61 protein-coding genes (2 of these 61 cut by a window edge) are annotated in these 57,275 nt (G+C 56.8%); 15 read left to right on the top strand and 46 right to left on the bottom strand.

All coding sequences use genetic code 11. The annotated features are described in order from the left end of the window. On the bottom strand, window positions 1-1,188 hold the 5' portion of the coding sequence (locus K3729_00535; protein ID UWQ99322.1) for a glycosyltransferase family 4 protein. 501 nt of this gene lie to the left of the window's left edge; the window shows 1,188 of its 1,689 coding nt (coding positions 1-1,188); it begins with the start codon at window positions 1,186-1,188; its stop codon lies off the left edge, out of view. Window positions 1,189-1,332: 144 nt separating this feature from the next. Between K3729_00535 and chlG the strand changes: the two genes are divergently transcribed. The 5 genes from chlG to K3729_00560 all read left to right on the top strand — a co-directional run bounded on the left by chlG (window position 1,333) and on the right by K3729_00560 (window position 6,406). After that, on the top strand, window positions 1,333-2,238 hold the full coding sequence (gene chlG, locus K3729_00540; protein UWQ99323.1) for a chlorophyll synthase ChlG: 906 nt from the start codon (window positions 1,333-1,335) through the stop codon (window positions 2,236-2,238). A 1-nt stretch (window position 2,239) separates the two neighbouring features. Continuing rightward, on the top strand, window positions 2,240-3,520 hold the full coding sequence (locus tag K3729_00545) for a BCD family MFS transporter (GenBank protein UWQ99324.1): 1,281 nt from the start codon (window positions 2,240-2,242) through the stop codon (window positions 3,518-3,520). Between the two features lie 2 nt (window positions 3,521-3,522). Beyond that, complete coding sequence (locus K3729_00550) at window positions 3,523-4,704, top strand: geranylgeranyl diphosphate reductase (protein UWQ99325.1); 1,182 nt, start codon at window positions 3,523-3,525, stop codon at window positions 4,702-4,704. Further along, the gene (gene idi / locus K3729_00555; GenBank protein UWQ99326.1) at window positions 4,701-5,234 is read left to right on the top strand and encodes an isopentenyl-diphosphate Delta-isomerase; all 534 of its coding nucleotides are present in this window, start codon (window positions 4,701-4,703) and stop codon (window positions 5,232-5,234) included. The genes K3729_00550 and idi overlap by 4 nt, the downstream gene beginning before the upstream one ends. A gap of 68 nt (window positions 5,235-5,302) precedes the next feature. Next, a complete protein-coding gene (locus K3729_00560) occupies window positions 5,303-6,406 on the top strand; it encodes a hypothetical protein (GenBank protein UWQ99327.1) in 1,104 nt (367 codons plus the stop codon). Here the strand turns inward: K3729_00560 and dxs (K3729_00565) are convergent. The 14 genes from dxs (K3729_00565) to K3729_00630 all read right to left on the bottom strand — a co-directional run bounded on the left by dxs (K3729_00565) (window position 6,399) and on the right by K3729_00630 (window position 18,559). Next, window positions 6,399-8,321 (bottom strand): 1-deoxy-D-xylulose-5-phosphate synthase, encoded by a 1,923-nt coding sequence (gene dxs, locus K3729_00565; protein UWQ99328.1) that lies wholly within the window; start codon window positions 8,319-8,321, stop codon window positions 6,399-6,401. The two genes, K3729_00560 and dxs (K3729_00565), sit on opposite strands and share 8 nt — an antisense overlap. Before the next feature lie 187 nt (window positions 8,322-8,508). Beyond that, complete coding sequence (pufX, locus tag K3729_00570; protein ID UWQ99329.1) at window positions 8,509-8,745, bottom strand: RC-LH1 core complex protein PufX; 237 nt, start codon at window positions 8,743-8,745, stop codon at window positions 8,509-8,511. A gap of 11 nt (window positions 8,746-8,756) precedes the next feature. Further along, the gene (gene pufM / locus K3729_00575) at window positions 8,757-9,683 is read right to left on the bottom strand and encodes a photosynthetic reaction center subunit M (GenBank protein UWQ99330.1); all 927 of its coding nucleotides are present in this window, start codon (window positions 9,681-9,683) and stop codon (window positions 8,757-8,759) included. Further along, entirely contained in the window at window positions 9,676-10,524 is an 849-nt protein-coding gene (gene pufL / locus K3729_00580; protein UWQ99331.1) for a photosynthetic reaction center subunit L, read from the bottom strand. Before pufL ends, pufM begins: the two co-directional genes overlap by 8 nt. A 128-nt stretch (window positions 10,525-10,652) precedes the next feature. Beyond that, the gene (locus K3729_00585) at window positions 10,653-10,817 is read right to left on the bottom strand and encodes a light-harvesting protein (protein UWQ99332.1); all 165 of its coding nucleotides are present in this window, start codon (window positions 10,815-10,817) and stop codon (window positions 10,653-10,655) included. 12 nt (window positions 10,818-10,829) lie between these two features. Then, entirely contained in the window at window positions 10,830-10,988 is a 159-nt protein-coding gene (locus tag K3729_00590; GenBank protein ID UWQ99333.1) for a light-harvesting protein, read from the bottom strand. A gap of 122 nt (window positions 10,989-11,110) precedes the next feature. After that, complete coding sequence (locus tag K3729_00595; GenBank protein ID UWQ99334.1) at window positions 11,111-11,335, bottom strand: protein pufQ; 225 nt, start codon at window positions 11,333-11,335, stop codon at window positions 11,111-11,113. Beyond that, the gene (gene bchZ / locus K3729_00600; GenBank protein UWQ99335.1) at window positions 11,332-12,792 is read right to left on the bottom strand and encodes a chlorophyllide a reductase subunit Z; all 1,461 of its coding nucleotides are present in this window, start codon (window positions 12,790-12,792) and stop codon (window positions 11,332-11,334) included. Before bchZ ends, K3729_00595 begins: the two co-directional genes overlap by 4 nt. After that, window positions 12,792-14,375 carry a chlorophyllide a reductase subunit Y gene (bchY, locus tag K3729_00605; protein UWQ99336.1) on the bottom strand — a complete coding sequence of 528 codons (1,584 nt, stop codon included), beginning with the start codon at window positions 14,373-14,375 and terminating at the stop codon, window positions 12,792-12,794. Before bchY ends, bchZ begins: the two co-directional genes overlap by 1 nt. Beyond that, window positions 14,365-14,511 (bottom strand): hypothetical protein, encoded by a 147-nt coding sequence (locus tag K3729_00610; protein UWQ99337.1) that lies wholly within the window; start codon window positions 14,509-14,511, stop codon window positions 14,365-14,367. The genes bchY and K3729_00610 overlap by 11 nt, the downstream gene beginning before the upstream one ends. Continuing rightward, window positions 14,498-15,499, bottom strand: a complete 1,002-nt coding sequence (locus tag K3729_00615) for a chlorophyllide a reductase iron protein subunit X (protein ID UWR00887.1) — start codon at window positions 15,497-15,499, stop codon at window positions 14,498-14,500. Before K3729_00615 ends, K3729_00610 begins: the two co-directional genes overlap by 14 nt. Continuing rightward, entirely contained in the window at window positions 15,496-16,434 is a 939-nt protein-coding gene (gene bchC / locus K3729_00620) for a chlorophyll synthesis pathway protein BchC (protein UWQ99338.1), read from the bottom strand. The genes K3729_00615 and bchC overlap by 4 nt, the downstream gene beginning before the upstream one ends. Window positions 16,435-16,538: 104 nt before the next feature. Continuing rightward, complete coding sequence (locus K3729_00625) at window positions 16,539-17,681, bottom strand: methyltransferase domain-containing protein (protein UWQ99339.1); 1,143 nt, start codon at window positions 17,679-17,681, stop codon at window positions 16,539-16,541. Then, window positions 17,681-18,559, bottom strand: a complete 879-nt coding sequence (locus K3729_00630) for a polyprenyl synthetase family protein (GenBank protein ID UWQ99340.1) — start codon at window positions 18,557-18,559, stop codon at window positions 17,681-17,683. The genes K3729_00625 and K3729_00630 overlap by 1 nt, the downstream gene beginning before the upstream one ends. A 94-nt stretch (window positions 18,560-18,653) precedes the next feature. Here K3729_00630 and crtI point away from each other — a divergent pair, with 94 nt between their 5' ends. Further along, the gene (crtI, locus tag K3729_00635) at window positions 18,654-20,159 is read left to right on the top strand and encodes a phytoene desaturase (protein ID UWQ99341.1); all 1,506 of its coding nucleotides are present in this window, start codon (window positions 18,654-18,656) and stop codon (window positions 20,157-20,159) included. Further along, complete coding sequence (locus tag K3729_00640) at window positions 20,156-21,025, top strand: carotenoid 1,2-hydratase (GenBank protein ID UWR00888.1); 870 nt, start codon at window positions 20,156-20,158, stop codon at window positions 21,023-21,025. Before crtI ends, K3729_00640 begins: the two co-directional genes overlap by 4 nt. Before the next feature lie 75 nt (window positions 21,026-21,100). Here the strand turns inward: K3729_00640 and K3729_00645 are convergent, their stop codons facing one another. From K3729_00645 to K3729_00725, 17 genes are all read right to left on the bottom strand, one after another. Then, entirely contained in the window at window positions 21,101-21,739 is a 639-nt protein-coding gene (locus tag K3729_00645; GenBank protein UWQ99342.1) for an ATP-binding cassette domain-containing protein, read from the bottom strand. Next, window positions 21,732-23,426 (bottom strand): ABC transporter permease subunit, encoded by a 1,695-nt coding sequence (locus K3729_00650; GenBank protein ID UWQ99343.1) that lies wholly within the window; start codon window positions 23,424-23,426, stop codon window positions 21,732-21,734. The genes K3729_00645 and K3729_00650 overlap by 8 nt, the downstream gene beginning before the upstream one ends. Window positions 23,427-23,447: 21 nt before the next feature. After that, entirely contained in the window at window positions 23,448-24,644 is a 1,197-nt protein-coding gene (locus K3729_00655) for an ABC transporter substrate-binding protein (protein ID UWQ99344.1), read from the bottom strand. 3 nt (window positions 24,645-24,647) lie between these two features. After that, complete coding sequence (locus tag K3729_00660; protein ID UWQ99345.1) at window positions 24,648-25,277, bottom strand: CDP-alcohol phosphatidyltransferase family protein; 630 nt, start codon at window positions 25,275-25,277, stop codon at window positions 24,648-24,650. A gap of 74 nt (window positions 25,278-25,351) precedes the next feature. Beyond that, window positions 25,352-27,343, bottom strand: coding sequence for a hydantoinase/oxoprolinase family protein (locus K3729_00665; GenBank protein UWQ99346.1), 1,992 nt, complete (start codon window positions 27,341-27,343; stop codon window positions 25,352-25,354). Between the two features lie 163 nt (window positions 27,344-27,506). Continuing rightward, on the bottom strand, window positions 27,507-28,499 hold the full coding sequence (locus tag K3729_00670; GenBank protein UWQ99347.1) for an ABC transporter substrate-binding protein: 993 nt from the start codon (window positions 28,497-28,499) through the stop codon (window positions 27,507-27,509). Window positions 28,500-28,554: 55 nt separating this feature from the next. Then, window positions 28,555-29,394 carry an ABC transporter permease gene (locus K3729_00675; GenBank protein ID UWQ99348.1) on the bottom strand — a complete coding sequence of 280 codons (840 nt, stop codon included), beginning with the start codon at window positions 29,392-29,394 and terminating at the stop codon, window positions 28,555-28,557. Beyond that, on the bottom strand, window positions 29,391-30,311 hold the full coding sequence (locus tag K3729_00680) for an ABC transporter permease (GenBank protein ID UWQ99349.1): 921 nt from the start codon (window positions 30,309-30,311) through the stop codon (window positions 29,391-29,393). Before K3729_00680 ends, K3729_00675 begins: the two co-directional genes overlap by 4 nt. A gap of 39 nt (window positions 30,312-30,350) precedes the next feature. Continuing rightward, window positions 30,351-31,121, bottom strand: a complete 771-nt coding sequence (locus K3729_00685) for an ABC transporter ATP-binding protein (GenBank protein UWR00889.1) — start codon at window positions 31,119-31,121, stop codon at window positions 30,351-30,353. A 91-nt stretch (window positions 31,122-31,212) separates the two neighbouring features. After that, a complete protein-coding gene (locus tag K3729_00690; GenBank protein UWQ99350.1) occupies window positions 31,213-31,710 on the bottom strand; it encodes a hypothetical protein in 498 nt (165 codons plus the stop codon). After that, complete coding sequence (locus K3729_00695; protein ID UWQ99351.1) at window positions 31,707-32,057, bottom strand: hypothetical protein; 351 nt, start codon at window positions 32,055-32,057, stop codon at window positions 31,707-31,709. Before K3729_00695 ends, K3729_00690 begins: the two co-directional genes overlap by 4 nt. After that, window positions 32,054-32,518 carry a hypothetical protein gene (locus K3729_00700; protein UWQ99352.1) on the bottom strand — a complete coding sequence of 155 codons (465 nt, stop codon included), beginning with the start codon at window positions 32,516-32,518 and terminating at the stop codon, window positions 32,054-32,056. Before K3729_00700 ends, K3729_00695 begins: the two co-directional genes overlap by 4 nt. An 8-nt stretch (window positions 32,519-32,526) precedes the next feature. Continuing rightward, window positions 32,527-33,984 (bottom strand): dihydropyrimidinase, encoded by a 1,458-nt coding sequence (gene hydA, locus K3729_00705; protein ID UWQ99353.1) that lies wholly within the window; start codon window positions 33,982-33,984, stop codon window positions 32,527-32,529. A 26-nt stretch (window positions 33,985-34,010) separates the two neighbouring features. Further along, a complete protein-coding gene (locus K3729_00710; GenBank protein ID UWQ99354.1) occupies window positions 34,011-34,328 on the bottom strand; it encodes a hypothetical protein in 318 nt (105 codons plus the stop codon). Window positions 34,329-34,346: 18 nt separating this feature from the next. Further along, window positions 34,347-34,580, bottom strand: coding sequence for a hypothetical protein (locus tag K3729_00715; GenBank protein ID UWQ99355.1), 234 nt, complete (start codon window positions 34,578-34,580; stop codon window positions 34,347-34,349). 11 nt (window positions 34,581-34,591) lie between these two features. Next, window positions 34,592-34,918, bottom strand: a complete 327-nt coding sequence (locus tag K3729_00720) for a hypothetical protein (GenBank protein ID UWQ99356.1) — start codon at window positions 34,916-34,918, stop codon at window positions 34,592-34,594. Between the two features lie 116 nt (window positions 34,919-35,034). Beyond that, the gene (locus tag K3729_00725) at window positions 35,035-36,285 is read right to left on the bottom strand and encodes a Zn-dependent hydrolase (protein UWQ99357.1); all 1,251 of its coding nucleotides are present in this window, start codon (window positions 36,283-36,285) and stop codon (window positions 35,035-35,037) included. Between the two features lie 169 nt (window positions 36,286-36,454). Between K3729_00725 and K3729_00730 the strand changes: the two genes are divergently transcribed. Then, window positions 36,455-37,057, top strand: coding sequence for a TetR family transcriptional regulator C-terminal domain-containing protein (locus tag K3729_00730; GenBank protein ID UWQ99358.1), 603 nt, complete (start codon window positions 36,455-36,457; stop codon window positions 37,055-37,057). Between the two features lie 55 nt (window positions 37,058-37,112). After that, complete coding sequence (locus K3729_00735; GenBank protein ID UWQ99359.1) at window positions 37,113-37,781, top strand: flavodoxin reductase; 669 nt, start codon at window positions 37,113-37,115, stop codon at window positions 37,779-37,781. A gap of 45 nt (window positions 37,782-37,826) precedes the next feature. Here the strand turns inward: K3729_00735 and K3729_00740 are convergent, their stop codons facing one another. The 6 genes from K3729_00740 to K3729_00765 form a co-directional block, all read right to left on the bottom strand. Next, entirely contained in the window at window positions 37,827-38,090 is a 264-nt protein-coding gene (locus tag K3729_00740) for a Rho termination factor (GenBank protein ID UWQ99360.1), read from the bottom strand. 48 nt (window positions 38,091-38,138) lie between these two features. Beyond that, entirely contained in the window at window positions 38,139-39,443 is a 1,305-nt protein-coding gene (gene preA, locus K3729_00745) for an NAD-dependent dihydropyrimidine dehydrogenase subunit PreA (GenBank protein ID UWQ99361.1), read from the bottom strand. Between the two features lie 12 nt (window positions 39,444-39,455). Next, a complete protein-coding gene (locus K3729_00750) occupies window positions 39,456-39,821 on the bottom strand; it encodes a hypothetical protein (GenBank protein ID UWQ99362.1) in 366 nt (121 codons plus the stop codon). Beyond that, complete coding sequence (locus tag K3729_00755; GenBank protein ID UWQ99363.1) at window positions 39,821-41,161, bottom strand: NAD(P)-dependent oxidoreductase; 1,341 nt, start codon at window positions 41,159-41,161, stop codon at window positions 39,821-39,823. The genes K3729_00750 and K3729_00755 overlap by 1 nt, the downstream gene beginning before the upstream one ends. Before the next feature lie 161 nt (window positions 41,162-41,322). Next, a complete protein-coding gene (locus tag K3729_00760; protein UWQ99364.1) occupies window positions 41,323-42,234 on the bottom strand; it encodes a Gfo/Idh/MocA family oxidoreductase in 912 nt (303 codons plus the stop codon). Further along, window positions 42,234-43,976, bottom strand: a complete 1,743-nt coding sequence (locus K3729_00765; GenBank protein UWQ99365.1) for a dihydroxy-acid dehydratase — start codon at window positions 43,974-43,976, stop codon at window positions 42,234-42,236. The genes K3729_00760 and K3729_00765 overlap by 1 nt, the downstream gene beginning before the upstream one ends. A gap of 239 nt (window positions 43,977-44,215) precedes the next feature. On the opposite strand from K3729_00765, the gene K3729_00770 reads away from it, so the two are divergent. From K3729_00770 to caiD, 4 genes are all read left to right on the top strand, one after another. Next, window positions 44,216-44,956, top strand: a complete 741-nt coding sequence (locus tag K3729_00770) for a class II aldolase and adducin N-terminal domain-containing protein (protein ID UWQ99366.1) — start codon at window positions 44,216-44,218, stop codon at window positions 44,954-44,956. Window positions 44,957-45,061: 105 nt separating this feature from the next. Then, the gene (locus tag K3729_00775; GenBank protein ID UWQ99367.1) at window positions 45,062-46,225 is read left to right on the top strand and encodes an acyl-CoA dehydrogenase family protein; all 1,164 of its coding nucleotides are present in this window, start codon (window positions 45,062-45,064) and stop codon (window positions 46,223-46,225) included. A gap of 96 nt (window positions 46,226-46,321) precedes the next feature. Next, window positions 46,322-48,343, top strand: coding sequence for an acetate--CoA ligase family protein (locus tag K3729_00780; GenBank protein ID UWQ99368.1), 2,022 nt, complete (start codon window positions 46,322-46,324; stop codon window positions 48,341-48,343). Between the two features lie 3 nt (window positions 48,344-48,346). Further along, complete coding sequence (gene caiD / locus K3729_00785; protein ID UWQ99369.1) at window positions 48,347-49,129, top strand: crotonobetainyl-CoA hydratase; 783 nt, start codon at window positions 48,347-48,349, stop codon at window positions 49,127-49,129. Here the strand turns inward: caiD and K3729_00790 are convergent. Next, window positions 49,126-49,749 carry a class I SAM-dependent methyltransferase gene (locus K3729_00790; GenBank protein ID UWQ99370.1) on the bottom strand — a complete coding sequence of 208 codons (624 nt, stop codon included), beginning with the start codon at window positions 49,747-49,749 and terminating at the stop codon, window positions 49,126-49,128. The two genes, caiD and K3729_00790, sit on opposite strands and share 4 nt — an antisense overlap. Window positions 49,750-49,805: 56 nt before the next feature. Here K3729_00790 and K3729_00795 point away from each other — a divergent pair, with 56 nt between their 5' ends. Beyond that, the gene (locus K3729_00795) at window positions 49,806-50,669 is read left to right on the top strand and encodes an SDR family oxidoreductase (protein UWQ99371.1); all 864 of its coding nucleotides are present in this window, start codon (window positions 49,806-49,808) and stop codon (window positions 50,667-50,669) included. Here K3729_00795 and K3729_00800 read toward each other — a convergent pair. Further along, complete coding sequence (locus tag K3729_00800) at window positions 50,632-51,282, bottom strand: androgen-induced gene 1 family protein (GenBank protein UWR00890.1); 651 nt, start codon at window positions 51,280-51,282, stop codon at window positions 50,632-50,634. The genes K3729_00795 and K3729_00800 overlap by 38 nt on opposite strands. 138 nt (window positions 51,283-51,420) lie before the next feature. Between K3729_00800 and K3729_00805 the strand changes: the two genes are divergently transcribed. Continuing rightward, entirely contained in the window at window positions 51,421-52,197 is a 777-nt protein-coding gene (locus K3729_00805) for an ion transporter (GenBank protein ID UWQ99372.1), read from the top strand. A gap of 83 nt (window positions 52,198-52,280) precedes the next feature. Here K3729_00805 and dxs (K3729_00810) read toward each other — a convergent pair whose 3' ends face one another. The 6 genes from dxs (K3729_00810) to K3729_00835 all read right to left on the bottom strand — a co-directional run. Further along, entirely contained in the window at window positions 52,281-54,194 is a 1,914-nt protein-coding gene (gene dxs / locus K3729_00810) for a 1-deoxy-D-xylulose-5-phosphate synthase (GenBank protein UWQ99373.1), read from the bottom strand. Between the two features lie 10 nt (window positions 54,195-54,204). Further along, entirely contained in the window at window positions 54,205-55,059 is an 855-nt protein-coding gene (locus K3729_00815) for a polyprenyl synthetase family protein (GenBank protein ID UWQ99374.1), read from the bottom strand. Then, window positions 55,052-55,288 (bottom strand): exodeoxyribonuclease VII small subunit, encoded by a 237-nt coding sequence (locus K3729_00820; protein UWQ99375.1) that lies wholly within the window; start codon window positions 55,286-55,288, stop codon window positions 55,052-55,054. Before K3729_00820 ends, K3729_00815 begins: the two co-directional genes overlap by 8 nt. Next, the gene (locus K3729_00825; protein ID UWQ99376.1) at window positions 55,285-56,208 is read right to left on the bottom strand and encodes a histone deacetylase family protein; all 924 of its coding nucleotides are present in this window, start codon (window positions 56,206-56,208) and stop codon (window positions 55,285-55,287) included. Before K3729_00825 ends, K3729_00820 begins: the two co-directional genes overlap by 4 nt. 153 nt (window positions 56,209-56,361) lie before the next feature. Continuing rightward, on the bottom strand, window positions 56,362-57,069 hold the full coding sequence (locus K3729_00830) for a response regulator (GenBank protein UWQ99377.1): 708 nt from the start codon (window positions 57,067-57,069) through the stop codon (window positions 56,362-56,364). Further along, window positions 57,066-57,275: the final stretch of a MarR family transcriptional regulator gene (locus K3729_00835; GenBank protein UWQ99378.1), read on the bottom strand. Its footprint extends 297 nt past the window's final position; the window shows 210 of its 507 coding nt (coding positions 298-507); the start codon falls outside the window, past its right edge; it ends in the stop codon at window positions 57,066-57,068. The genes K3729_00830 and K3729_00835 overlap by 4 nt, the downstream gene beginning before the upstream one ends.

Consider the following 57,275-nt stretch of genomic DNA (forward strand, 5'->3'; position numbering starts at 1 on the left):
CAGGATCAATGCGGTCAATGCCGTCACATAGGAACGCATATCGATAACCGTCTGTTGTTCGATCATCATCAGATATTGCAAGTATCCATCGGTGCCATTCGCGAAACGCCGTGCGATATCACGGCCAATCCCGCTGGCCGGAGCCATCATCGTCGGGATCAGAAATCCGGTTTCACCGTCCACCACCGTGTCGCGGAACCCGTCCCAATCTGGCATCACCACGGGCAGACCAGCGGCCATCGCTTCGACAGGAACGAGGCCAAAGGTTTCTTGGATGTTATCAACAGGCAGCGTGAAGATGTCCGCACCGGACCAGATCGTCCGACGAATGTCCGCATCGCGGCCATCAATGATGTGCACCGTGACGGACGGACAAAAGGCAGCCGCACCATCCACGTGCAATTGGTGTTCATCCGGCGTGCTGGCCCAGCCGACAAGCCAGAACTGGATGTCCTTGCCCGTCGTCTGCGCGATCTCTTCCAAGGCCATGAATAACGGGATCGGGTTCGCCTTTTCCACGACTGTCAGGCGGCCCATCGACATGACGACGACGGTGTCTTCGGTTGCACCGTACGTATCGCGGAGCGTTGCCCTTGCGTCAGGTTCATTTGCAAAATCCGCCGCATGAATGCCCAGCGGGATCACTGGCAACTGTGGGACTGTCACGCGCGACGCGCCAAAATGCGCTTTGATGTAATCGACCTGCTGATCCAATTGCGTTTGCACCACTGATTGCACGGCACGCGATGTGCAAATCAGCGCATCCCACGGTTTGATCGGCTGCAACATCAGATGAAACAGGCTGTCCATCACCCGCTTGGTCGACACCGTATGCGTGATCCCCACGAGCGAACAGGCCGATACATCCAGATGTTGCCTGCGCCACGCCGCATCAAGATAGCCCGGACCCGGAAAAAAGACGGTGCCAAAACGGGCAAAGTCATCGCGTCCGCGTAACGTCAGCCCGTCAATATCGCTTTGCGACCCCATATTGCGTGCGACGGTCTGAAACGTTTCAATATCGCGTTTCGTTTGCGCCAAAACACGCACCGGATTGTCAGCCGCATGATCAAGGTAGCCGCGCAGAAACGATTGTCCCGCAGATCGGCGACCAACAAGGTCGCGCCCATCGCCTTCGATCGCATCCGCATGGAAGAAAAACGCAGTCGGTGATGTAGAACGAGACATGACAAAACCTAAAACAGTGACGTCCCACTGTGTCCACAAATCGCTTTGCGATCAAGCAGGCTGGACCAAGGACGCGTTGCGGGCGACATGTGTAAACTTCAATTTACACTTGCATAGACTCAATATGTCCACTTTAATTGACACATGAGCGTCACAACCACCTTACAGATCTCGCCCACACGGCGATACCCGCAGCCCCGCGCGGTGTTGCAACTGATCAAACCCGTCACATGGTTTCCGCCTATGTGGGCTTACCTGTGCGGTGTTGTGTCCGCAGGCGCGGTTCCTTCGGGGCATTGGGGTCTGGTAATCTTGGGCATTGTGCTTGCTGGTCCAATCGTGTGCGGCATGTCCCAAGCCGCGAATGATTGGTGCGACCGTTTCGTGGACGCGATCAATGAACCGGATCGCCCCATTCCGTCCGGACGCATCCCCGGAACGTGGGGCCTGTGGATCGCCCTTTTTATGACGGTTCTATCACTTTGGGTCGGGTCACTCCTGGGGCCTTGGGGGTTTGGCGCAACGATCCTCGCGGTTATCGCTGCATGGGCATATTCCGCAGAGCCTATTCGGGCGAAGAAGTCCGGCGTCTGGGGCCCCGGATTGTGCGGGCTTGCCTACGAAACGTTGCCTTGGGTCACGGGGGCTGCGGTTATGTCCGCTGGTGCCCCAAGCGGGCCGGTACTGCTGATCGCACTGCTCTACGGGATCGGCGCGCATGGGATCATGACGCTGAACGATTTCAAGGCCATTCGCGGCGATCGCCAGATGGGTCTTTCATCGCTGCCTGTGATGTTGGGCGCAGACAAAGCTGCGCGGATCGCCTGTATCGTTATGGTCGCGCCCCAAGTCGCTGTGATCGCGTTGCTGATCATCTGGGATCAACCGTTCCACGCGCTTGGTGTCGTCGCCATGCTGGGCATTCAAATAGGTGCCATGCAGGTGCTGCTGCGCGACCCTGAAGGGCGAACCCCTTGGTATCAAGGCATGGGAATTCTCTTTTACATCAGCGGCATGATGATCGCCGCCTTTGCACTGCGGGGCATTTAGAATGACATTATCATGGCTTCAGATTGTAAGACTTGGCATCGTGCAAATGGCGCTTGGGTCGATTGTTGTGTTGACCACATCCACGCTGAACCGATTGATGGTTGTCGAGCTATCGCTGCCTGCCGTTTTGCCCGGTTTACTGGTTGCGCTGCATTACGGCATCCAAATGACGCGACCTAAATGGGGGTTCGCATCGGACGCAGGCGGACACCGCACGCAATGGATCATTGGCGGGATGGTTGCTTTGGCCGCAGGCGCAATGCTCGCAGCAGTTGGCGTGTTAGTATTGGCCACATCTTTTGCATTTGGGATGGCGCTTTCGATCGTTGCCTACGCATTGATCGGGCTTGGCGTTGGTGCATCGGGCACATCGCTTTTGGCGCTATTGGCGACGACGACTGCACCCATGCGTAGGGCGGCAGCCGCGACAATTACATGGCTCATGATGATCTTTGGAATCGCCGTGACGGCAGGCGTCGTCGGCACTCTGCTCGATCCATACACGCCCGCACTTTTGCTGAAAATCGTGGGCGTTGTAGTGACCGGAGCAGTCGTAATCACCATGCTCGCCGTTTGGGGCATCGAAAGAAGGCTTGCGATTGTGCGCACGCCTGACGCAACCCCGTTTTGGGATGGCATGCGCGACGTTTGGTCGGAACCAAAAGCCCGAAACTTCACATTGTTCGTCTTTCTGTCGATGACCGCATATTTCATGCAAGAACTGATCCTCGAACCCTATGCTGGTTTGGTTTTTGCCTTCACGCCGGGTGAATCGACGTCCTTGTCAGGGGCGCAGAACGGCGGCGTTTTCATCGGGATGCTGACAGTCGGGATCATTGCAACGGGGTTCAAACGCGGATCATTGCGCAATTGGGTCATGGCGGGCTGTATGGGATCGGCCGCAGCATTAGCCGTGATCACCTTGCTTGGCCCTATCGGGCCGGGTGCGCCGTTGATGCCAGCGGTCGTAACGCTCGGGTTCTTTAACGGCATGTTCGCGGTCTCGGCCATTGGGTCGATGATGGCACTGGCAGGCGAAGGCCACACACAACGCGAAGGCACCCGCATGGGTCTTTGGGGGGCGGCACAGGCTGTCGCCGCCGGATTTGGCGGCCTGATTGGTGCGGCGATGGTCGATTTGTTGCGCCTTGCAACGACAGACGCCCAAGCGTTTGGATTCGTTTTCATATTTGAAGGCGCATTGTTCATCGCGGCCACATTGATGGCTGCAAAAATTATGGACCGCAACCCGCCACGGGCTGCAATGGTTCCGGGGGAATAATCATGACATATGACGTTGTTGTTGTTGGCGGTGGCCCGTCTGGTGCGACCGCAGCTGAAGACCTTGCACGGTCTGGGCACAAGGTCGCGATGATTGATCGTGATGGACGGATCAAACCGTGTGGCGGGGCAATCCCACCACGCCTAATCGCTGATTTCTTTATCCCAGACGACATGATCGTCGCCAAAGTGAATACGGCTCGCATGATTTCCCCGACGCAACGCCACGTCGATATCCCAATTGAAAACGGCTTTGTAGGGATGGTGGATCGCGAAAGTTTTGACCCCTTTCTGCGCAAACGCGCGGTCGCCGCTGGCGTGCATCCTTACACGGGAACATTTACAAAAATTGAACGTGATGCGGAGGGTACGCATGTTCTGTTCCGCGACAAAATCAGCGGCAATACCACGAAACTAACAACCAAACTTGTCATTGGCGCGGATGGCGCGCGGTCCAATGTAGCCAAAGCCGAAGTCCCCGGCGGTGACAAAATCCCTTATGTCATTGCCTACCACGAGATTATTGAAGCACCGAAAAAGACAGCAACATACGATCCGGAGCGCTGCGATGTGATCTATGATGGCGCGATTTCGCCTGACTTTTACGGCTGGATATTCCCGCACGGTGGGCAGGCCAGCATCGGAATGGGGTCAATGATCAAGTCTGTTGACGTGAAAGTTGCAACCGCATCCTTGCGCGAAACCGCCGGACTGACGGACTGCAAAACCATCCGCAAAGAAGGCGCGCCGATCCCTTTGAAACCCTTGGAACGGTGGGACAATGGCAAGGATGTTGTGCTCGCTGGCGATGCCGCCGGTGTTGTCGCGCCTTCATCTGGCGAAGGCATTTATTACGCTATGGTCGGGGGACGTGTTGCGGCGACGGCTGCTGCGGCCAGCCTGGCGTCCGGACGCGTCAAAGACCTGCAACTGGCGCGGAAGTTGTTCATGCGCGAACATAAGCAAGTGTTCAGGGTTTTGGGTGCGATGCAAAATGCGTATTATCGTTCCGACGAACGCCGCGAACGTTTTGTGTCCCTGTGTCATGATGTCGACGTGCAAAAGCTGACCTTTGAGGCTTATATGAACAAGAAGCTTGTGAAGGCCCGCCCAATGGCCCATTTAAAAATCGGACTGAAAAACTTGGCACATCTCTCTGGACTGGTTTCCGTACTGCGCACATGACGATCATGATCCCGGCCTGGGTAAACGGCACATTGACGCCTGTTGAAAAGCTGGACGCACATGTGCGCGGGCTAAAGCATAAGGCCGTGAGTGTGTTTGTCATGAACCAAGGGCGCGTTCTGATCCAGCAGCGCGCAATGCACAAATACCATACGCCGGGCCTGTGGGCGAATACGTGTTGCACCCATCCGGATTGGGACGAAAACGACGCCGATTGCGCCGTGCGTCGTCTGGACGAAGAGCTTGGTATTAAGGGTCTATTTCCGGTTTACAAAGACACCATCGAATACCGTGCGGATGTCGGTGACGGCCTCATCGAACACGAAGTCGTGGCGGTATTCGTGGCTGAAGCACAGTCGGATTTGAACATTGCGCCGAACCCGGATGAAGTCATGGCGACGCGTTGGGTTGATATCTACGATCTAGCCGCAGAGGTCGAACGGCATCCCGATAAATATACGCCATGGCTGCGGATCTATTTAGCAGATCATATGTCGCTTATTTTCGGCGATATGGCGCGTGTCGGTTAGGCCGTTAACGCCACCTTATGGTTTCAAAAGGATTATCACCAAAATTGTCCTAATTCAGGTGATTCCCCGTGCCAAGAATATCTAACGACATCCTTCTTTACGCGCTGCTCTATTCCGTTCTAGCATCTGTGGTTTCGACCGCTTTGACTCAATTTGACGCCCTGACGGACGCTACGACGTTGGATTGGCTTCAGATCGGTATGGCGGCTGCGATGCCATTTCTGGTTGCTATAGCAACTGTTTGGGCAGGCCAGGCGCAGTCAGATAAGATTGCGCCTGATCAACCTGAAACATTGATACTCAAGCCTGAATTTGCTGTGCCCGCACCCCCAGCTGAACCCGAACCGACCTTTGATTTCGCCAATGCACAGGCGACAATTTCAGAGATTAAAAGCAATGCCTTGCGCGTGAACACATCATCGACTGAACGGGTGCAATTCATTGATGATCTCATTCAGAGGTGCGCAAAAATAAATGACGATGTGAGCCATCTTAGCGCAGATGCGGACAACACTTCGTCCGCAATTCAAACCGTACAGACCAATGCACATCAGGTAACAACCAGCATCAGCGATCTGCGCCAAGACACCGCAAATGTTGTTGAAGACGTGACCAAGTTTATTGCAATCGCGCGTGATTTTTCGGCTCAGTTTGCGTCTGTAAAGGACGCAACCGCAGCACTGAACGAATTGGGTATGAAGGTGCGCCTCTTGTCGCTGAACGCATCTGTTGAAGCAGCACGCGCAGGTGATGCCGGAAGGGGTTTTAGCGTTATCGCTGAAGAAGTACGTGCGCTGGCTGAACAATCGAACATCGACACCGCAACGATTGCGAATGTCTTGGGGACATTAGAAGATACGCTTGAAAGACTAACCAGTCAGGTGAGCAGCGTGGAAACCCGACTGCGGCAGGCATATTCACAGACCGATAGCAGCGTTCTAGTCGCGGAAGGCGCTGAACAGGAAATCAACGGGCTTGGCCAACAGTTATCCAGCTTCCGCGCCAACATTGCTGCCCAGCTTCCCAACTTTGCGTCGTTGACGCGCGATGTCAGTCAAATCAAAGCCAATACCGAAGCAGCCGTCACCGGATCTGCGCATAACATCGCACTTTGCGAAGACGCATTGCGATATTTGGCACCCACTGACTTCACTTTTCGGAAAGCTAGCTAGAAACCGACGCACGACCACGATGCGCCCGCTGCCCCATCGCTTGCAGCCCTGACGCAGCAATATCGACGGCAGCCAACCCTGCGTCGGCATACATCGCATCTGGCGCAGCTTGATCAATAAAGCGATCTGGCAAAGTCATGGTCCGCACTTGGCAACGCCCATCAAGAAACCCGTCATTGGCCAGCAGATGAAGGACCATCGCGCCAAACCCGCCTTTCGCGCCTTGTTCGACAGTCACCAGCGCCCGGTGTTGCCGCACTAAGTCGGTGATCATTTTATGATCCAACGGCTTTGCAAACCTCGCATCAGCAATTGTGACTGAATACCCTTGCGCCTCAATCATTCGTGCGGCCTTTTTGCTTTCACCGAGATGCGCCCCGAACGACAAAATCGCAACGTCTTCGCCCTGCTGCAAAATGCGCCCTTTGCCGATTTCAAGAACTTCGCCGCGTGCGGGCAAAGTGACACCTTCGCCTTCGCCACGCGGATATCGGAATGCAATAGGGCCGGTATCGTGGGCGGCCGCTGTCCGCACCATCGACATCAGTTCTGCTTCATCGCCAGCAGCCATGACCACCATGTTGGGCAAGGCAGTCAGATAGCCGATGTCAAAGGCACCCGCATGGGTCGGCCCATCCGCCCCGACCAATCCCGCCCGATCAATCGCAAAGCGTACGGGCAAATTTTGCAGCGCAACATCATGCACAACCTGATCGTATCCCCGTTGCAAAAAGGTGGAATAGATCGCGCAAAATGGTTTCAACCCGCTGGCAGCCATTCCCGCTGCAAAGGTCACCCCGTGCTGTTCGGCAATCCCGACATCAAAGACCCTTTTGGGGAATGAATTGGCCATGATATCAAGGCCGGTACCGGACGGCATTGCCGCAGTCACTGCCACAATTGTAGGATCATGCTGCGCCTCAACGGTTAATGCGCCTCCAAAAATCTTCGTATAACTTGGCGCATTAGGACGGGATTTCGCCTGCTGCCCAGTGCCAACATCAAATTTGGACACACCGTGGTATTTATCATTGCTGCTTTCTGCAGGCGCGTACCCCTTGCCTTTCACTGTACAGGCGTGAATCAAAACAGGGCCCGTTGCCCGTGTTTTGGCAGTCCGCAATACTTGCAACACTTGGTCCATATCATGGCCGTCTATTGGACCGATGTAAGAAAAACCAAGCTCTTCGAATAGCGTGCTTTGCCCGCCCGTCGCACCAGTGACCAACTGCCGTGCCCGTCGCGCGTGGTCACGGATTGGACCAGGAAGAGCGGCCTCAAACCCTTCGGCCATACGATGCATATCGCCCAAAGGTGATGCGTAGAGCGACGACATGTATTTCGACATCGCACCCACGGGTGGCGCGATCGACATCTCGTTATCGTTGAGAATGACAAACATGCGCCGCCCTTCAGAACCCGCGTTGTTCATCGCTTCATAGGCCATGCCTGCGCTGATTGATCCATCGCCGATGACCGCAATTGCGTCACCCGTCGGCATCCCCATATCCCGCCCGACAGTAAATCCAAGGGCGGCTGAAATTGAGGTCGAGGAATGCGCCGCGCCAAATGGATCATAGTCGCTTTCGGCGCGTTTTGTGAAACCAGACAGTCCGCCTTCTTGGCGCAGTGTCGTCATGCGGTCACGCCTGCCCGTCAGTATCTTATGGGGGTAACACTGATGCCCAACGTCCCAGACCAATTTGTCCCGCGGGGTATCAAACACCGCGTGGATCGCGACGGCCAATTCCACCACGCCCAATGACGATCCAAGATGGCCACCAGTTTGCGATACAGCTTCGATGACTTCGTTACGCACTTCGTCGGCGAGCGATTTCAAAGCGCTATCAGGCAACCCTTTCAGGTCAGCGGGGCCTGCGATTTTATCGAGGAACAGCGTCGGAAAACGGTTCATTGGAGCCACCTTTCGCAATGAAAAAGGCGCCGCACCAATAGAAACCTAAAGCTGCGACGCCAAGATCCTGTAGCCAACAGGAGGGAACTGAAAGGGTGTGGACCCTCTCAAGACGGACCGACCAGGGAGGGTGGCCCGACGGCGTAGGTCTCAGGCGGTGGCATCTGCGCCGCCCGCGACCAATGCTTTACGTGATCAGCAAGGGTGCCGTGGGCAGAGCAAGCGACCCTTGCAAGTTAGGATCAGGATTGAATTTGCTGTCTTCCGGCAAGACCTTGCTGATGCCAACCAAGACTGCGAACAACAACCAAAGTGCGAGGCAAAATACCAAGGCGTACCCCCCACCCTTGAGCATCAAAAAGGTGATGTCGGCTGTCAGTCGACTGCGCCCGTCCGTGCCAAGGATATCATTATCGTCGCTCATTGCGTTTCTCCTTAATTCACAGGGGCAAAGCCGTGGACTTGCGCCCAGACAAACCAGTTTTCAACAACCGTGCCGGACAGCAGAATGCCGATCCCGCCAGTCAATGGCGTCAGCACGGCGAACCACCAAGCCCAACGATGGATACCTTCCATCGTGGCGTTAAAGCCCATGGTCCAGCGCCAGAACAAAGCGGCCCTCTCAGACGCTGTTCCGCGATCCACGATCTGTTCGATTTCGCGTTCCCCACCAAAACGGCTGACCGCAAGGATCGTCGCGCCGTGCATCGCAAACAGCAGGGCTGATCCGTACAAGAACGCAATCGAAAGCGCGTGGAACGGATTGTAAAACAGGTTGCCGTGCGTGATGGAGAACAGGTTCGTCCAATCAAGGTGACTGAAGATGCCGTAAGGCACTGCCTCTGACCAACTGCCCATCATGATCGGCCGGATCAGGTTCAACACAAAGATCAACCACAAAAGGGCGGTAAAGGCCCAAGCAACGTGCATCCCCATGCCAAGGGCTGCGGCCCGATTGTACGTCCGGATCCACCATGTGCAGCAGCCGACGAGAAAGAAGAAGCTGGCGATCAGCCACCAACCGCCTTCGGCGAGGGGCGCAAACCCGAGACCATATTCAGGACCGGGCGGTTCGAGTGAAAAGTAGAACAGGTCGCGGGCAAAGACACCGGGGTGGTAACCCGCCTGCGCCCAGAAATTCATCCCGATGATGAAGAACCACGCCGCAAAAGATACGACCGCAACAAGCCCGTATGACCCAAGATGAACGGGACCCAATTGGGCATTTCCGAACCACCCAGCGATGGTGGAAAAGCCCGCACTTTTGGTCCGTTCTCTGTCGGTGGTTGCACCGCCAGAGACGCCCATTTCAGCAGGCCCTTGAACCTGAACTTGCGTGAAGATGTTCTGATACTCAGCCATTGATGCCGCCCTCCAGATTGACCCACCACGGCAGGTCGACATACCAATACCACCAGTCAGCCCACACATCGAACCAGACGGTGCCTGAAATCACGATGCAGACCGCCGACCAGAACCCAGCACTTAACGCGAGGAAAAGGCCAAGCCGGTGAATACCCAATGGCCCGATCGAATAGCCGATCAGATCGCGGAAATAGGTGTCTTCGTGATCAGGTGATTTAATCACTGTGCCCTTCGGCGTGTTCACAGCGGACAAGACCAGCGATCCATGCAGCGCCAACGCCACAGCCGTGATCCAGAAGAACGAGATCGCAATCATGTGGGCCGGATTGTAGTGAAAGTTGCCGTAGGCGTAGCCCACGTTGTTCACCCAATCAAGATGGCTGAAAATACCGTATGGGAACGCGTGCCCCCATGCGCCCAGCAACACCGGACGGATGACGACGAGTGTTACGTAGGCAAGGATTGCGACGCTAAATGCTAAAGGAACATGTATTCCCATGCCTAATTTGCGACAAATCTCAACTTCGCGCAACGCCCAGCTGCTAAAAGCGCCAACAGCGCAAATCGTAATCAACTGCCACAAGCCGCCTTCCAATAGCGGTGCGGCACCCAAACCGTATTCAAGCGGCGGCGGGTTAATTGATATCAACCACGGGTTCCACGTCGGGCCTTGGCTGGCCCCGTAAAAAATCAAAATCGTCCCAAGGACAGCGAAAAAGAACGTGGTGACCCCAAAGAAGCCCACGTAAAACGGGCCAACCCAGAAGTCGAACAGGTCCCCACCCAACAAGGTGCCGCCCTTGACGCGATACTTTCTCTCAAAACTGAGTTGCGCCATGTGTCTTACTCCATCCATGACAGGCCGCGCGGCCACGCCGGGCCTGTCCTGTCGCTCTCTTCATTGGTGTTTGCTACGGGCGGGCAGATGTTGTCCGCCCGCAGCTTTTTTGAAGGATCACGAGGCGCTTATTCAGCAGCTTCAACTGCGAATGCGCGCTCGAACCAATTTGTCTGGGGGTTGCTGAGCAGGACGAGATGAATCATCGCAGCTAGCAAGAATAGGAATACGCCCTGTGCCACGAACACGCGGCGCGGGTCGAATACCAACCAGATCTTATAGAACTGTGCCATCGATAGGTCTCCTTAACCCCAAGCAAACCAAGGGAGCTTGATGTACGTCAGAAAATGAGCGACGACCGCGACGATCGTGAAGATCGCGAAACCGCTCATATAGACTGAGTGCAGCTCCTGGGCCTGCTCGTCAGTGAGACCTGTGAAAGACAGGTCAGATTTGTCAGCCATGTTTTGTCTCCAAATATTGGTTCTGACACCGCGCACCCCCCGCGGCTGGGTTACGACAGGGGCTCATCCCCTGCCCTAATCCGCCGTACCGAGGGGGGACGACGAAACTATGCGCAGTGATCTCAGGCCGAGAAAATATGCGGCGTAATGATGCGGGCTTGGGTCCATGCCCGTGCGACTGGGCCTTTGTCCGGAAAGGCCATTTGACGCGCAGCGGTCAGCGTCCACGTCAAAGCCGACAGCGGCAATGTCGCCAGAAAGATGATGCCGAAATAGACGTAGTATTCACGCGTCGGCGGGGCCGTCTTTTCGCGCACCAGCGGCGCATCTGTGGTGAAATCGGTCATGATCGTCCTCCCGTTGAAGTCTGCAATGTCTCGACAGTTTCCAGAACCACGCGGTCGGCCCCTGCATCGAGAGCGGCCCGTTCAGCCGCATCACGCAGCGTTTTCGCTGCGGAAATTCGTGTGAGTATTGGATGCGATGCTACGATCTGATCCAACTTGGCCTGCGCATCTGCATCCCAAGGAAAATCGCGCCGCAAAGGCGTCAAAGTGGCATCCGTTTCGTCCATATCCGTGGCCAGCGGCAGGATATGGAACAGGCTGTCAAACAGCCCATTACAGACCTCTTGCAACAGATACGTCGCACCGCTGTAGCCCATGAAAGGCGTCCCAGTATGTCGCCGGATCGCCGCGCCGGGAAAACTGGCAGGTATGAAATTCGGCGCAGGCCCAAAGCCCGCTTTCATTTCTGCCATATACATTTTTTCGTTGATCGACCCTAAAACAACCAAGGGCCGCTTTGTGTGGATCAGATTGCGGACTTCGTCGTTGTTGGTCTTCTTGCCGCGACAGCGTGACACTGCAAACGCACAGGGAAACCCAAGATCGCCTTCAAGATAATTGCGGATGCCACGCGTGTAAGTTTCGGACGCGACGATGCCGAATTCAGCAGTCGCAAAGAAATCCTGCGTAACGGATCGCCACAAATCCCAGACGGGTTTGATCGTCGAATGCTTCTCACGCGCGATGAACGGTTCGGGGTCGAGGCCCGTAAGATCGCCCAAACTGCGCAGAAACTTCGTCGTTGAATCGATACCAAACGGTGCTTGCAGATAGGGTTTGCCCAACACTTCACACAGCCCGCGCCCGAATTCGCGGTACATGCAGATGTTGACGTCCGCATTCACCAGATTGCGCATTTCAGCCAGATGCGCACCCAGCGGCATGACCATGTTGATCTCGGCGCCGATGCCTTTGACCAGACGCCGTATCTCTGCCAAATCGGACGGCATATTGAATGTGCCATACATCGGCCCAAGGATATTCACGCGCGGCTTTGCGGCTTCGTCGCGCTTCTTTTCCGGCGGCATCCGACCCTTGGTCATGCCAAATTCCGTAAAGATCCACGTCATCGCACGATCCGCACATTCCCACTGATCTTCATCAATGGTGCGCGGCAAAAACCGTTGGATATTTGTGCCTTGCGGGGTGACCCCACCACCGATCATTTCTGCAATTGATCCTGTCACGACGACGGCGGGCAAAGCGGGATCAAGCACATCCCAAGCGCGTTTCATCGCTTCTTCGGTGCCTTCGCCCATCTCGGTTTCGCCAAGACCCGTTACAACAATCGGCAATTCGTGCGGCGGCAGGCCGTCGGTGTAATGCAAGACGGACGTCACAGGCAGATTTTCGCAGCCGACTGGGCCGTCGATTACCACTTGCAGGCCTTTGACGGCGCAAAATGCGTAAACAGCGCCCCAATATCCGCCCGCGCGATCATGATCGGTGACAAGCATCAGATCATCTCCTGCGCTTTGGCGACGCGGGCTGCTTTGTCGATCTTCTTTTGATGTGCGGCACGGAAATCAGGGCGCAAATTCGGACTGCCTGACCAAACGCCAGCTGTGTCGCCCGCGCCGACACCTTCAAAGAACGCCTTCATCTTGTTCAATTTCTCTGCGCCGTTGATGGCCGCGTTGACCACTTGCGCAAGCGACCCTGCCCCGGCAGGCCCCATCAAAGGACGCGCGGAAATCAAGTTCGTGAAGTAAAGCGACGGAATGGCGCGTTCTTTGGCGTGCTGGACGACAGGCGTTGTACCAATCGCAAGGTCGGGTTTAATCGCATCAACTGCAGCCAGATCATCCTCGAGCGACGCACGGAATTTCACGGTGACACCTTTGGCTTCAAGCCATGCTGCGTCATCAGCAGACCAAGGTGTTTTCGGGCAGGCCGTGCCGACATATGGCACTTGCGCGCCGCTTTCGATTAGCAGGCGGGCCACCAACAGTTCGGACCCTTCGTAACCGGACAGCGTGATTGTTCCGTTGATCTGGGCACCAGCCAATGCGCCTTTGATTGCAGGCAAAAACGCGTTCTGCGCGGTTGCGATTTGATCCGGTTTGATATTAAACGCGTCACCAATCCCCGCGAGCCACGCTGCCGTCCCGTCATGGCCGACAGGTGCGGACCCAACAATCGGGCGACCTGCCGCCTGAAATTCGCGGATCGACGCGGTGTAAAACGGATGGATCGCGGCAACTGCGCCGCAATCAAGTGCCGCATATAATTCACGCCATTCGCGTGTCGGCACGGTTGGACCAGCCGCAAGGCCCATCGGGGCCAACATCGCCCCAATCATCATAGGGTCCGCAGGGAACATTTCACCTAACAGGGCGACGGTCGGCCGATCAGATTTTCCGCCAACGGGCGCTTGGACCGGTCCTGCGCTAATTTCTTCACGTGCGTAGCTAAGCATGGCCCCAGCGAGGACATCTTTCGCTTCGGCGTGTGTGGGAATGCCGAAACCCGGCACATCAATGCCAACAATCCTGACGCCGTTGATTTCCTTAGGCAAAAGCCGCAATGGCACGCCAGACGCGGTTGGCACACATAGGTTCGTCACAACAATCGCGTCGTATTTGTCGGGATCGGCCATGTCGTGGACGCTGGCGCGAATGTCTTCGAACAACTTGCCCGTCACCAGTGTTTCCGAATTGAACGGTACATAACCCACGGACCGTCGCGCGCCATAAAAATGGGACACGAACGTCAGCCCATAAACGCAACACGCCGACCCGCTCAGCACTGTCGCCACACGTTTCATTCGCAGCCCAACGCGCAACGACCCAAAGGCAGGACACATGGATTGCGGTTGATCATGGGGGCCTTGCGGGTAGTCGCGGGCGAATTGGTCCAGCAATTCGGATTGACCGGCAGCGACTGCGGCAGCTTTCATCGTTGTAGCGCCAGCAGTGCATCCGCCTTGAAGGGCTGTGGTTTCATCGACGTTTGGCCGCCCGTCGTCAGCCGTGATCTGCACGTTTCCGGCGGCGTCATAGCCCACGTCATAACCTTGGATGTCTGTATCAGCTGTCATGGGCACGCTGTGTTTCTGGCCGATTTTCGGTTTCGCGATCATCTTGCTGCAGACGCGTCGCGATTTCAGGCATGGCTTGCAGCAACAACGCGTAGATGTTTGAGATATCTACATTTTCAGACTCAGACTTCATCATAGATGACCTCCAAGCTTTCTTTGGGTTTTGCGTTTTTACCGCGCATATCGACGTCAGTTGCTGGGATCAGTTGGTAATCCGCGCCGGTATCTTTGGCGTCGAAAAGGCCCAACAAACCGTCTTGATCCAGCGGCGTTGGCCGGACGGGCGGGGCTACGCCAACGGCCTCTGCCAGTCCTTCAAACATTTCACCCCATTGGCTTTGTTTGGTGCCAACGATTTGATAATTTGCTGATTTTTTACGAAGATCGTCGTCCTGCGGGATCGCCGCAAGAACGGGAATATCTACGGCTTTGGCAAATGCTTGCGCTTCGCCTGTTCCATCGTCCTTGTTAATAACAAGACCGGCAACCCCAACGTTACCTCCAAGCTTGCGGAAGTATTCGACTGCCGAACAGACATTGTTAGCAACATATAGCGATTGTAAATCATTAGAGCCTACAAGAATAACTTTCTGCGCCATATCGCGCGCAATCGGCAGACCGAAGCCGCCGCAAACAACGTCGCCCAGAAAATCGAGCAACACATAATCAAAGTCCCAATCGTGGAACCCCAGTTTTTCCAGCAGTTCGAACCCGTGGATGATCCCGCGACCACCACAACCGCGCCCGACTTCGGGCCCACCCAGTTCCATTGCAAAAACGCCACCGCGTTTGAAACAGACATCCCCGATCTTGACCTCTTCCCCCGCGATCTTCTTTTTCGCAGAGGTTTCGATGATCGTGGGGCAAGCTTTACCGCCGAAAAGCAGACTGGTCGTATCTGACTTGGGGTCACACCCGATCAGCAGCACGCGCTTGCCCATTTCAGCCATCATGTGTGACAGGTTCGCGAGCGTGAACGATTTGCCGATCCCGCCTTTGCCGTAGATTGCGATGATCTGCGTTTTTGAGGTTGGTTCGCCCTGCGGTACTTCCAACGACGGCTCCGCCGCTTCATCACGGAGCGCTTGGTCGTAGTCCTTCAGGTTCGGGATTTCATCCTTCATGCAGCGCTCCAATTCAAAATCATCTTCAGGCATGCGGGGTCCGTGAACGCCGTCGTGTAAGCGTCCGGCGCATTGGCAGCCGTGTCGGTGTGCGTGATCAGGTCATCAAGACGCAACGTCCCGCTTTCGACCAAAGCCTTCGTCGCGGCCATGTCGTCAGCGACCCATTCTGACGCGATCCGCAAACGCGCCTCTTTCATAAAGGCAGGCGGAAACGCAAAACTGATCGGGGCCGTATAGAAACCCGCCAGAACAATCTCACCGCCCTTCGCGATACGACCCATCAGGTCATTCAACAGGCTGGCATCACCGGAGGCATCGTAGATCGACCGGTAGTCGCGGCGCGCGTCATCTTCGGGGCGCACAACATCGTACCTATCCGCCCCATGCATGCGGGCCGGATCAATTTCCCAAACTATCGGGGCAGGCGCACCGGCGGCAACCGTCAAACGGGCCAAGAGCCGCCCCAAGACACCGTGCCCGACAATCAGGTCAGGAACGGCCTTTCCGTCACCAGCCATGGCATGTCGCGCAGTCGCGGCAAGCGCTAGCAACGCGCCAGCAGCCCCCAGACCGCGATCAATCCGCGTTACACGATCCGCATCGGTGACAAGCGTCGCCGCGGCAGCGCCAAACAGACCAAACGCACCTTCGTAACAACTGGCACCCGGCACAAACACATGTTCGCCCACCCGAAAACCGGAATCGCGACCCGCCTCGACGACCTCACCAGCCGCTTCGTAGCCCGGGATCAACGGGTACCCCATGCCCGGAAACGGCGGCATGTCACCTGACCAAAACAGTTTTTCAGTACCGGTAGAGATGCCAGAATGGCGTACGGCGACAACAATATCGGTCGCAGTTGGCGGCGTCATACCCACGACATCAAGATCAAGCTTGCCCGGTGCGTTTAAGATAACCGCCTGCGTTTCCAACTATTTCTCCCCGTCGCGGTGCGTGAATCACGATGCGACATTTTGTCTTTGTGTCAGTTTAGCCTGACACATCACTATGTCAATCATTATGGACATCGCTTGTGTCAGGCTGGCTTTACAGCGACGACAGCGGACGTGATGAAAGGACGCTTCGCACGGGGGATTTGGACATCTGTGAAACCTGCATCGGATAGTAACGCTGCGATTTCGGCAGACGACCGCGCGCGTCCTGTCCGCATCGCCATGCAATACAGCGCGAAATAGGCGTCTCCGGCCTTTTCCGGCTGTACCCCGCCCGTCATCGGTTCAGAAATCAGGAGCCGTCCTGCTGCCGGTAACGCCGCAAAAACCGCGCGTAAAAGCCGCCGAACTGTGTCGTCGTCGTGATCGTAAAGCACCCGCACCAGACTGATCATGTCGGCATCATCGGGCAAAGGATCGTCGCGAAATGACCCTGAAACGATGCGCGTGCGACCGGTCAAACCAAGCTTATCGAATCGATCCTGCGCAAAAGGCGCAACGGCAGGCAGGTCAAACAGCGTCAGGTTCATATCGCCATAGCGCGCGCCGACAGCCGACAAAAACGCGCCCGTTCCACCGCCAACATCCATCAAACGGCGCACCCCGTTAAGCGGAACAATGTCTAATGTGTCGGCGGCGACCAACGACTGGCTATCAGCCATCAATTCCGAATAGCGCGCGGTGACTGACGCATCCGTCGCACCATCTGCGCCGAACACGTAAGGCCAAAATGCGGCTAGTTCTGTTTCGGTTTCACCGCGAAAAAACGCAACTGGATCAGATAAATCACGGTAAAGGACATCATGATGGGCGATCATCCCCTGTAGACCAGGCACCCCAGCAAGCGCTGCCCCCCTGCTCGTCAAACCGATCAAGCCGTCGCGTCGTACCTTGACCAGCTTTAGCGCAGCAGCGCCGTTGATTAGGACAATCATCCGTTCAATCGGAACGTTGCAAGCACATGCCAGCGCATCGGCTGGCATTGGTTGTTCAAGCAGCAAATCAGGCAATTGAAATTTTACGACGGCCTGCAAAATCTGCGCATGACAAAACCCCGCGACGATATCAAACATCGCCTCGCCTTCGCGCCGCACCAACCGCCGCGTCAGCGGGAAACGCGCCGCCCATGTCTGGAATTTCGGGTTCGCCAGAAGACGCAACCAGCGGCTGGTCTTAGGTCCGCTCTGCGTGGTCACTTTATCGGCTGGAAATGCGGTGTCCGCCATTATTCGCCCGCAACACGCGGACGTCGTGCATCTGCAGGAACCAATCGATCCGCATAAGCGCGCACCATTTGAGCCAAGGCGGCTTCCCCCGGACAAGCGGGAATAGACGAAATTGCCCCGCCCAAAATGTTATCGAACCGTTGGATCGCACCTTGCACGCCGTAAACAGCAACAGCATTTGGACGCCCATGCAGATCATCCTGACCTGCGGGCTTGCCCAGCGTTGCCTCGTCACACAAGGCGTCCCGCAAATCGTCGGCGACCTGAAACGCCTCGCCGATACGCGCACCCAATTCTTCCCATGGTCCCGGTTCTTGTCCAGCGGCCACCGCCCCCATCTGCGTCGCCGCAATGAACAATGCACCTGTTTTTGCTTGGTGATAGGCGGAAAGATCAATCGTCGCTTCGCTTTCCCATCCCTGCCCCGCACAAATCCCAAAGGGCATTCCCGTTCGGGTGCCCAAGATATCGATCAGGCCTAAGGTGCGCTGTGGCACATCGCCTGCAGCGCGGGCCAAAATCTGAAACCCCATGACAATCAAACTATCGCCCGCCAAAACCGCTAGCGGTTCGGAAAACGCTTTGTGCAGTGCGGGTTTACCGCGCCGCATGTCCGCATCATCGAAGCAAGGCAGATCGTCGTGCACGAGGCTGGCGCAATGTATAAGTTCAAGCGCCACGCCAGCGGCATTTGTTAGCGCAGGCCTGTCGTCTCCACAGGCTAAAGCAACCGACGTCAGGATCGTTGGTCGAATGCGCGCACCACCCGGCGTGACCGCATAGTTCAGCGCAGCGGACAATTTGGCGGGCGCGACCCCGCCCTGCCCCGACCGAATAGCGTCTGCCATCGTCGCGTCGATCCGTTCCGCTATCTTCATGATACCCTCGTGTGTCACTTACGCATGACAGCGTATATGTAAACTAAACTGGACATATTGCCGCAACGAGTCAACACTCTGGACAGGAGCAGTCATGAAAACACCATCGGTCATCATCATAGGCGCGGGCATCGGCGGGTTAGCCGCAGCGCTGCGGTTGGCGCACGCGGGCTATGAGGTGACGGTGTTGGAAACCCACAGCGGACCGGGCGGGAAAATGCGGACGGTGCCGTCTGCCGCGGGGCCGATTGATGCGGGTCCAACCGTGTTGACGATGAAACATGTGTTCGAAGATCTGTTCGCGGATGTGGGCGAAACACTAAGCGACCACATCACGTTACAACCACTTGATACCTTGGCGCGCCACTATTGGGACGACGGTCAAACGCTTGACCTGATGGCAGATATCGACGCGTCAGCCGAGCAGATCAAACAAGCCTTCGGCATCCGCGCGCGCGAAGAATTTCTGACTTTTTCAGACCGCGCGAGGCGTCTGTTTTCGGCTTTTGACGCACCGATGATGCAGCATCCATCGCCGCAGTCGATTACTCTTGCGAAATGCGTCTTGCGACAACCGAAACTGGTGGCTGACATGGCCCCGCACCAGTCGTTGCATACATTGCTGCGCAACTCTTTCAGCGATCCGAAATTGGTGCAGCTCTTTGGCCGGTACGCCACATATGTCGGCGGATCACCGTTTCAGTCGCCAGCCATTCTTTCGCTGATCTGGCATGCGGAAGCCGCAGGGGTTTGGTCGGTCAAGGGTGGCATGCACCAGATCGCGCAGACAGTCGCGGCCCTAGCAGAGACGAAAGGCGCGACGTTTCATTACGACACACCAGCATTGCGGATCAGCCAACAAGGCGGAAGGGCCGCTGGCGTCGAGACCCCTACAGGGCGCATCTGTGCTGACGCTGTCATTTTCAACGGCGATCCCCGCGCTTTGCAAACGGGCCTGCTGGGCGACGCAATCACGTCAGCCGTGCCAGAAGTGTCCGTCGCACCAAGGAGCCTGTCGGCACATGTTCATACCTTTGCCGCGACCCCGAAAGGCTTACCTTTAGAGCATCACACGGTGTTTTTCGCACAGAAAGAACGCGCCGAATTTGAAGCCCTATCCGCCGGACGCACACCTGATGATGCGACCCTTTATCTGTGTTCGCAGGACCACCCCGAAACAGGTACGGGCCGTTTTGAGATTATTCGCAACGCACGCCCCGATCTGTCGCAATCGCCAAAGGAGATCGCAGAATGTCACGCGCAGACTTTCCAAAGGTTAAAGGCATTTGGCCTCACGTTCGATCACGCGCCACCAGTGGACGCGCTGACCACGCCACAAGACTTTGCGACGTTGTTTCCCGGCAGTCTGGGGTCCCTTTACGGGCGGTCCCCACACGGGATGATGGCGGCATTCAAACGTCCGACGGCGCGCACCCAGATCAAGGGGCTGTACCTGTGCGGCGGCGGGGCACATCCGGGGGCGGGGGTGCCGATGGCGACGCTCTCAGGGCGGCACGTGGCAGACGCGATCATGACCGACCTTACTTTGACCTCGCGGTTCCGCCAGACGGCTATGCATGGTGGTATGTCGACGGCATAAGCGCGTGCGGGACAAAGGCCGTATCCGTCATCGGCTTTATCGGGTCGGTATTTTCGCCGTGGTACAAATGGTCAGGGCGGCGTGACCCCGCGAACCACTGCTGCATCAACGTTGCGACCTATGGCAAGGGGGGGCGTTTCACCATGACGGACAGGGGGCGCGACGCGCTGCGCACGTCCGCTGACACGCTGCAAGTTGGCCCATCAGAGATGCACTGGGATGGTGATAAGCTGATCATTTCGATCAACGAGATCAGCAGCTTACCGCTTGTGTCACGCGTGCGAGGGACAATCACCGTAACACCCAAAGCGATCACATCGGTCGAATTAGCGCTGACCGAAGATGGCGCACATATCTGGCGGCCATTTGCGCCAGATAGCGACATATCAGTGGCGCTGGAAGCGGAGGGTTGGCAGTGGGACGGGCACGGGTATTTCGATGCGAACTTCGGGACACGTGCGCTTGAAACAGACTTTTCATTTTGGACATGGGGACGGTATCCGACTGCTGCCGGTGCGACCTGTATCTATGATGCACAACGGCGCGATGGCACTGTCATTGATACCGCAATTGCATTTGATCGAACGGGCGCTGCGCAGTTGATTGACGCACCGCCAGCAGTGCCATTCAAACGGTCACTTTGGCAGGTCAAACGCACAACGCGGGCCGACGTCGGCGTCGTGCCTAAACAAGTGCTGCCGATGCTAGATGCGCCATTCTATTCGCGGTCCGCCGTTCAAACCCAAATCAATGGCGAAGTCGTCACCGGCGTACACGAAGCGTTGGATTTGGACCGTTTTAGATCGCCGTTCCTGAAACCGATGTTGGCTTGTCGTGTTCCACGTCGGGCGGGTTGGGCGTGGTGAAACCTTCCCCGCGGGGAAAACGCCCGTTGCGGTTACAATGTGTTAACGCCCGAGGGACTGTATGCGGACCGAAATCTAGGTTGCTTCGAGAACGATGATGTCACCGCCTGCCGCCTGCGCGTCTTCTGCATCATGAGTGACCATCAAGATCGGCAGCGCCCGCGCCTTGGCCCGCGCGAACACCATCTCGCGCACCTGCGCGCGCAACGCAGTATCCAGCCGAGAGAACGGTTCATCAAGCAACAACGCACAGGGTTCGGAAAGCAGCATGCGCATCAATGCCACGCGTGCTTTTTGCCCACCTGAAAGCGTCGCGGGATCGCGATCTGCGAAACCGTCTAGGCCTACTTCTTGCAGCGCTTCATCCACCTTTGCGTTGCGCGCCAATTTGCTGCCGCCGGACGGTAATCCGAACGACAAATTCGCCCCGACAGAAAGATGTGGGAACAGCAAATCGTCTTGGAACAAAATACCGACGCGCCGCAGATGCGGTGGCGTTGCGGTGATATCTTTGCCGTTCAAAATGACCGCTCCGGTTGATTTAAAACCAGATGCCAGCGTACCGGTCACAAAAGCAAGCAACGTCGATTTTCCGACGCCAGAAGGACCCATGATCGTCAAAACTTCGCCTGGTGCGATGTGCCGCGACACGCCGACCAAGGGTTTGTTGTCCTTGTAGATCTGCACGTCCGACAGCGTCAAACCTTTATCCATGTCGTAATCCTTTTCGGTTCCGCCACACCAATGTCGGGATCAAAAGCGCCAATGCAAAAGGTACCAGTGCCGCACCTGTTTGCATCAATCCGTATGCCCCGATTGCACGCCGATCGCCCCCCGATGCAAGCGCCAGCGCTTCGGTCGTGAGTGTTGCAACACGCCCGCCGCCGATCAGCAATGTTGCCAGATATTGCCCCACTGACACCGCGATCCCGACTGCCATTGCCGTCAATATCGGGCGCAAAAGCATCGGTAGTCTGATCCGCCACAGAATACGGTCCGGACTGCTTCCCAAGGCTGCTGCGATGGTACCCATGCGTGGATCCCACGCGCGGAATGGATCAGCTAACGATAAGAAAACGTAGGGCAAAACAAAGATCAGGTGTGCCGCGATCACCGGCCAACGCCCGACGCTGGCCCCCACATTGAGGAACAATGTTTGCAGCCCCGGCAGGAAGGCGATTTGCGGAATGAGGAGCGGTAGATATAGCAGCCATGTGCCGATTTTGCCGAACTTGAGATTGTAACGGCATTCGGCCTCAAGACAGCCAATGGTGAGCGTGATGGCGATGAATGTCGTCGTGATTGCGATGATCGCCGTTTCGATCAGCGCGTCGGTTGTCCCCGGTCCATGTCGCATCCATGAACGCAACGTGAAGGTATCGGGAAGCGCGTTTGGAAAGCTCCATTGTGCGGCGAAAGACCATGTTGCGAGGATCGTAATGCCGAGTAGGATCATGAGGGCGGATGTCGTGCCTAGCACCATCGCGATGCCGCTGATCACGCGGTCTGCGCGACCGCGACCGCCCGCTGCGATCCAACGCCTGCCCAGTGCCGCTACCACCTTTTCACCGCACCACCAAAAGGCGAGCACGCCGATGACAAGACCAAGTTGCACAAGCGCGGCCGCGGCGGCCTGAAGACGCATGGCAAGGTCAGGGTCGGACATCCATTTGACGATTTGGACGGATAGCGTGGGCGGCGTATTCGGCCCCAAGATCACCGCGACATCCACGACGGACATTGCGTAGGCCAACACGACGTAGATCGGTAATTTGATTTGTGCATAGACCCGTGGGAACACCGTTTTCAGCCATCCGGTCATGCGGCTGTACCCCAAGGCCTGTGCGATGGTCACGGACCGCGCGGCGTCAGCTTGGCCCAGCGCCGCGAGGGTCATAAGCAACAGGAATGGCACCTCTTTTGTGATCATGCCGAGCGTCAGGGCCAGCCCCCATTCATCTTGCACGATCAATAGGTCGGGTGGGCGGTCCCAGCCTGTGAGCCAAGGCGAAAACAGACGCGCGATCCAGCCTGATGGCGCAATGAGAAACGCGAGACCGAAGGCCGCTGCCGCATGGGGCACGGAAAGAAGCGGTGACAGTAGACGTTCGAGCGCGCGGAAGGCCGGTGTGCCGGACCAACCTGCGGTGATGAGCATAACAATCAACAGCGATATCGCAGTTGCCAGCAGACCTGTCGTCACCGATAGCCGCGCGGCGTCTGCCAAGCCCGGCCAATCGAACAGGGCGCGGAACGCATTCAGGTTTGGACCCGTTTCACCTGCCGCTGGCAAGTGTCCGAATGCCGGTAAAACAGTTCCGTACAGACCCGCCAAAACCGGCCCAAGCATCGCCAATAGCGTCAGCGCGGGCAGGATTGGTAGAAAACGGCGGGACTTCATTTATGTAGCCCCGCCAATAGCTTATTGCGCAACGCCGTAGCGGCCTGCCCAGTCGTCTGCGATGCGTGTCATCCAGCTTGGGTGTGGTTCTGCGACAGCCGTACCTAGTTCGGCAGGCGACAGTGTCGCAACGCCCAGTTCAATCGCGTCGAACAGCGCTCGGTCATCTGCGTCCAGTGCATCCATGTTCAGAACGGTGCCGTAGCCAAGCAGATCAGGGTTTTGCGCGCGCGCCTGTGCCTCTGGTGACATGATGAAGTTCGCCACAACCATGGACGCGGCTTTGGACCCTGAATTGTAAGGGATCGCGACGAAGGATGCGTTGCCGATTGTCCCTTTTTCCAAGACGAATGTCCGCACCGTATCAGGCAATTCGAAGTTCGCGATTGCAGCAGATGCCGCCCCTGGAGAGAACGAAATCGACAGATCAATTTCGCCATCTGCGATCATCGGGAACATCGCGGTGCCTGTTGGCGGATATGCACGTCCTTCGCGCCACAGATTTGGCGTCAGTTCATCAAGATACGCCCAAAGCGGTGCAGTGACGTCATCGTAGGTTTCGTCAGTTGCCGCGACCTGCAGAACGGACGGGTCAGGCAGGATATCAACCAGAACCTGCTTGAGGAACGTCGTGCCAAGGAAATCAGGTGGCTGTGGGTAGGTGAAACGACCGGGGTTTGCTTTGGTCCATTCCAGAATGTCGTTCATGGATGCCAAAGGTGCGTCAATGTCTGCCGTGTCGTAGTCGAACACCACCTGCGCCATCGCCCATGGGCTTTCGTAACCATCTGTTGGCACTGTGAAATCTGTCTGGACAGTCTTACCGTCGACATCGACAAAAGCCCAATTCGGAAGTTGTTCTGCGTATGGGCCGAACAGCAGGTCCGCGTCCTTCATCGCCGCGAAGTTTGCGCCGTTAATCCAGATCATGTCGACCGCACCGTCGTCGTTTTCGCCCGCTTGCTTTTCAGACAGGACGCGGGTCACGGCATCAGCCGTGTCCGTCAGTTTGACGTGTTCGAGCGTGACGCCGTAATCCTCGGACACACGTTCACCGACCCATGCGATGAAATCATTGGTGTTGGTCGATCCACCCCACGCGTTCCAATAGACGGTTTGCCCATCAGCTTCGGCAATGACCGCATCCCAATCAGCGGGATCAACGTCAGCGTAGGCCGCGAAGGGCGTCAAAGCTGCAAGAACGGCAAGGTATTTCATAGTTTAGTCCTCATGGTGAGTGGTCGTCGTCGAAAAGGTCCGGTGGGCCCCATAGATGCGCAGGATTCCAGTTGCAAAGCAAGCTGTCCCAAAGAGGTAGGCCATTGGCACGAACCATGCAGGCAGCAGGCAAAGGAGCACGAAGAAGACAATCGTTTCCGTGCCTTCCAGAATGCCATTGGAGTAATAGAGCGATTTTTCGCCCTGCGCCCGTGTCGTCATGTCATGCTTTTCCGCGAGGATCGCGAAGCCAAGGAAGGACGTTCCATTGAAGTAGAACGACGTCAGCAGAAACGCACCGGCCAGCCCGTTTGATTGGGGGTCCATCACGACAAATGCCAGCGGGATCATCCCGTAGAACAGAAAATCTGCAGCAATATCAAGGTATCCGCCGAAGTCCGTTTTCTGTGTCGCACGTGCGACCGCGCCGTCCAACCCGTCAGCAATCCGACTGATCAGAAGCGGCACTACCGCAAGACCCGGTAGGCCGCAGCAGATCATTAGGGCCGCAATCAGACCGATCCCGAGACCTGCAAGCGTCACGCCATTTGCAGTCGCGCCGCGCGCGGCAAGCGACCGCCCGAAGGCGTTCAGTGGTGGATCAATTAAAGTGCGAACGCGGCCATCTATCATGCCGCTGTTCTGACCTATCCCCCCTATCCGCGCAACTGAACTGACGGAATTGTGAGACAACTGTTAGTGGCGGGTTATGCCGTATCGGCGATCCGCGGTCGCCCTTGCGCCGTAACTTTGATGGTTGCCTCAAGGAACATGGGCTGCCCTTCGATGGTGGCTTCTTTGATGTCCCGGCTGATGGTGAACCTGATGTCTTCGACACCGGCGGCTTTTGCTTTGTCGGTCGCTGTCGATTTTAGCTGTGCTTCAAGTGCTGTCATCGCAGCGGTTTGGTCCGTGAAACTTTGCCCAAGCGTCGCAAAGTGTTCTACCCCGTTGCTGGTGACCGTGCCCGTTTCATGCATCGCGACCTGCCCTACAACCGCACCGATGGCGTTCGCCACGCCTGCGTGTTCCGGCAGGATCATGCGCGTGTTCAACCTGTCCCCGACCGCCCCGTAATAGGACGACGCCGACGCCCCAAGGCCAATGACGGGCACGCCTAGCTTCACGGTCGTCTCGATAACCCCGCGGTGTTGATCGAGCCCGGCTTTGGTCAACACGTGCTGGCTCAGGTCAGCGGGGTCCATGTCCCAATTGCGGTGGTCCTCGGCAAAAGCCGCCTCGAGTAGGCAATCGACAGTTTGCGCTGTCAGTTGATCGACAATCATCTGCGCCAAGTGCTGCGCATCAGGTGCGATCTTGTCACCGCTGCCGCTGCGTTTGCGCGCAAACAGGATCAGCGCCTTTTCGGCGGCGTCAGCATCCCACGTCGCAACGCGCCCAAGGACATGTGCCGCGTCAGACGGCGTCACCCCAGCCAGCATCACAAGACCGCGCCCAACAAGGCGCATCAACGCAGGGCTTTCCATCCGCGTCGTCACGGCCTCTCCGAAACGTACAGGTCCTTGCCGCAGCCGTTCTGCAACGATGGTTTCGCGCGGGTCCAATCCTTGCGGAAACGTCGCCCAAAGCGGGATCACAATCTGACCACCGTCGACCGCCGGACGGTCCACACTTAACGCCTGATCAAGCGCGAGATGCACGATGTCGGGGTAATGGGTGGCGGCAAGTGCGATAGGCATCAAACGACGCGGCCCAAGCCGCAGCCCAGCCTGCAAACCTTCGACGACATGGACTTCGCTGTCGCCACCCAGCCCGCTTGTGCGCATCGCCACCGCTTCGACCATCGTGCGAAACGGACCGACGCGCGCGCCCTGCGGGTCAATTTGCGGGCGTCCGTCGCGCAACAGGCAAACGTCTGTCGTCGTCCCACCAATATCGCTAACCAAAGCGTTCTGTTCGCCAGTCAGCCAAGCGGCCCCCGCGATCGACGCGGCAGGCCCACTTAGGATCGTTTCAATCGGTTTTTCGCGCGCCACGTCAGCAGACACTAACGCCCCGTCGCCCCGCACAACCATCAGCCGCGCATTGATCCCGCGTCCGGCCAAGTGCGTTTCACAAGCTGTGATCAACCCATCGATCATCCCGATGAGGCGGGCGTTCAGCAAAGCGGTCAGGGCACGTTTCGGTCCGCCCAGCGCTTGGGACAGTTCATGCGAACAGGTCACAGGCAGACCCGTTGCGCGGCGAAGGGTGTCACGCGCGATGATTTCATGTTCAGGATTGCGGGTGGCAAAACTAGCGGCAACAGCGAAACCCGTCAGTCCATCCGGTAAATCCGCGATGGCAGCCGCGACATCATCCTCGGTCAAGTCATGCAGCGGCGCACCGGCGTGGGAATGCCCACCCGCCAAAAACACAACTGGATCACCGCGCAACGCGTCATTCAGACCAGCGCGGTTCAGCTCTGCCTCTTCAAAACCGATCAGGATCAGCGCAACCCGCCCACCTTGTCCTTCAACCAGCGCATTCGTGGCAAGTGTCGTGGACAGCGACACCATAGCGATGTCCGCCGGATCAATCGTATCCAGCACCGCATCCATCGCGGCCCCAACGCCCAAGGACAAATCGGGGCGCGTGGTCAGCGATTTCGCGGTCGCGAAGATCGCGTCAGCGGCTTCATCCAAGATGACCGCATCGGTATATGTCCCGCCAGTATCGACGCCGAGTAGATAAGCCATATGCTCTCCTTTGCGCCAGATAGGCCGCAATCGCAAAGGCTTGCCAGTCCAAATGCGACATCTGGTTTCTTTGGGTCTTTCCAAATCCCCGCCAGAGGCTCCCGCACAAACAAAAAACGCCCCGGCCCGAAGACCGAGGCGCATCATTTCAACGAAAACCTGCTTACTTCAGCGCTTCGTCCGTGATCGCATGTGTCCATGCGCCCTCCGGAGCTGCAGAAATCACCGGATCAGACCCGCCAGCCAGCAGCGTCGCCACTGTGCGTTCGTAGTCCGCCGGATCAAGCGTGCCGTCGGAACCCGCTGTCAGTTTCGCGATTTCGCCCATCATGCGCACCTGAGCTGCCTCAGTTTGCGCACCGGTTTCGTCGTTATCCAAAACGATGCCAGCTGCTTCTTCTGGGTTGGCTTCCGCGTATTTCCAGCCTTCCATAGACGCACGTACAAAGCGGACCATTTTGTCGACGAACACTGGATCTTCAAGGTTCTCTTCCAGCACGTAGATGCCGTCTTCCAACGTTGCGACGCCTTGTTCTTCGTACTTGAACGTGACCAGTTCATCAGGGTTCACGCCTGCGTCCAGCACCTGACCATATTCGTTGTAGGTCATGGTCGAGATACAATCTGCTTCGCGGTTCAACAGTGGATCAACGTTGAAGCCTTGCTTCAGGACCGTCACGCCATCCTCACCGCCGTCTGTGGAAATGCCCTCTTGGGACATCCATGACAGGAACGGATATTCGTTGCCGAAGAACCAAACGCCGATGGTTTTACCTTTGAAATCCGCGACAGTTTCAATGCCGGTGTCTTTCCAGCAGGTCAGCATCAGGCCGGATGTTTTGAACGGCTGCGCGATGTTCACAACGGGCAGACCCTTTTCACGGGCGGCCAATGCAGACGGCATCCAGTTCAGCATCGCGTCAGCGCCACCACCTGCCAAAACCTGTGGCGGTGCAATGTCTGGGCCACCTGCCAGAACAGTCACATCAAGGCCTTCTTCTTCGTAGAAGCCCTTATCAAGTGCGACGTAGTACCCTGCGAACTGCGCTTGTGTCACCCACTGCAACTGCAGCGTTACGGTGTTTGCGTGGCCGTCCGCAAAAGCGGATGTGCCCATACCAGCCGCCATTGCAGCCGCAATCATAATCTTGTTCATGTCTCTCTCCTTGTTCATAAATGCGCGCCATTTTGGCGTCGTTTTTATCGTCGTCTTATCGTTGAGACGGGTGCCAAAACGTCACCCGCTTTTCGATCAAAGTCATCGCGCCATAAAACGCACTACCCGCAAGGGCTGCGATGACAATCTCTGCCCAGACCATGTCCAGCGCAAGCTGACCAAAGCTGGTTGATATCCGGAAACCCATCCCGACCGTGGGAGAGCCAAAAAATTCAGCAACAATAGCCCCGATCAGCGCCAAAGTGGTCGCAATCTTAAGCCCGTTAAAGATAAACGGCATCGCCGCAGGCAGGCGCAATTTGAACAGCGTCGGCCAGTAACCTGCCCCATATGTTCGCATCAGGTCGCGTTGCATCGCGCTGGTGTCTTTCAGCCCCGCAACCGTATTCACGAGGATCGGGAAAAAGACCATCACGGCCACAACAGCTGCTTTGGATTCCCAATCGCTACCCAACCATTTCACGAAAATCGGCGCAGTTCCTACAATCGGCAAGGCCGCCATAAAACCACCGACCGGCAGGATGCCCCGCGTTAGGAAATCGGACCTGTCGGCCAAGATGGCCACACCAAACGCCGCCAGCCCGCCGATGATGTAGCCGGTCATCGCCCCTTTGATGATCGTCTGTTGGAAATCCGCCCAAAGCCGCGGTCCTTCGACCATCAACCGCGCCCCGATGGATGACGGCGCAGGCAGGATTACGGGGTTCACGTCAAACCCGCGCACCAGCAGTTCCCAGACGATCACAACAGTGATCCCGAAGATCGCGGGGATAAGTACCTTCACAATCGGGTTTTCGGATTGCGGCCCATTGGCCAGCTTCACATTCAACCACCATCCGGCGGCCCAAATCAGGATTGCATATAAAACGATCATGTCGCGGCCATCCCCATCCGTTTCAGCGTGATCCGTTCGATGAGGCTGAATAGTCCGACGAGCGCCGCTGCCGTCAATGCAGCCGCAAATAGCGCGGCCCAAGACACCAACGGTTGCCCGTATTGATCGCCTACCAACATGCGCGCGCCGAAGCCTGCTTTTGCGCCTGTCGGCAGTTCAGCCACGATGGTCCCAACGAGTGACGCCGAGATGCCGATCTTGAGCGAAGCGAACAGATAGGGCGCAGAAGCTGGCAAACGCAGTGCCCAGAACCCTTGTGATTTCGATGCGTTATATGTGCGGAGTAGATCGAGCTGCATCCCGTCAGGGCTACGTAATCCTTTGACCATGCCGACCACGACCGGAAAGAACGACAGGTAGGCCGCGATGATCGATTTCGGGAAAAGCCCCTGAATACCCATTGATCCAAGGACCACGATAATCATCGGGGCAAGCGCCAAAATTGGGATGGTTTGGCTGACAATCGCCCACGGCATCACCGATTTGTCCATCACACGGCTGTAAACGATCCCCACAGCCAAAAGGATGCCCAGCCCGGTCCCGATCAGGAACCCAAGCAGAGTAGGCGCGAGCGTCACCCAGCCGTGGTAGACCAGACTGCGTTTCGACGTGATTTTCTTGTCGATGATCGTGTCGTACATCTCGCCCGCCACCTGATGCGGTGACGGCAGACGGGGGCGCACGAAGGTGTAGGTCAGCGGGATCAAATGTGTGTTGCGCAGTACAAGCCCCGCACCCGAATAATCCTGGCGCGCGGCGGGTGTGTCAGGTGTGACGACCAGTTCGTCGCGCTGCGCCTGATCCGCAACCAAATGCATATTCATCATTGGAACACAAACGATCCAGAACAACAGAATCGCGCCGATGACGGTTAAAACCGGAAGGATCGACTTCATGCGAGGCCCCCTGTCTTATTTATGCGAAACACTATGATCTCACGCATCATCTTGATGCCCCGCCCGCAGTCCATCGCGCACGCGGTGGGCAATTTCGATGAATTCGGGACTATCGCGGATGTCCAAGGGGCGTTCGCGGGGCAGTGTGCTTTCGATGACGTCAGAAATGCGTCCCGGACGTGGGGACATGACGACGATCTTGGTGGATAGATACACCGCCTCTGGGATCGAATGGGTTACAAAGCCAATGGTTTTTTCGGTCCGCGCCCAAAGCTGCAACAATTGTTCATTGAGGTGATCACGCACGATTTCATCAAGCGCACCAAAGGGTTCGTCCATCAGCAGGATGTCGGCATCAAACGCAAGCGCGCGCGCAATCGACGCCCGCTGCTGCATCCCACCTGACAACTGCCATGGAAATTTGCGATCAAATCCGTTGAGGTCCACCAGATCAAGCACACGTTCAACGCGCTTGGCCTGTTCGGCCTTGTCGAAGCCCATGATTTCAAGCGGCAACCGGATATTGCCCCCGATTGTGCGCCATGGGTACAGACCCGCTGCTTGGAAAACATAGCCGTAGGCGCGCGCGCGTCGCGCTTCATCCGGCGTCATGCCGTTTACCGAAATGTCGCCTGCCGTTGGCGATTCCAAACCCGCAATGCAGCGCAAGAATGTTGTCTTACCGCAACCCGATGGCCCGATAAAGCTGACGAAATCACCCTTGTTGATATTAAGGTTCACGTCTTTCAACGCATGCACCGGACCGTCGTTTGTCTGAAATGTCAGATCCAGATTACGGGCCGTGATCACAGCGCTTGCCGCAGGATTTGTTCCTGTCGGGCCAGAGCCTAGTTGTTTCGCGGCCAATTCGGCGACTGTGGGCATGCGCGTTCTTTCTATTTCAGATCGTATAGGTGTCTTGGGGTCCGACAAAAGCGGCGACCGTCATCGCGAGCGGGTGATGCAAGATCCATTGCGGCGCGCCAGCGGATTCGGGGTATTGCGGCCATGCGGTGGGGTTCACGGTCGGGATAATTTTGATCAACCGTTTCGGGCCGGATGTGTGAAACTCCATCATCATGACTTCGTTTTTCATGGTATCGACAGTGTAGCCATTCGCGATCAGCGCCTCTTCGGCTGTGCGTGTATCTTCGCCCATTTCTTCGGGGTCCCAGTCGGCGGCGTGTCCGTGCATCTGGGTGTACCGCCGGAAGGTCCAATCGTTGTATTTCGGCGCTATTTGCAGGTGCGCGACGGTGTAACCCTGCGCCAGGTGGCCTGCGTTGAACCCCATGCAACGCTCAACATCAAAGCGGTTTTTGCCAACGATCTGGCTTTCTTGCGTGAAAATGCCAGCTTCGAAAATCGTCCGGCCTAAGGGGATGGGCGGATTGGTCATTGGGGTACACAGACCTTCATTTCAGTTACAAATTCGGGGTAGGCTTCGGGGTGGATAAGCAGAGTGTTTTCATCCGCAGTGGTCATGATCATGTAGTAATCTTCCCACGTGTCGCCTTCGCCGGAACATTCGACGGTTACGACTGTGGCCCCTGATCCGACTTGCAGGGCACCAGTGACGGGGCATGTGCTTTCGGCACGTTGGATCGTGTTCTGATCGTAAAGGTAAAGGCTATCCGTCGCGACAGGCTCCCCCGCGAGCCAAGCGCATCCAGCCGCATCGCCGTAGACTTGGGATAAGCCGACAGACGGCACGAGAGACAAGCAAGCGGTTAAAGCAAATTTCATACAGGAACCTCGTTAGATAGGGTCGTTTGATTGCGCCCTGATAACGCCTTTTCAACCCACCAATACAAAACACCACTGGCACACCCGATGCCAGCAAACACAACTGTGACCCACAGCGCATCACTGCCCAAGCTCGCATCTGTCATGAAGATCATTGCGGCAAGCGCCATAACACCGGTGAACCCGCCATCTACGCTTGCTGCTTTGTAGTGGAGACGTCCACGTCTTCCGGCCAGCCAACGGAAGGCGGCGAAGAATGGCAAGCTGGCCACGAATCCGACGCAATAGGCACCAATGAACATTTCCAATGCTGTTGTCCGGATTTCCCAGTCCATCTGTGAAACTTCGACCGGGACCGGATTTTGCAGATTTTGAACCAACGTCATAAGCGCCAAAAGAATCGCGACGGGCAGAATTGCCACAGAGTACCCGACCGCGATTGATGTGAATGGGCGCGCCATGCTTTGGATTATACCCCTGTCGCCGGAATGCCGGACCGCTGTACGGGTCGTGGTGCAGTTAGGTCTTTCCAGGATGACAGCGCCCGATTGACTGGCGTGTTGGCTTCGCGTTGTACGAATTTGCCGTGGCCTTCTTGTGTGCGGACTTCGCCGTCGTGGATCGCGACGTGGCCGCGTGTGAGGGTGAAGCGCGGCAGGCCTTTGACTTCTTTCCCTTCGAAGACGTTGTAATCGATTGCCGATTGCTGGCTGCCTGCAGTGATTGTCTTGGATTTCTCCGGGTCCCAAACCACGATATCCGCGTCTGCCCCGACCAAAATAGCACCCTTTTTCGGGTAGCAGTTCAGGATTTTCGCGATGTTCGTCGACGTCACCGCCACGAATTCGTTCATCGTCAGGCGACCCGTTGCGACACCATGGGTCCAGAGCATCGGCAAGCGGTCCTCAAGACCACCTGTGCCGTTAGGGATCTTTGTGAAGTCGCCCACGCCGAAGCGTTTTTGTTCGGTTGAGAACGCACAGTGGTCTGTCGCCACGACGGACAGCGTGCCGGACTGAAGGCCCGCCCACAGACTGTCTTGGTGCTGTTTATTGCGGAAAGGTGGGGACATGACGCGACGGGCGGCGTGATCCCAGTCTTTGTTGAAGTATTCTGACTCATCAAGCGTCAGGTGCTGGATCAGCGGTTCGCCCCAGACGCGTTTGCCCTGCATTTTCGCACGGCGGATCGCCTCGTGGGCCTCTTCGCAGGACGTGTGCACGACGTACAAAGGTACGCCCGCCATATCGGCGATCATGATCGCGCGGTTGGTGGCTTCGCCTTCAACTTGGGTCGGGCGGGAATAGGCGTGCGCCTCTGGTCCTGTGTTGCCTTCGGCGAGCAGTTTCGCGGACAGTTCCGCCACCACATCCCCGTTTTCGGCGTGTACCATCGCAATGCCGCCAAGGTCAGCGAGGCGGTTGAAGGATGAGAAGAGTTCATCATCATTCACCATCAACGCGCCTTTATAGGCGAGGAAGTGTTTGAACGTGTTGATCCCGCGATCCTTGATCACGGTTTCCATGTCGTTGAAGACCTGTTCGCCCCACCATGTCACGGCCATGTGGAAGGAATAGTCGCAGTTCGCACGGGTCGATTTGTTGTCCCACCGCTTGATCGCATCCATCAACCCTTCGCCTTGGTTCGGCAGGCAGAAATCGACGACCATTGTGGTGCCGCCAGCAAGACCAGCACGGGTGCCGCTTTCAAAGTCATCGGTGGAATAGGTCCCCATGAACGGCATCTCTAGGTGCACATGGGGGTCGATGCCACCGGGCATGACGTAGCAGCCGGTGGCATCAAGTTGTTCGTCACCTGACAGGTTCGGCCCAATTTCAATAATCGTTCCATTTTCAATCAGCACGTCTGCCTTGTAGGTCAGATCAGCTGTGACAACGGTGCCGTTTTTTATCACTTTGGTGGTCATTGGGGGTCTCCTGCAGTCAGAATGCGTTAAGCGGGTGGCGCAGCAGCAGCGGCAGCTGCGGTTGCTGTCGGACAAACCGGGTTCACGCCGTCAAAGGACACGGGCCGGATGTCGTCGCCGAAGCGGTAGAAATAACAGCCATCTTGGACTTTCACGGCAGAGGCCGGGATTTCAGGTGGCAGCGCTGCAGTTACTTCGGCCGGGAATGGTTGGGTTGCTGCAACAATCGGGCCGGGTTCAACTGGTTCTGGTTGGCCTACCGGGATCACGACAGGGCCGGAACAGGCGGACGCAAAGGTGGCAAGTGTCAGGGCGGCAAGTGTTTTGTGTGTGATGGAAAACATGGAAGTCACTTTCTGAAATTATGCGTTGCATTGAACAGCGGCGTCGGGCGCCGCTGTTGTTTCGATCAGGATAAGCCTGTCGAACGATGGGTAATAATAGCAGCCGTCGCGTTGAAGGACGCTGAAGGCAGAAACATCGTCAGGCAGGGATTGTTCGACCGTTAGCGGTACAATCCCGTCCGTTTGAACAAACCCCTGTGCGGGCAATGGACGCTGGCACGCAGCCAACGTCCCGAGGGCGGTTATGATCACCCCCGCGTGCATCAGGTCGCAGCAGGCAGCGTCGCGGCTGTCGTTTCGATCTGATCTGGCGCGATCACGCCTTCGTTGCAGACCCAGTTGCCAGCGGCATCACGCAAAGGCCTGCCAGTGCGCGGTTCACCCGCTTCGATCCCAACAGCCCAACATCCGTTCGCAGCTTCGAACACAAAATCACGCGGCATGCCGTCAGGCATTGCGGCCTGCACTTGTGGTGGCAAAGGCGGCGGTGGCGGCGGAATTGGCACACCATTTTCATCAACAGGACCGGGGGTCAGATCTGCACAGGCCGCAACCAGCGGCAGTACAAGGAGTGGGATCAGACGTTTCATTAACTTCTCACTTATTCTTGGTCATCATCTTATAAGACTGGGTCTTGGGTTACTGGGCGTAGTGGTGCCACACATTAACCATCAGTGACCAGCCCTTCGACATGACCACGCCCCATTCAACCGACGATCACTGCCGTTTCGACAACTGCGTGGAACAAAACATCCGTGCCAGCGGTGGCCCATTCTTGGCTGATTTCTTCCGCTTCGTTATGCGATAGGCCGTCCACGCAGGGGCACATCACCATCGCCGTCGGGAACATCCGGTTGATCCAACATGCGTCGTGCCCAGCGCCCGAGATCAGGTTCATATGGGAATACCCCAACCGTTCAGCGGCGTTGCGCACCGCTGTCACGCAGGTTTCGTCAAAGGTGACCGGATCAAAACCACCAACCTTTTCGAATTCAATCGACATGCCCATTGCGTCGACGATGGCCTGCGCTTCGGTCTTTAGCCGTGCTTCCATATCTTGTATCACGGAAAGTTCTGGCGACCGGAAATCAATCGTAAAGACTGCTTTACCCGGAATCACGTTGCGCGAATTGGGGTACACGTCGATGTGGCCAGCAGCACCCACTGCATGAGGCGCGTGTGACAGCGCGATTTCCTCAACTTTTTCAAGCACACGCGCCATCGCTAGACCCGCGTTTTTGCGCATTGGCATGGGGGTTGAACCCGTGTGGCTTTCTTTGCCGGTGATCGTGACTTGGGTCCAAGACAGACCTTGGCCGTGCGTGACGACGCCGATTTGTTTACCTTCGGCTTCTAGGATCGGTCCCTGTTCGATGTGCAATTCAAAGAACGCATGCATTTTGCGTTCGCCGACGGGTTCGTCCCCTTTCCAACCAATCCGTGCGAGTTCTTCGCCGAATTTCTTACCTTCCGCATCTTCGCGTTCGTAGGCCCATTCTTGGGTATGCATACCCGCGAAAACACCGGACGCGAGCATGGCAGGCGCAAAACGTGTGCCTTCTTCATTCGTCCAGTTGGTCACAACGATCGGGTGTTTCGTCTTGATATCCAGATCATTCATCGTGCGGATCACTTCGAGACCGCTGAGCACGCCAAGCACACCGTCGTATTTGCCGCCTGTCGGTTGTGTATCAAGGTGCGACCCGACGTAGACTGGCAGCGCATCGGGATCAGTGCCTTCGCGACGGGCGAACATGTTGCCCATCGTGTCGACACCCATCGTGCAGCCCGCGGCAGTGCACCAATCTTGGAAAAGATGCCGCCCTTCGCTGTCTTCGTCCGTGACAGTCTGGCGGTTATTCCCGCCTGCAATGCCAGGGCCGATTTTTGCCATCTCCATCAGCGTGTCCCACAAACGAGATCCGTTCACTTTGAGATTTTCACCTGGTGCTGGCATGGCGACCCCCGTCTACTGCTTGCTTATTTGACCATCTGGTCAAAGACACGCTAACAGAGGGCAAGACTCAGTCAAGCTTTCTGCCGCCTACCTTCGTTATTCCTAAAAAAAGTGCGCCACTGGCGTAGAAATTGCTTCCCTCGCTTCCTTTTTGTGCAAAGTGTAACTCATGCCTAAGTCAGCCACCCGTATTCAGCAAAAAAACCAAGCCGCTATCATGGCCGCTGGGTTGGAAGTTTTTTCCCAGTTTGGCTTTCGCGGATCGACGTTAGATCAGGTCGCGGACGCTGCCGGACTGTCGAAACCGAACCTGCTGTATTATTTCCCATCAAAAGATGCGATCTACAGCGCGCTGCTATCGCGACTGCTGGAAAACTGGCTGGAACCCCTGCACCAGATGGATGACAACGGCGATCCCGTTGAAGAAATTCTGGCCTACGCGAACCGCAAACTGGCCATGAGCCGCGATTTCCCCCGTGAAAGCCGCCTGTTCGCCAATGAAATTCTGCAAGGTGCGCCACGGATCAAAGATGTTTTGGCTGGTGAGCTGCGTGAGCTTGTCGAAGCCAAAGCAACAGTCATTGAAGGCTGGATCGCCGATGGCAAAATTAGACCTGTCGATCCCGTTCATCTGATCTTTTCGATCTGGTCACTGACCCAGCATTACGCGGATTTTGATGTGCAGGTCCGATCCATTTTGGGCGACACAGATCCGTTTGTATCTGCGGAATCCCATTTGGATGATGTTTTCCGCCGACTTTTGGCCGTCTAACCGGACATCGGAACATTTCAAAACCTATGCGGTTATGCCGCCAAAGGAGATTGAAATGACCCATAAATTAGTCCTGCAAGAGATCACTCCGGTGACGCACGATACATACCAGTTGATGTTTGGACGTCCGAAGAATTTCACATTCGCACCCGGACAGGCCGCTGAGCTGGCGTTTCAAAAAGACGGGATCAAGGATGAAGGACGCCCGTTCACGATGGTGTCGCAACCCGATGAATCCAGCCTGAGCTTTGTGATCAAATCCTACCCCGATCATGACGGTGTGACCGAACATGTGCCTGATCTTGGCATCGGCGATATTGCGCAGGCTGACGGCCCGTTTGGCGCGATCCAAGACCATGGCGCTGGCGTTTTTCTGGCCGCAGGTGCCGGTGTAACACCGTTTATTGCAATCCTGAAAAAGCACGAACGCGAAGGGATTAAAGGCGACACGCTGATCTTTGCGAACAAGACCGACGACGACATTATCCTGAAGGAAACGTGGGAATCGCTGGCCGGTGTTGATCCGATTTTCTACATCTCGGATCAGGAGGATACGGCCTACACCAAAGGCAAGGTCGACCAAGCTGAGTTGGAAAAGCTGGTTACTGACAAGACCCAACCATTCTACATCTGCGGTCCGGGTGGTTTTGTGGATGCGATGCGCGATGCCTTGAAAGATATGGGCGTGGCTGACGACAAAATTATTACCGAAGACGGCTGGTAAACCCCCGCAAAAAGCCCGCAAAAATCGCTTGGCGGGCTTTTTCATTTATGAATTTCGCAGCGCGTCGATCAATTCGTCTTTGGTCATGTCTGACCGCCCGTCGATCTCTAGTTCTTGCGCCCGATCGTACAGATCATCTTTGGTCCAATCTTCGTAAGGCGGGGCTTTGCCACCTTTTTCCGATGGGTTTTGATCGTCGCTGGCTTGCGCATTCGCGATCCGAGCCGCTTTTTGTTTCGAGGCCCCGTCTTCGCGCAGGGCCTCGTATGTTTCGTCATCCTTGATGGACGGTCCGTGGTCTTTGGTCAACGTGGTCTCCTTTCGACAGAGCAACGACCAAAGCCATGGTTGGTTCCGCTATTCGGCGGCGACGGCACTCGGGTTATTCGGGTGCGTCGTCCAGTTGGCGTATTCTTTTTCGACAACTTTGCCCGTGCGCGGATCAACCTCGCCCGGTGTCATCGCGACCATTGTGATGCAGTTTTCAACCGGACAAACATCAACGCAAAGGTTACAGGCGACGCATTCTTCGTCAATGACGCTGAATGTCCGGTCTTCGGTCATTGCAATCGCTTGGTGTGATGTGTCTTCGCAGGCTGCGTAGCACCGACCGCACTTGATGCAGTCGTCTTGGCTGATTTGGGCTTTGGCGACGTAGTTCAGGTTCAGGTACTGCCAATCGGTGACGTTTGGCACAGCCATGCCGACGAAATCGGACGTGTTGGTGTAACCCTTTTCATCCATCCATTGGGACAGGCCGCTGATCATTTCCTCAACGATTTTAAAGCCGTAAGTCATCACAGCCGTACAAACCTGTACGTTGCCACAGCCCAACGCCATGTATTCCGCCGCATCACGCCATGTGGTGATACCGCCGATACCGGACATCGGCAGACCGTGCGTTTCAGGGTCGCGCGCGATCTCTGACACCATGGACATGGCGATTGGTTTTACGGCCGGACCGCAATAGCCGCCGTGTGTGCCTTTGCCGTCGATTGTTGGTTCTGGGGCCATCGCATCAAGATCGACAGAGGTGATCGAGTTAATCGTGTTGATCAAACTAACCGCATCCGCGCCACCGCGTTTCGCCGCAGCCGCTGGTTTGCGGATGTCGGTGATGTTCGGCGTCAGTTTCACGATGACCGGTTTGCTATAGTATTGCTTGCACCAGCGCGTCACCATTTCGATGTATTCAGGCACCTGACCCACAGCACTGCCCATACCGCGTTCGGCCATACCATGCGGACACCCGAAGTTCAGTTCGATCCCGTCAGCACCGCAGTCTTCGACCAGCGGCAAGATGGCTTTCCATGCTTCTTCTTCGCACGGCACCATGATGGACGCGATGATCACGCGGTCCGGATAGTCGGCTTTGACGCGTTTGATCTCTTCAAGGTTGGTGAACAGATCGCGGTCGGTGATCAATTCGATGTTATTGATCCCCAACACGGTCCGGTCTTTGCCGTAGATCACGCCGTAACGCGGACCGTTGACGTTCACGACCGGCGGGCCTTCGGACCCGAGTGTTTTCCAGACGACGCCGCCCCAGCCTGCTTCAAAAGCGCGGCGCACATTGTATTCTTTGTCAGTTGGTGGCGCGGAGGCCAGCCAGAATGGGTTCGGGCTTTTGATACCCAGAAATTCAGTTGTGAGATCAGCCATTGAGTAGCCTCCTTAACCGCAAGCGCCGAAACGCCCGATGGGCGCGCCGTCGATAAACGCATCATAGTTTTCGTTGTCCGCAGTGCGATGCATCCGCAGGACGATGTTTTGGTGGTCGGTTTCTTCCACCGTAATGGGATCGGTCGAGGCATCCAGCACGTAGACATTGCGACATGCCAATGACGCCTCGATGGAACGGGATTTGACCACCGGATCGGACAGGTAATCACACACCGTATGTTCGTTGAAACCGGCACTGGTTTCTTCGATGTAAATCACTTCGCTCGTGCCGCAGTGCGCGCCCAAGAACGGTGCAATGTCTGCCCACGCGGGAGAACAAACAGACATTGCGCCGATCAAGGTTGGCACCATCCGCATTAGGCGGCACCCATCAGTGTGGCGTGGATATCCATCGCGGCATCTCGCCCTTCGGCAACGGCAGTCACGGTCAAATCGTCACCACCCGCGGCACAATCGCCACCAGCCCATACCTTATCGTTGCTGGTTTTGCCCGTTTCAGAGACCGCGATTTTACGGCCGTCCAGCGCAAGCCCGCCGTCTGTGGTCAGGGTTTGACCAATGGCGCGGAACACTTGGTCGGCCTCAAGTTTCACGGTTTCGCCTGTGCCTTTCAGGCCGGACCCGTCGTCTTGCGTGTATTCCAGTTCGATGAATTCGACGTAGTTTTCATCATCCGCGTGCAAGGCTTTGGGCTGCACGTTGAACATCAGGTTGACGCCTTTCGATGCGGCGAGGTCCTGTTCGTAGGTGCTGGCACCCATGGCATCACGCCCGCGACGATAGGCAACTGTCACGTTCATCGCGCCCAACAGTTTCGATTGGACTGCCGCATCAATCGCGGTCATCCCGCCGCCGATCACCACAACGTTGCGCCCGACAGGCAGTTGGGACAGATCATCGGACTGCCGCAGATGGGCAATGAAGCGCACCGCGTCGAACACCTGATCCTGATCGTCACCCGGCACGCCAAGCGCATTCACACCGCCAAGACCCACGCCAAGGAAAACCGCGTCATGGTTTGCGACAAGTTCGTCCAGTTGGAAGCTTTCCCCCAAAATCTGGCCTTTGTGGAAGGTGATCCCACCAATGCCCATCAGCCATTCAACTTCTTTCGCGGCGAAGTTGTCCGTGGATTTGTAAGCAGCGATCCCGAATTCGTTCAGACCGCCTGCTTTGCCTTTGGAATCGAGCAGGTTTACTTCGTGACCCAGCATCGCAAGACGGTGTGCGCAGGCCAGGCCCGCAGGACCCGCGCCAAGCACGGCGACGCGTTTGCCAGTTGGTGCTGCGCGTTCGTAAGGATGACTGTTCTTGTCCATAAGCGTGTCAGTAGCGTAACGCTGCAAGCGACCGATTTCGACAGGCTTGCCTTCAGCAGCTTCGCGCACACAGGCCTGTTCGCACAGGTCTTCGGTCGGACAAACACGGGCGCACATGCCGCCCAGAATGTTCTGGTCAAAGATCGTTTGCGCCGCGGCCTCTGGCGTGCCTGTTGTGATCTGGCGAATGAACAACGGAATATCAATCGACGTTGGGCAGGCCGTCACGCATGGCGCGTCATAACAAAAATAACACCGGTCAGCCGCAACCGACGCTTCGTGCGGCGCGTATGGCGCGTGGAGGTCTTTAAAGTTCTCGGCGATTTCGTCGGCGGGCAAGCGGCCGACAGCAATACCGGGAGTCAATGGGGTGGCCATGGGCAACTCTCTGTCTATCCTGAATTGCGTTCAGCTTGGCACAGAAAATTTTTTTATCAAATGGTAAATTTTAGGCGAAATGAAAACAGAGCCTATGGCCGGGGGCACACACGGGTGCCTCCGGCGGGGGTTGTATTAGCGAATTGAAGGGGCGGTTGCGCCTAGAATTCGAAGGCGTCAGTCACAGTGCGTTTGCCCAAAGTGAAGGCATCCGCCACGTGCACCATTGGACGCAAATCAACATCCGAAGCATTTGATTTTACGAGATTACTCATCTGCGCATACAGCGCTGAATATTCTCCGACATCGCCAGTGTCTTGTTCCGTTCCATCGATCAAGAACCGCGTTCCACCGTCTTTGATTTCCGCCGTACCAGCAGTCGTTTCAACCGTGATATCCCAGCTTTGTGGACCAGTTTGACGCCAGTCAAATTCCCCGCTGACGTTGTCTGCCCATTGCATTTTTGCCGCAATAGGTGTGTCGCGATTGGATGGAAATTCCAAAGTTGCGTGTTTGAGCCGCATCTCGAAGGGTAGAATTTCGGTGATAATGGACAGCGCATTGATGCCCGGATCGAAGACGCCCATGCCCCCCGCCTCGAACACCCAGTCTTGGTTTGGGTGCCATTTGCGCACGTCTTCTTTCCAGTTGATATGCGCCGATGTGATGGTTTTGTCCGCCAACCACGCCTTCGCAGGCTGCACCGCTTTTGCCGCGCGGCTGTGCCATGTCGCAAACAGGCTGACGCCCTTTTCGGCGGCCATTTGTTGCAGCGCATGCACCTCTGCCAAGGTCGCGCCGGGTGGTTTTTCAAGCATCACGTGGCGGCCCGCAGCGATGGCTTTGGCTGCGAAATCAAAGCGCGGGACTGGCGGCAGACAAAGCGAAATCACGGGGATATCGGGCCGATCCGCCAGCATTTGGTCGAAGTCGGTGTAGGACGGCACGCCGTCCACGGTCCCCGCCCGACTGACTGTCGCAGCGAGGGTCCAGTCACCCGATGCATTGATTGCAGGCACATGTTGGTCGACCGCGATCTTGCCGATGCCGACGAGGCAGATATTGGTTCCCATCAGTGGCTCTCCCTTGCGACTTCATTTCCGCGGCACCCGACAAGGAAATCAAAATCCGCGCCTGTGTCCGCGCCCATGACTTTGTCATGGTACAGCTGCGCATAGCCGCCGTTTGGCGCCGGAACGCTCGGTTTCCACGCTGCCAAGCGCGACGCCAATTCGTCGTCGGAAATGTCGAGGTGCAGTGTGCGCCCTTCGACATCCAGTTCGATAAAGTCGCCCGATTGCACGACCGCTAATGGCCCGCCTGCGGCCGCTTCTGGTGCGGTGTGCAACACCACGGTCCCGAAGGCTGTGCCAGACATGCGCGCGTCGGACACGCGCACCATATCGCGGATACCCTTTTGCAGGACCTTCTTCGGCAGGATCATATCGCCGACCTCTGCCATGCCCGGATAGCCACGCGGCCCGCAGTTTTTCAGGACCATGACGCAGGTTTCATCAATGTCCAGGTCGTCGCTGTTTACCCGAGCTTTGTAGTCGTCGATGTCTTCAAACACGACGGCGCGGCCACGGTGTTTCATCAAGTGCGGGCTGGCGGCGGACGGTTTTAGCACCGCACCGTTTGGCGCAAGATTGCCGCGCAGCACGGCGATGCCCCCCGATGCGGTCAGTGCTTTTTCAACGGGCAGGATCACGTCGTCGTTCCAGTTGGTGACGTCTTTGACTTCGTCCCAAATGGTCCCGCCGGACACGGTCAACGCGTCTTTGTGCAGCATCCCCGCCTCGCCCAAGCGTTTGATCACGACGGGCAGACCGCCCGCGTGAAAGAATTCTTCCATCAGGTATTTACCGGACGGCATCAGGTTCACAATTGTCGGCACGCCTTTGCCGCAGCGGTCCCAATCATCCAGCGTCAGGTCGATTTCGCAACGACCCGCAAGGGCAAGCATGTGGACCACCGCGTTGGTGGACCCGCCGATTGCGCCGTTGGTGCGGATTGCGTTCTCAAATGCCTCTTTGGTCATGATGTCAGACGGTTTCAGGTCGTCCTTGACCATATCCACGATACGGCGGCCCGTGATGTGGGCCATTACGCGGCGGCGACTATCAACGGCGGGAATCGCGGCGTTGCCGGATAGCGCCATACCAAGCGCTTCAGCCATCGACGCCATTGTGGACGCGGTGCCCATCGTGTTGCACGACCCAGCAGAGCGGGACATTGACGCCTCTGCCGCGACAAATTCTTCGGGTGTCATGTTGCCTGCTGCGACTTCGGCAGAGAAATGGCGGATGTGGGTGCCGGACCCTACGACTTCACCACGGAAATTACCGTTCAACATGGGGCCACCGGACACCATGATCGCCGGAATATCGACGGATGCCGCGCCCATCAGCAAGGCGGGCGTAGTTTTGTCACAACCTGCGAGCAGCACAACGCCGTCGATGGGTTTACCGCGCAAAGATTCTTCGACGTCCATCGCACATAGGTTGCGGAACATCATGGCAGTGGGGCGCAGTGCGACCTCGGACGGGGAAAACACGGGAAATTCGACGGGGAACCCGCCTGCTTCGTACACACCGAATTTCACGCGTTCGGCGAGATCGCGCAGGTGGGCGTTGCAAGGCGTCAGTTCGGACCACGTATTGCAGATACCGATCACCGGACGACCATCCAAAAGATCCGCGGGCAGACCTTGGTTCTTCATCCACGACCGATGGTAAATTGCGTCCTTGCTTGATCCGCCGAACCATTCCTGAGAGCGGAGTTTGCGGGGCCATTCGGCAGGCTGAAAGGTCATGGTTGCCTCGTTTTGATGCTATTGGGTGTTTAGGAATTGATACGCGCTGTTCGCGCCAATCTCAAACGCGAAACAAGGCAAAAAACGACGCAAAACCGCTTTATTTTGCTTGGGTTTGGGCCAGTCTCACTATGTGACACCAACCACCCCATTTTGGGCTGTTTTTGTCCAAATAATGAAACCAAAAACGCTTGATTACGAAGCAATGGCCTGCCAGCGTAGCCCAAACGGAGGACGACATGCGCAACACGGTTGATCATTGGGAAGAACGGGTTGATTTGGCGGCAGCGTTTCGCTGGACGGCCCGATTGAACATGCACGAAGGGGTGGCGAACCATTTCTCGTTGGCGATCAATGACGATGGCACACGGTTTCTGATGAACCCAAATCAGGTGCATTTCAGCCGCGTGAAAGCGTCCGATATGATCGTGGTAGACGCCAATGATCCCGACACGTTGAAAGGGCCCGATGCGCCCGATCCAACCGCATGGGGGTTGCATGGCGGCATTCATCGACTGGTCCCACATGCGCGCTGCGCGATGCATGTGCATTCCACGTTCGCCACGGTGTTGGCGTCGTTGCAAGACAGTCGCCTACCCCCGATTGATCAGAACTGCTGCACCTTCTTCAATCGCTATGTAATCGACGATGGTTATGGCGGCTTGGCGTTTGAGGACGAAGGCGAACGCTGTGCAGCGCAGTTTAGCGATCCGAAGAAAAAGGTCATGATCATGGGCAATCACGGGGTGTTGGTGATCGGCGACACGGTCGCGGATACCTTCAACCGGATGTTCTATTTTGAACGGTCCTGCGAAACCTACATTCGCGCACTGCAAACGGGCCTACCCTTACGCGTGCTGCCCGACGACATCGCCGAAAAAACCGCGCTTGAATTGGAAAGCTATCCTGAGCAAGATCAACGGCATCTGGCCGAACTCAAGGCCATCTTGGATGAAGAAGGGTCGCCCTATGCGAGCTAGCAGCGTGCTTGATGATAAAAAGCAGTGGAAAAGCACGCGACGTTTGGCGCCGAGGGGGTGAAAGGGTTTTTCCCTTTTTCCTGACCTCAAACCCAAGGCGATCCCATGACAATTTACGGCACCACTGACGAACACACGATGATTGCGGAGACTGTGCGCAGCTTCGTTGAAAACGAAATCTATCCGCATGAAGAACTGGTCGAACGCACCGGCCACGTGCCCACAGAGATCGCGCAAGAGATCAAGCGCAAGACAATTGAGCTGGGATTTTACGCCTGTAATTTCCCTGAAAGCGTGGGATGCGCTGGCCTGAACCACTTGGAATTTGCGCTGGTCGAGCGGGAACTGGGGCGCGGGTCGATGGCGCTGAACCACTTCTTTGGTAGACCCCAGAACATCCTGATGGCGTGCGAAGGTGATCAGGTCGAAAAATATCTGATGCCTGCGGTGCGCGGTGAAAAGATGGATGCGCTTGCGATGACCGAACCGGGGGCGGGATCTGATGTGCGCGGGATGAAATGCAGCGCTATTCGTGACGGCGGCGATTGGGTGGTGAACGGGACGAAGCATTTCATTTCCGGCGCAGAACATGCCGATTTCATCATCGTCTTCATCGCGACGGGCGAAGACCAGACCCAGCGCGGCCCTAAGAAGCGGATCACGGCGTTTCTGGTGGATCGCGGCACGCCCGGCTTTACGATCCGCGACGGATACAAATCGGTGTCGCACCGCGGTTACCAAAACATGATCCTAGAATTCGACGACTGCCGCCTGCCTGACGCACAAGTGCTGGGCGAGGTCGATGGCGGGTTCGAAGTGATGAACACATGGCTTTATGCCACGCGGATCACAGTCGCGACGATGTCTGTGGGTCGCGCACGTCGTGTGTTCGACTACGCGTTGAATTACGCCGCTGAACGCGAACAATTCGGCCAGAAGATTGGGAAATTCCAAGGCGTCAGTTTCCAGCTGGCAGACATGATCACAGAGATTGATGCGGCTGATCTGCTCACGCTCGCATCGGCGGATCGTTTGGATAAAGGCCTGCCCGCGAACCGCGAAATTGCGTCGGCGAAACTATATGCGTCTGAAATGCTGGCCCGCGTGACTGATGCTGCGATCCAAATTCACGGCGGTATGGGGTTGATGGATGATTATCCGCTCGAACGGTTCTGGCGTGATGCGCGTGTGGAGCGGATTTGGGATGGGACGTCGGAAATTCAACGCCACATCATTAGTCGCGACTTGCTGCGGGCCTTGGGCGCGTGATGTATTTCGACTTGGCGCGCCAAGCCGACAGGTACGAGGGGCCAGCCCCTCGCGCTCCCCGAGGTATTTCTGACCAAAAGAAGCGGGGGACGGCTGATGTCGATTGACTTGCAACGGCTTTTGAAACCGAAGTCACTGGCCGTGATTGGTGGTGGCGCATGGGGAGAAGCGGTTGTGAAACAAGCGCAGGCCTTTGGTTTCGCCGGTCAGATATGGCCGATCCATCCGGTGAAAACCGAGGTTGCCGGATTGCCCGCATATCAAGGTGTGCCGGATTTACCTGCCGCACCTGACGTTGCCTTTGTCGGCATTAACCGCGATGCCACGATTGGTGCGGCAGAGCGGTTGTCGAAGGCGCAAGCAGGCGGCGCGGTTTGTTTTGCGTCCGGATTCGCCGAAGCGCAGGCAGAGGATGGACTTGCGGGCGACGCCCAGACCCGATTGTTGCATGCGGCAGGCGACATGTCGATCCTTGGCCCCAATTGTTATGGTTTTATCAACGCTTTGGATGGCGCAATCATCTGGCCCGACCAGCACGGGTTGTCGCGTGTGGATCGTGGTGTCGCGATCCTGACCCAATCATCGAACATCGCGATCAATCTGACGTTTCAGGCCCGTAACCTGCCCATTGCGATGATGATCACGTGCGGAAACATGGCGCAGGTATCGCAGGCGGCGATCATGGATGCATTGCTCGATGACGATAGGATCACGGCGATTGGCGTGCATGTCGAGGGTTTCACCGACCTCGCGGGATGGGAAGCGGTCGCGCACAAGGCGCATGCCCGCGATATTCCGATTGTTGCGATCAAGGCGGGCCGATCAGAAGCGGCCCGAGCGGCCACGCAATCACACACTGCGTCATTGGCTGGTGAGGACACGAGTGCCGATGCTTTGCTATCTTTCCTTGGCATTGGCCGTGTGAATGCGTTGCCCGAATTTTTAGAGGCTTTGAAGCTAGGCCATGTTTGCGGCCGCTTGGACAGCAAACAGGTGGCGTCGATCAGTTGTTCGGGGGGCGAGGCATCGCTGGCTGCGGATCTGGGGCAAGCGTACGGGTTGACGTTTCCGGCGTTGACCGCTGCGCAAACGACAACGCTTCGCGATGTTCTGGGCCCTAAGGTCGCGCTGGCGAACCCGCTAGATTACCACACCTATATTTGGCGTGACACGGCTGCGATGACAGCCGCATGGTCTGCGATGGTCGATCCTGCTGTTGCCCTGACAATGACCGTCGTGGATGTCCCTGATCTTGCCCGTGCTGACCCGAAGGATTGGGATTGCGCGGTTGATGCAGCAATCGGCGCACAGGAAAAGGGCGGACCTGTTGCGATGGTGTCGTCACTGCCAGAAACGATGCCGACAGCCGTCGCCGAGCGATTGCTGGCCCACAACGTGGCACCCCTACAGGGATTGGCAGAGGCGATGGCAGCTGCCGCAGCCTTGACCCGTCAAACGCCATGTGAGGGATTGCTGACTGGCACCACATACGACCAGCATATTGATCACGGCGAACGTGCCGCGAAAGAGATGCTGCGCAGTCACGGCCTGAATGTCCCGCGCAATGCGTTGGAAACGGATCCTGACCAGATCGCAGCGCTCAATTTTCCGGTTGTCGTAAAGGCGGACCGGATAGCACATAAGACAGAGGCGAATGCCGTTATTTTGAATGTGCGCACGGCTGATGACGCGACTGCGGCGCTGGCGACGTTGCCGCCCAGCGGCGGGCACAACTTTGTCGAAGAAATGGCCCAAGGCGGCATTGTCGAACTGTTGATCGCCGCGACGCATGATCCGGCACACGGGATTATGCTGACGATTGGGGCGGGTGGCACTTTGGCCGAGTTATGGCAGGACACCCAGCATTTGATGTTGCCTGCGACGCACGAACAAATTGATGCGGCGTTGGGCAAATTGCGGATCGCGCCGTTGATTGACGGATATCGCGGCAAGCCTGCTGCGGATCGCGCTGCCATTATTGACCAGATCCTGAAGCTGCAGGCTTGCGTCGCCATGCAGACCGACGGCTTTGTCGAAATCGAAATCAATCCGCTGATTTGCACGCCGACAGAGGCTGTGATCGCGGACGCGCTGTGGCGCCAAACATATCCGGAGTAACCGATGACCAACCCAATCAAAACGCGCCGCGAAGGTGGCATACTGGAAATCACGCTGGACCGTCCAAAAGCCAATGCCATTGATCTTGCGACATCGCGGATCATGGGGGATGTGTTCGCAGATTTTCGCGACGATCCTGACCTGCGTGTCGCGATTATTACTGGCGCGGGCGACAAATTCTTTTGCCCCGGTTGGGATTTGAAAGCCGCCAGTGAAGGCGACGCCGTTGATGGCGATTACGGTGTCGGTGGGTTTGGCGGATTGCAGGAACTGCGCGGGATGAACAAACCGGTGATCGCCGCCGTGAACGGCATTTGTTGCGGAGGCGGGTTAGAGCTTGCCCTGTCTGCCGATATTATTCTGGCTGCTGATCACGCCACCTTTGCCCTACCCGAAATCCGGTCTGGCACTGTGGCGGATGCCGCGTCGATCAAGCTGCCGAAACGCATCCCTTATCATATCGCGATGGAACTGCTGCTAACGGGGCGATGGTTCGACACGTCAGAAGCGATGGGTTGGGGGTTGGTGAACCACACCTATCCTGCCGCTGATCTGATGGATCAAGCATGGGAAATGGCCCGCCTGATCGCGTCCGGTCCGCCGTTGGTATATGCTGCGATCAAAGAGGTTGTGCGCGATGCGGAAGATTCCAATTTCCAAGACGCCATGAACCGGATCACGCAGCGGCAATTGGCCAGCGTTGATGTGCTTTATTCCAGCGAAGACCAGCTTGAAGGCGCAAAAGCCTTTGCCGAAAAACGCGATCCGGTTTGGAAGGGACGCTAAACGGTGCGAAAGATGATCAAACGGGCCATGTCATCAATGTGATCTTCTGATGCGCGGTCGTCATAGATGCGGATGTCTTTGAAGCTTAGGTCGGCGATGCGGTCGTCGATGTCATCCAGCATCGTGGCAAAACCTGCGCCTTCGAAATGTTCCGCGTTTACCGCAATCACAAAAAGGGCACCCTGTTCGGCGACATCTAACAGGGCCACGACCCCTTCGGGGCCGACATGCCCTAGGGTGAAGGTGCCAGCACTAACGACCCCGGCGTAGCGTTGCTGCGTCGGCAGTGGTTGTAGGATGTTCGCTTCGATAAGATCCCGATAATGACCCTTTGTGGCCGCGACCGCCAACATTTCAGCGGACAAATCAACACCATCAATGATGACGTCGCCAAGTGCGGCCAATTGTTCGCCAACAAGCCCCGTTCCGGCACCAACGTCCAGCACGGGCCCAACACCTTCCGCCCCGAAAAATGCAAGCGCCACTTCACGTGGGATTTGGTAGCCTTGGCTAACGCTAAACCCGATGTCGTAGCTGACAGCCCAATCGCGATACAATTCCTTCACCGCTTCAGCAGAGGTGAGGGCGTATGCGTCTTTGACAATCGGCGGTTTGCTCATCCTGAAATGCTAGCACGGACTTGCGCATCTGTCTTGTCTGTATCACCACGGGTGCCATGACACAGACATTGCTTTCATTTGGACACGGATATTCGGCGCAGGCATTGGGACGGCTTTTGCTGCCGCGCGACTGGCGCGTCATCGGCACAACACGGTCAGAGGACAAGGCTGTTACATTCATGCAAGACGGGATTGAACCGCGCATCTGGCCTGGCGCGGATATGATCCCCGCTCTTGATGCCGCGACACACCTGTTGATTTCAGCTGCCCCCGGTGAAAACGGTGACCCGGTGCTTGCCGAATTACGGGATGAGATCGCGAAACGCGTCGATCAATTCGCGTGGGTCGGCTACCTGTCCACCACCGGCGTTTACGGCGACCACCAAGGCGATTGGGTCGATGAAACTGCACCCCTGACCCCAGCCACCAAACGCGGTATCGCGCGTGTGAAAGCGGAAGCGGCTTGGTCAGAGATTGATGGGTTGCCGCTGCATATTTTTCGGCTCGCTGGTATTTATGGGCCCGGACGCGGGCCGTTTTCGAAGGTCCGCAACGGGACTGCGCGGCGCATTATCAAACCCGGACAGGTGTTTAGCCGAACCCATGTCGCTGACATCGCCCGTATTCTTGATGGTTCTATTCAACGTCCCAATCCGGGTGCAGCCTACAACGTCTGTGACAATGATCCTGCCCCGCCCGAAGACGTGATCGCCTACGCGGCCGAACTGCTCGGGCTGCCTGTGCCAGAGGCCGAGGATTTTGAAACGGCCGAAATGACCCCGATGGCCCGCAGTTTTTATGCCGAAAGCAAGAAAGTGCGGAACGACCGGATCAAGGATGAATTGGGTGTTGATCTGCTTTACCCCGACTACAAATCAGGACTTAAGGCGCTGTTTGCGCAGGAAATGTCCGGCGGATAAGCCAAGCTACCGCTGCGAAAACAAGCAACAAAACTAACGCGACCGCAAAGTTTGATCCGTAAAAGACCGCCCTGCCGTTTAGTGCCAGATCGTTCAGGAATGGGTAGGGCAATCCGCTTGTCACCGCACCGACCGGACTATCGTTCATCGGTCCGACCACCATTTCGGCCCACGCGACGTAGGCTGCGATCACCCCAAAGAGCCACGCCAATGGTGCGGTCAGTTTCCTGTAGCTGCGATGCACAAACAACGTGTCCGCGATCTGCAAGGCGGGGCCAAGGCCGTGCAGATACATTTCGAGGTAGAACTGCCCGAGTTCGCCGTCGCGGGTGACAGACGCAGGGTCCGCGAAAAACAGCCGCCAATACAAGAAAACGACCATCGCGTTGATTACAGCGGTCATACACACAAAGCCGTCCCAGCGCCGCGTGCTGCGTCCTTCTTCCAACGCCATCATCCGACTTGCGGCAAAGAACGAACAGAACAGCGCCCAGATCGTCAAGTAACGAAACGGGCCGCCAAATTCGGAAAAATCGCCAAAGAACAAAGTCCGCAAGCAATAGAACGCGGCCAAAAGAAACACGATCCACCGGAAAATGCGCCGTTTGTTCATCATATCTTTGGGTCCTCCTGCGACCAGTCAAACGTGGAAAACCATTTCGGTCCAGCAAGACATGGCGTCACCATTGCCGCCTTGCGCATTTAGCTTGCCCGACCCATATGAAACCGAGACTTTAATAAGGGCCGCGGCATGTCATTTCGTCAACAAGCATCCGATTTTCTCGACCGCCAACCCGTTAAGAACGCGATCATCGTCGTCATCTTGTTCAATGCGGTGATCTTGGGACTGGAAACGTCGACGACGGTCATGGCACAGGCTGGCTCCGTGATCCGTTTCCTCGACTTGCTGTGTTTGACCATCTTTACCGTCGAAATCGCGGCCAAACTGTTCGCGCAAGGCCCGCGGTTTTTCCGCAATGGTTGGAACCTGTTCGATTTTGCTGTTGTCGGCATATCGCTTGTGCCCGTCACGCAAGGCGCATCCGTCTTGCGCGCGCTTCGCGTGCTGCGTGTCCTGCGCGTGCTGTCCGTCGCGCCTTCGCTGCGCCGCGTTGTCGAAGGATTTGTGACCGCCCTGCCAGGCATGGGATCGGTATTTTTGCTGATGGGCATCATTTTCTACATCGGCGCGGTCATAGCAACAAAGCTATTTGGCGCGGCCTTCCCCGATTGGTTCGGCAATCTTGCGCTGTCCGCCTACACCCTGTTCCAGATCATGACGTTGGAAAGCTGGTCGATGGGCATCGTGCGCCCCGTGATGGAGGTTTATCCGACCGCTTGGGCGTTCTTTGTCCCGTTCATCCTGATCACGACCTTCGCCGTTGTGAACCTGCTGGTCGGTCTGATCGTGAATTCCATGCAAGATGCGCACGCTGAAGAAGGAAACGCCGCGACGGATGCTTACAGAGACGAAGTCATGGCAAAACTTATCGCGATTGAACGGCGTCTGGATGCAAACAACCGTTAGGTCGTGCGCCGCCCCCTTCTTTTGGTCGTAAATACCTTGGGGGTTTGGGGGCTAGCCCCCAAGACGTCCGCAAAATACCCGTATCAGGCGCGTTTTTCAATCGTCGCGACGCCCATCACCTCGAGCACTTTCGCTTCGATGTCAGCCGCATTCAATCCGGCCATGTCGTACATAGCGCGCGGGTTTGCTTGGTCGATGAAGATATCGGGCAGCACCATCGACCGGAATTTTAGCCCGTGATCGAACACGCCTTCATCCGCCAGCAATTGCGCCACATGCGATCCGAACCCGCCAACGGCGCCTTCTTCCACGGTGATCAACGCGTCATGGTCTTCTGCCAGTTTCAGGATCATGTCGCGGTCGAGCGGTTTGGCAAATCGTGCATCCGCAATCGTCGGCGTGATGCCTTTTGCACCCAGCGCCTCGCAGGCGGCTTCGACTTCTTGCAGGCGGGTGCCAAAAGACAGGATTGCGACCTTGGACCCTTCACGGATCATCCGGCCTTTGCCGATTTCCAAGACCTGCGCATCTGCCGGAATATCAACGCCCACACCTTCACCGCGCGGGAAACGGAATGCGATTGGGCCTTCGTCGTGGGCCGCGGCGGTCGCAACCATATGCACCAGCTCTGCTTCGTCCGCCGCAGCCATCACGACAAATCCGGGCAGGTTCGCAAGGAACGCCACATCAAACGCGCCCGCATGTGTGGCGCCATCCGCCCCCACGAGCCCCGCGCGATCAATCGCGAAACGTACAGGCAACCGCTGGATCGCAACATCGTGGACAACCTGATCGTAACCGCGTTGCAAGAACGTGGAATAGAGCGCACAAAACGGTCGCATCCCACCCGCCGCAAGGCCCGCAGAAAAGGTCACTGCATGCTGTTCAGCGATACCGACGTCAAAGCAACGGCTCGCGTAACGTTCCATAAATTTGTTCAGGCCCGTGCCGTCAGGCATGGCGGCAGTCACTGCGCAAATCTTCGTATCGGTCGCCGCATGTTTCAGCAGGCTTTCCGCAAAGACGGACGTGTAGGACGGTGCGTTTGACGGCGCTTTCTTCTGTTCACCCGTCACGACGTTGAACTTGCCCGTGGCATGTCCCTTGTCGCGGGCGGCCTCTGCCGGTGCGAACCCTTTGCCCTTTTTGGTAATCGCATGAATTAGAACCGGACCGGTTGCGCGGTCCTTCACGGTGCGCAAAACCGCGAGCAATTGATCCATATCATGCCCGTCAATCGGACCGATGTAAGAAAAGCCCAATTGTTCGAACAGGGTTCCGCCAACGGTCATATGTTTGACCATATCCTTGGCGCGCTTGGCCCCTTCACGGAACGGTTCGGGCAGGAACGACACGGCACCCTTGGCGGCTGCTTTCAGTTCCTGAAACGGCTCGCCCGCGTAAAGCTGCGACAGGTAAGACGACATCGCACCCACTGGTGGCGCAATCGACATTTCGTTATCATTCAAGATCACGATCAGGCGTTTTTTCAGATGCCCCGCGTTGTTCATCGCCTCGTAAGCCATGCCTGCCGACATCGACCCGTCGCCGATGATCGCGATTGCGTCCCCACCTTCACCGCCCAGATCGCGGGCGACCGAAAAGCCCAAAGCAGCCGAAATCGACGTACTGGAATGCGCAGCGCCAAAGCAGTCGTATTCGCTTTCGGACCGTTTCGTGAAACCGGACAGCCCGCCTTCCATCCGCAGGGTACGGATACGATCACGCCTGCCTGTCAGGATTTTATGGGGATAACATTGGTGGGACACGTCCCAGATGATTTTGTCCTTCGGGGCGTCGAACACCGCATGCAACGCTACTGTCAGTTCAACGACGCCAAGCCCCGCACCCAGATGCCCGCCCGTCACCGACACCGCAGAAATCGTTTCCTCGCGTACGTCATCAGCCAGCTGGCGCAACTGCGCATCAGACAGGGTTTTCATGTCCGCAGGGACGTGAACCTGATCAAGGATCGGGGTGGTTGGACGGTCAGCCATCTGTCGGCTCCTACTTATCGCGGGTGATCACATAGCGGGCAGCATCCCGCAGCGGCTCCGCATCATTCCCATATGGTGATAACGCATCACAGGCCTCGTCTACCAGCACCTTCGCCCGACGTTTTGCCGCATCCAGCCCCAGAAGGGACACAAAGGTCGCCTTGCCAGCACTTTCATCCTTGCCCACCGCCTTGCCGACGGTCGCTGCGTCGCCCTCAACATCAAGAATATCGTCCGCAATCTGAAAAGCGAGGCCAAGCGCGTCGCCATAGGCCTGCAACGCCGCCGTATCCGCCTGCGCCATGCGAGGGCCCGCCATCGCCGACCATGTGATCAGCGCACCGGTTTTGCCCGCCTGCAACGTCGTGATTTGATCAAGCGTCAGGGGTGTCGTGGCTGTTTCGGCGGCAATGTCCAAGGCTTGCCCGCCGACCATACCGCGCACTCCGGATGCGACAGCCAAGGACGTCAGCAGATCAACGCGTGCGGCGGCATCAATGGGGGCGTGGCCGATCAGCTCAAAGGCCAATGACTGCAACGCATCGCCCGCCAAAACGGCGGTCGCTTCGTTCCATTTTACATGTACGGTGGGCTGACCGCGCCGCAACGCATCGTCATCCATGCAAGGCATATCATCGTGGATTAGCGAATAGCTGTGCAGACATTCAATCGCAGCAGCCACGTGATCGGCACCTTGCACACTATGCAATCGCGCCCCTTCACAGACTAGAAACCCGCGCAACCCTTTGCCACCGCCAACAGCGTAACGCATCGCATCCGCCACCGTCAGATCGACATCGCCCAATGCGGTCGCAACAACAGCGGCAACACGCGTCTGCGCATCTTGCAATGCGGTCTTAAGCATCCAGCGGCGCAGTCCCATTCGGTTGACCACCTTCACCGAGCGTAATCTTCGCGACCTTTTCTTCGGCCTCTTTCAGCTTCGCCTCACAGCGCGCTTTCAACGCAGCACCGCGTTCATAAAGCGCAATCGATTGATCCAGCGCCACATCGCCGCGTTCCAGCTGGCCGACAACGGTTTCCAGTTCCTTCATCGCGTCTTCAAAACTCATCTGATCAACAGCGTCTGTCATCTGCTTGCTTCCTCTAAAACACCGACATGCGCGGCAACACTGGCACCAAGGGCATCCAGATCGTAACCGCCTTCAAGGGCGGATACCACGCGCCCTGCGCAATGCAAATCCGCAAGCGCGCAAATCCGGCGGGTGATCCAGGCGAAATCGTCGGTCTTCAACATCATGCCGGCCAATGGATCGTCCTGATGCGCATCAAAACCGGCGGACACAAGGATGAGTTCGGGTTGAAATGCATCCACGCGTGGAAACACGATATCATCCCATGCCTTACGAAAAGCAGCAGACCCTGTGCCATCTGGCAAGGGCACGTTCAACACATTCCCAACGCCTGTCTCGTGGGCAGCCCCGGTGCCCGGGTAAAGCGGCGATTGGTGGCTAGAGCAAAACAAGATCCGGGGATCATCCTCGACCAAATCTTGCGTCCCGTTGCCGTGGTGCACATCAAAATCTAGGATCGCGACACGATTTAACCCGTGATGGTCCAACGCGTGCTTGGCAGCAATCGCTACCGAGCCAAAAAAACAGAACCCCATCGCGGTTTCACCTTCTGCATGATGACCCGGCGGGCGGACGGCGGCAAAGGCGTTCCCAACCTCACCATCTAACACCATATCCACGGCCTTCACGACGCCACCGGCTGCACGATACGCAGCCGCCAAAGTGCCTACGGACATATGGGTATCCGCGTCTAACGACCGCCAGCCTTCTACAGGCGCCGCCGCCTTGATGGACTCCACATGAGATTTCGGATGAGCACGCAAAATATCATCATCTGCGGCAAGCGGGGCGGTGACCTGTCGCACATCCAAAGCCTCAAGCGCTGCCAAAACAGCATCTAGCCTTGCGACCTGTTCTGGATGGCCTGGTGGTGTCACATGATCGAAACAATCCTTGTGTGTAATCACAGCGGTCGACATCAGTTCACCCTTCTTTTGGTCATAAATATCTCCCCCGGAGGGTCCGCCGCGGCAACATGTGCCTACAACACCTTGCGGACAACAACGGTGATGCAGTCACAACTGAACTAATCACTTGCGGCGCAGCCGCACAATGGAATCAAGCTTGGTAGATTAGGATTGGTCAGGGGCCAACATGTATCCGGCACCACGCACAGTCTGCAGGTAGCGGGGTTGCTTCGGGTCTTCTTCGATCTTGCGGCGCAGCCGTGTGATCTGAACATCAACCGCACGTTCTTGGGTTTGCCCGCCAGAACGGCTTAACTCTTCCACAAGCTTCGCCCGCGTCACAGGTTCGCTTGGCACGCCCGAGAAAATCCGCATCAGCTGGCTTTCCGTGGATGTCAGTCGCACCAGTTCTTCGCCGCGCCACATCTCGCCACGTTCAATGTCATACCGCACCGGACCCAGGTTCAGCACCTTCGGGGTTGCCACCACGGGTTCTGCCGCAGGCACACGGCGCAGGATTGCGTTGATCCGCAGCAGCAGTTCTTTGGGTTCAAACGGTTTGGCCAGATAATCATCGGCCCCCGCTTCCAACCCTGTAATCCGATCGTCCGTTTCGCCCTTAGCGGTCAGCAACAAAATCGGTGTCGTCATCTGCGTTCGCAGATCGCGGCAAAGCGACAGACCGTCTTCACCCGGCATCATGACGTCCAGCACGATGAGATCGAATTCGAGCCCGCTGAGGATACGCCGTGCGTGAGCTGCATCTTTGGCGCTGCTGACCAAAAAGCCGCTGCGCATTAGAAATTTCTGCAAAAGACCCCGAATACGTTCGTCGTCATCAACAATCAGCAGGTGGGCGTCGTCTGCATTCATTCCGCTTTGTCCTTCAGTGCGTCGTAGTGACGACGCATTTCTTCGTCCATCATGGCTTCCAGCACTTGCCGGAACCCCGCAACAGCCGCAGGTCCAGCCGCACGATAAGCCGCGCGCATCCGGTCCCGCTGGGCGTCAGATAAGGCACGTTCCAACGCCGTACCCGTTTCCGTCAAATACAAATGACGTTCCCGCTTATCTTTTGT

The sequence above is a fragment of the Rhodobacteraceae bacterium S2214 genome (assembly GCA_025141675.1).
In the GTDB taxonomy this organism is placed as follows: Bacteria; Pseudomonadota; Alphaproteobacteria; order Rhodobacterales; family Rhodobacteraceae; genus Yoonia.

Bases quoted from the DNA above. Each gene is read 5' to 3' on its own strand.
- K3729_00550 (UWQ99325.1), top strand. From the start codon at position 3,523: ATGACATATGACGTTGTTGTTGTTGGCGGTGGCCCGTCTGGTGCGACC.
- K3729_00770 (UWQ99366.1), top strand. From the start codon at position 44,216: ATGCGCAACACGGTTGATCATTGGGAAGAACGGGTTGATTTGGCGGCA.
- K3729_00625 (UWQ99339.1), bottom strand. From the start codon at position 17,681: ATGGCGGACACCGCATTTCCAGCCGATAAAGTGACCACGCAGAGCGGA.
- K3729_00825 (UWQ99376.1), bottom strand. From the start codon at position 56,208: ATGTCGACCGCTGTGATTACACACAAGGATTGTTTCGATCATGTGACA.
- K3729_00675 (UWQ99348.1), bottom strand. From the start codon at position 29,394: ATGATCGTTTTATATGCAATCCTGATTTGGGCCGCCGGATGGTGGTTG.
- K3729_00650 (UWQ99343.1), bottom strand. From the start codon at position 23,426: ATGAAGTCCCGCCGTTTTCTACCAATCCTGCCCGCGCTGACGCTATTG.
- bchY (UWQ99336.1), bottom strand. From the start codon at position 14,375: ATGACAGCTGATACAGACATCCAAGGTTATGACGTGGGCTATGACGCC.
- K3729_00590 (UWQ99333.1), bottom strand. From the start codon at position 10,988: ATGGCTGACAAATCTGACCTGTCTTTCACAGGTCTCACTGACGAGCAG.
- bchZ (UWQ99335.1), bottom strand. From the start codon at position 12,792: ATGCTTGTCACCGATCATGATCGCGCGGGCGGATATTGGGGCGCTGTT.
- K3729_00805 (UWQ99372.1), top strand. From the start codon at position 51,421: ATGTCATTTCGTCAACAAGCATCCGATTTTCTCGACCGCCAACCCGTT.
- K3729_00795 (UWQ99371.1), top strand. From the start codon at position 49,806: ATGACACAGACATTGCTTTCATTTGGACACGGATATTCGGCGCAGGCA.
- K3729_00725 (UWQ99357.1), bottom strand. From the start codon at position 36,285: ATGCCAGCACCAGGTGAAAATCTCAAAGTGAACGGATCTCGTTTGTGG.
- K3729_00755 (UWQ99363.1), bottom strand. From the start codon at position 41,161: ATGGCCACCCCATTGACTCCCGGTATTGCTGTCGGCCGCTTGCCCGCC.
- idi (UWQ99326.1), top strand. From the start codon at position 4,701: ATGACGATCATGATCCCGGCCTGGGTAAACGGCACATTGACGCCTGTT.
- K3729_00790 (UWQ99370.1), bottom strand. From the start codon at position 49,749: ATGAGCAAACCGCCGATTGTCAAAGACGCATACGCCCTCACCTCTGCT.
- K3729_00595 (UWQ99334.1), bottom strand. From the start codon at position 11,335: ATGACCGATTTCACCACAGATGCGCCGCTGGTGCGCGAAAAGACGGCC.
- K3729_00690 (UWQ99350.1), bottom strand. From the start codon at position 31,710: ATGACCAATCCGCCCATCCCCTTAGGCCGGACGATTTTCGAAGCTGGC.
- pufL (UWQ99331.1), bottom strand. From the start codon at position 10,524: ATGGCGCAACTCAGTTTTGAGAGAAAGTATCGCGTCAAGGGCGGCACC.
- K3729_00615 (UWR00887.1), bottom strand. From the start codon at position 15,499: ATGAAGGATGAAATCCCGAACCTGAAGGACTACGACCAAGCGCTCCGT.
- K3729_00660 (UWQ99345.1), bottom strand. From the start codon at position 25,277: ATGATAGATGGCCGCGTTCGCACTTTAATTGATCCACCACTGAACGCC.
- preA (UWQ99361.1), bottom strand. From the start codon at position 39,443: ATGGCTGATCTCACAACTGAATTTCTGGGTATCAAAAGCCCGAACCCA.
- K3729_00665 (UWQ99346.1), bottom strand. From the start codon at position 27,343: ATGGCTTATCTACTCGGCGTCGATACTGGCGGGACATATACCGATGCG.
- crtI (UWQ99341.1), top strand. From the start codon at position 18,654: ATGAAAACACCATCGGTCATCATCATAGGCGCGGGCATCGGCGGGTTA.
- K3729_00750 (UWQ99362.1), bottom strand. From the start codon at position 39,821: ATGCGGATGGTGCCAACCTTGATCGGCGCAATGTCTGTTTGTTCTCCC.
- K3729_00760 (UWQ99364.1), bottom strand. From the start codon at position 42,234: ATGGGAACCAATATCTGCCTCGTCGGCATCGGCAAGATCGCGGTCGAC.
- K3729_00655 (UWQ99344.1), bottom strand. From the start codon at position 24,644: ATGAAATACCTTGCCGTTCTTGCAGCTTTGACGCCCTTCGCGGCCTAC.
- K3729_00765 (UWQ99365.1), bottom strand. From the start codon at position 43,976: ATGACCTTTCAGCCTGCCGAATGGCCCCGCAAACTCCGCTCTCAGGAA.
- K3729_00670 (UWQ99347.1), bottom strand. From the start codon at position 28,499: ATGAACAAGATTATGATTGCGGCTGCAATGGCGGCTGGTATGGGCACA.
- K3729_00645 (UWQ99342.1), bottom strand. From the start codon at position 21,739: ATGGATAAAGGTTTGACGCTGTCGGACGTGCAGATCTACAAGGACAAC.
- caiD (UWQ99369.1), top strand. From the start codon at position 48,347: ATGACCAACCCAATCAAAACGCGCCGCGAAGGTGGCATACTGGAAATC.
- K3729_00700 (UWQ99352.1), bottom strand. From the start codon at position 32,518: ATGGCGCGCCCATTCACATCAATCGCGGTCGGGTACTCTGTGGCAATT.
- K3729_00545 (UWQ99324.1), top strand. From the start codon at position 2,240: ATGACATTATCATGGCTTCAGATTGTAAGACTTGGCATCGTGCAAATG.
- K3729_00630 (UWQ99340.1), bottom strand. From the start codon at position 18,559: ATGAAGATAGCGGAACGGATCGACGCGACGATGGCAGACGCTATTCGG.
- K3729_00720 (UWQ99356.1), bottom strand. From the start codon at position 34,918: ATGAAACGTCTGATCCCACTCCTTGTACTGCCGCTGGTTGCGGCCTGT.
- K3729_00680 (UWQ99349.1), bottom strand. From the start codon at position 30,311: ATGAAGTCGATCCTTCCGGTTTTAACCGTCATCGGCGCGATTCTGTTG.
- K3729_00695 (UWQ99351.1), bottom strand. From the start codon at position 32,057: ATGAAATTTGCTTTAACCGCTTGCTTGTCTCTCGTGCCGTCTGTCGGC.
- hydA (UWQ99353.1), bottom strand. From the start codon at position 33,984: ATGACCACCAAAGTGATAAAAAACGGCACCGTTGTCACAGCTGATCTG.
- K3729_00815 (UWQ99374.1), bottom strand. From the start codon at position 55,059: ATGCTTAAGACCGCATTGCAAGATGCGCAGACGCGTGTTGCCGCTGTT.
- K3729_00730 (UWQ99358.1), top strand. From the start codon at position 36,455: ATGCCTAAGTCAGCCACCCGTATTCAGCAAAAAAACCAAGCCGCTATC.
- K3729_00735 (UWQ99359.1), top strand. From the start codon at position 37,113: ATGACCCATAAATTAGTCCTGCAAGAGATCACTCCGGTGACGCACGAT.
- K3729_00820 (UWQ99375.1), bottom strand. From the start codon at position 55,288: ATGACAGACGCTGTTGATCAGATGAGTTTTGAAGACGCGATGAAGGAA.
- K3729_00610 (UWQ99337.1), bottom strand. From the start codon at position 14,511: ATGATGAAGTCTGAGTCTGAAAATGTAGATATCTCAAACATCTACGCG.
- pufM (UWQ99330.1), bottom strand. From the start codon at position 9,683: ATGGCTGAGTATCAGAACATCTTCACGCAAGTTCAGGTTCAAGGGCCT.
- K3729_00830 (UWQ99377.1), bottom strand. From the start codon at position 57,069: ATGAATGCAGACGACGCCCACCTGCTGATTGTTGATGACGACGAACGT.
- pufX (UWQ99329.1), bottom strand. From the start codon at position 8,745: ATGAGCGACGATAATGATATCCTTGGCACGGACGGGCGCAGTCGACTG.
- K3729_00780 (UWQ99368.1), top strand. From the start codon at position 46,322: ATGTCGATTGACTTGCAACGGCTTTTGAAACCGAAGTCACTGGCCGTG.
- K3729_00710 (UWQ99354.1), bottom strand. From the start codon at position 34,328: ATGTTTTCCATCACACACAAAACACTTGCCGCCCTGACACTTGCCACC.
- K3729_00585 (UWQ99332.1), bottom strand. From the start codon at position 10,817: ATGGCACAGTTCTATAAGATCTGGTTGGTATTCGACCCGCGCCGCGTG.
- K3729_00800 (UWR00890.1), bottom strand. From the start codon at position 51,282: ATGAACAAACGGCGCATTTTCCGGTGGATCGTGTTTCTTTTGGCCGCG.
- dxs (UWQ99373.1), bottom strand. From the start codon at position 54,194: ATGGCTGACCGTCCAACCACCCCGATCCTTGATCAGGTTCACGTCCCT.
- K3729_00775 (UWQ99367.1), top strand. From the start codon at position 45,062: ATGACAATTTACGGCACCACTGACGAACACACGATGATTGCGGAGACT.
- chlG (UWQ99323.1), top strand. From the start codon at position 1,333: ATGAGCGTCACAACCACCTTACAGATCTCGCCCACACGGCGATACCCG.
- dxs (UWQ99328.1), bottom strand. From the start codon at position 8,321: ATGAACCGTTTTCCGACGCTGTTCCTCGATAAAATCGCAGGCCCCGCT.